Origin of the sequence: Nocardioides sp. NPDC092400, assembly GCF_040684155.1 — a bacterium.
Taxonomy (GTDB): Bacteria; Actinomycetota; Actinomycetes; order Propionibacteriales; family Nocardioidaceae; genus Nocardioides.
On the sequence record NZ_JBFBFJ010000001.1, the window covers coordinates 1,039,209 to 1,094,399 of the forward strand.

At 73.2% G+C, this 55,191-nt stretch carries 58 protein-coding genes and 1 riboswitch (2 of these 59 running past the window's edge); of the genes, 34 read left to right on the top strand and 24 right to left on the bottom strand.

Annotated features, from left to right (window positions below; translation table 11 throughout):
• From AB0N29_RS05080 to AB0N29_RS05100, 5 genes are all read left to right on the top strand, one after another.
• Positions 1-1,709, top strand: the 3' portion of a protein-coding gene (locus AB0N29_RS05080) for an aconitate hydratase (protein ID WP_302270945.1). The gene continues 1,153 nt to the left of window position 1, outside the view; only the last 1,709 of its 2,862 coding nucleotides appear in the window; the start codon falls outside the window, past its left edge; its stop codon occupies positions 1,707-1,709.
• Between the two features lie 91 nt (positions 1,710-1,800).
• A riboswitch (guanidine-III (ykkC-III) riboswitch) is annotated at positions 1,801-1,864 on the top strand.
• Between the two features lie 10 nt (positions 1,865-1,874).
• A complete protein-coding gene (locus tag AB0N29_RS05085) occupies positions 1,875-2,189 on the top strand; it encodes a multidrug efflux SMR transporter (protein WP_302270946.1) in 315 nt (104 codons plus the stop codon).
• Between the two features lie 73 nt (positions 2,190-2,262).
• A complete protein-coding gene (locus AB0N29_RS05090; protein WP_302270947.1) occupies positions 2,263-2,565 on the top strand; it encodes a thiamine-binding protein in 303 nt (100 codons plus the stop codon).
• Positions 2,562-3,242, top strand: a complete 681-nt coding sequence (locus AB0N29_RS05095; RefSeq protein WP_364864610.1) for a DUF3105 domain-containing protein — start codon at positions 2,562-2,564, stop codon at positions 3,240-3,242. Before AB0N29_RS05090 ends, AB0N29_RS05095 begins: the two co-directional genes overlap by 4 nt.
• Positions 3,243-3,303: 61 nt before the next feature.
• On the top strand, positions 3,304-3,708 hold the full coding sequence (locus tag AB0N29_RS05100) for a YjbQ family protein (protein ID WP_364864612.1): 405 nt from the start codon (positions 3,304-3,306) through the stop codon (positions 3,706-3,708).
• An 8-nt stretch (positions 3,709-3,716) separates the two neighbouring features.
• Here AB0N29_RS05100 and AB0N29_RS05105 read toward each other — a convergent pair whose 3' ends face one another.
• A complete protein-coding gene (locus tag AB0N29_RS05105) occupies positions 3,717-4,712 on the bottom strand; it encodes a glycosyl hydrolase family 18 protein (protein ID WP_364864614.1) in 996 nt (331 codons plus the stop codon).
• A gap of 54 nt (positions 4,713-4,766) precedes the next feature.
• Between AB0N29_RS05105 and AB0N29_RS05110 the strand changes: the two genes are divergently transcribed.
• From AB0N29_RS05110 to AB0N29_RS05125, 4 genes are read left to right on the top strand one after another with little or no spacing between them, the layout of a single operon-like run.
• On the top strand, positions 4,767-5,192 hold the full coding sequence (locus tag AB0N29_RS05110; protein WP_364864617.1) for an NUDIX hydrolase: 426 nt from the start codon (positions 4,767-4,769) through the stop codon (positions 5,190-5,192).
• Positions 5,189-6,130, top strand: a complete 942-nt coding sequence (locus AB0N29_RS05115) for an SMP-30/gluconolactonase/LRE family protein (RefSeq protein ID WP_302270952.1) — start codon at positions 5,189-5,191, stop codon at positions 6,128-6,130. The genes AB0N29_RS05110 and AB0N29_RS05115 overlap by 4 nt, the downstream gene beginning before the upstream one ends.
• 18 nt (positions 6,131-6,148) lie before the next feature.
• Positions 6,149-8,053 (top strand): 1-deoxy-D-xylulose-5-phosphate synthase, encoded by a 1,905-nt coding sequence (gene dxs / locus AB0N29_RS05120; RefSeq protein ID WP_302270953.1) that lies wholly within the window; start codon positions 6,149-6,151, stop codon positions 8,051-8,053.
• Positions 8,034-9,395 (top strand): hypothetical protein, encoded by a 1,362-nt coding sequence (locus tag AB0N29_RS05125; RefSeq protein WP_364864621.1) that lies wholly within the window; start codon positions 8,034-8,036, stop codon positions 9,393-9,395. The genes dxs and AB0N29_RS05125 overlap by 20 nt, the downstream gene beginning before the upstream one ends.
• Here the strand turns inward: AB0N29_RS05125 and AB0N29_RS05130 are convergent.
• Positions 9,381-9,785, bottom strand: a complete 405-nt coding sequence (locus tag AB0N29_RS05130; protein ID WP_364864623.1) for a PLD nuclease N-terminal domain-containing protein — start codon at positions 9,783-9,785, stop codon at positions 9,381-9,383. The two genes, AB0N29_RS05125 and AB0N29_RS05130, sit on opposite strands and share 15 nt — an antisense overlap.
• 254 nt (positions 9,786-10,039) lie before the next feature.
• Between AB0N29_RS05130 and AB0N29_RS05135 the strand changes: the two genes are divergently transcribed.
• From AB0N29_RS05135 to AB0N29_RS05160, 6 genes are read left to right on the top strand one after another with little or no spacing between them, the layout of a single operon-like run.
• Positions 10,040-10,768 carry a LamG-like jellyroll fold domain-containing protein gene (locus AB0N29_RS05135; protein WP_364864626.1) on the top strand — a complete coding sequence of 243 codons (729 nt, stop codon included), beginning with the start codon at positions 10,040-10,042 and terminating at the stop codon, positions 10,766-10,768.
• A gap of 9 nt (positions 10,769-10,777) precedes the next feature.
• A complete protein-coding gene (locus AB0N29_RS05140) occupies positions 10,778-11,296 on the top strand; it encodes a cupin domain-containing protein (protein ID WP_364864628.1) in 519 nt (172 codons plus the stop codon).
• 51 nt (positions 11,297-11,347) lie between these two features.
• The gene (locus AB0N29_RS05145) at positions 11,348-12,850 is read left to right on the top strand and encodes an amino acid permease (protein WP_364864630.1); all 1,503 of its coding nucleotides are present in this window, start codon (positions 11,348-11,350) and stop codon (positions 12,848-12,850) included.
• 9 nt (positions 12,851-12,859) lie between these two features.
• On the top strand, positions 12,860-13,825 hold the full coding sequence (locus AB0N29_RS05150; protein WP_302270959.1) for a PAC2 family protein: 966 nt from the start codon (positions 12,860-12,862) through the stop codon (positions 13,823-13,825).
• The gene (locus AB0N29_RS05155) at positions 13,826-14,683 is read left to right on the top strand and encodes an acyl-CoA thioesterase II (protein ID WP_364864634.1); all 858 of its coding nucleotides are present in this window, start codon (positions 13,826-13,828) and stop codon (positions 14,681-14,683) included.
• A gap of 29 nt (positions 14,684-14,712) precedes the next feature.
• Complete coding sequence (locus AB0N29_RS05160) at positions 14,713-15,561, top strand: acyl-CoA thioesterase II (RefSeq protein WP_364864636.1); 849 nt, start codon at positions 14,713-14,715, stop codon at positions 15,559-15,561.
• Positions 15,562-15,665: 104 nt separating this feature from the next.
• Here the strand turns inward: AB0N29_RS05160 and AB0N29_RS05165 are convergent, their stop codons facing one another.
• Both AB0N29_RS05165 and AB0N29_RS05170 read right to left on the bottom strand, forming a co-directional pair.
• A complete protein-coding gene (locus AB0N29_RS05165; protein ID WP_364864638.1) occupies positions 15,666-16,550 on the bottom strand; it encodes a MaoC/PaaZ C-terminal domain-containing protein in 885 nt (294 codons plus the stop codon).
• A complete protein-coding gene (locus AB0N29_RS05170; RefSeq protein WP_302270964.1) occupies positions 16,550-17,893 on the bottom strand; it encodes a 3-oxoacyl-ACP reductase in 1,344 nt (447 codons plus the stop codon). The genes AB0N29_RS05165 and AB0N29_RS05170 overlap by 1 nt, the downstream gene beginning before the upstream one ends.
• 98 nt (positions 17,894-17,991) lie before the next feature.
• Here AB0N29_RS05170 and AB0N29_RS05175 point away from each other — a divergent pair, with 98 nt between their 5' ends.
• Positions 17,992-19,272, top strand: a complete 1,281-nt coding sequence (locus AB0N29_RS05175) for an acetyl-CoA C-acetyltransferase (RefSeq protein WP_364864641.1) — start codon at positions 17,992-17,994, stop codon at positions 19,270-19,272.
• Between the two features lie 83 nt (positions 19,273-19,355).
• Here the strand turns inward: AB0N29_RS05175 and AB0N29_RS05180 are convergent, their stop codons facing one another.
• The 6 genes from AB0N29_RS05180 to AB0N29_RS05205 all read right to left on the bottom strand — a co-directional run bounded on the left by AB0N29_RS05180 (position 19,356) and on the right by AB0N29_RS05205 (position 23,940).
• Positions 19,356-19,817 (bottom strand): hypothetical protein, encoded by a 462-nt coding sequence (locus AB0N29_RS05180; RefSeq protein WP_364864643.1) that lies wholly within the window; start codon positions 19,815-19,817, stop codon positions 19,356-19,358.
• Between the two features lie 86 nt (positions 19,818-19,903).
• Complete coding sequence (locus AB0N29_RS05185) at positions 19,904-20,614, bottom strand: TetR/AcrR family transcriptional regulator (protein ID WP_364864645.1); 711 nt, start codon at positions 20,612-20,614, stop codon at positions 19,904-19,906.
• 170 nt (positions 20,615-20,784) lie between these two features.
• Positions 20,785-21,309, bottom strand: a complete 525-nt coding sequence (locus tag AB0N29_RS05190) for a hypothetical protein (RefSeq protein ID WP_364864647.1) — start codon at positions 21,307-21,309, stop codon at positions 20,785-20,787.
• Positions 21,302-21,487: a hypothetical protein gene (locus tag AB0N29_RS05195; protein WP_302270973.1), complete on the bottom strand. Its 186-nt coding sequence runs from the start codon at positions 21,485-21,487 to the stop codon at positions 21,302-21,304. Before AB0N29_RS05195 ends, AB0N29_RS05190 begins: the two co-directional genes overlap by 8 nt.
• Entirely contained in the window at positions 21,484-23,040 is a 1,557-nt protein-coding gene (locus AB0N29_RS05200) for an ATP-dependent DNA ligase (RefSeq protein ID WP_364864650.1), read from the bottom strand. Before AB0N29_RS05200 ends, AB0N29_RS05195 begins: the two co-directional genes overlap by 4 nt.
• A gap of 129 nt (positions 23,041-23,169) precedes the next feature.
• Positions 23,170-23,940, bottom strand: coding sequence for an enoyl-CoA hydratase-related protein (locus AB0N29_RS05205; protein WP_364864652.1), 771 nt, complete (start codon positions 23,938-23,940; stop codon positions 23,170-23,172).
• A gap of 77 nt (positions 23,941-24,017) precedes the next feature.
• Here AB0N29_RS05205 and AB0N29_RS05210 point away from each other — a divergent pair, with 77 nt between their 5' ends.
• Complete coding sequence (locus AB0N29_RS05210) at positions 24,018-24,947, top strand: DNA-3-methyladenine glycosylase 2 family protein (protein ID WP_364864654.1); 930 nt, start codon at positions 24,018-24,020, stop codon at positions 24,945-24,947.
• Here AB0N29_RS05210 and AB0N29_RS05215 read toward each other — a convergent pair.
• Positions 24,934-25,794, bottom strand: coding sequence for a serine hydrolase (locus AB0N29_RS05215; RefSeq protein ID WP_364864656.1), 861 nt, complete (start codon positions 25,792-25,794; stop codon positions 24,934-24,936). The genes AB0N29_RS05210 and AB0N29_RS05215 overlap by 14 nt on opposite strands.
• A gap of 36 nt (positions 25,795-25,830) precedes the next feature.
• Here AB0N29_RS05215 and AB0N29_RS05220 point away from each other — a divergent pair, with 36 nt between their 5' ends.
• A complete protein-coding gene (locus AB0N29_RS05220; RefSeq protein ID WP_364864659.1) occupies positions 25,831-27,366 on the top strand; it encodes a carboxyl transferase domain-containing protein in 1,536 nt (511 codons plus the stop codon).
• Positions 27,367-27,415: 49 nt separating this feature from the next.
• Here the strand turns inward: AB0N29_RS05220 and AB0N29_RS05225 are convergent, their stop codons facing one another.
• On the bottom strand, positions 27,416-27,952 hold the full coding sequence (locus AB0N29_RS05225; RefSeq protein WP_364864661.1) for a carboxymuconolactone decarboxylase family protein: 537 nt from the start codon (positions 27,950-27,952) through the stop codon (positions 27,416-27,418).
• Between the two features lie 58 nt (positions 27,953-28,010).
• The gene (locus AB0N29_RS05230; protein ID WP_364864663.1) at positions 28,011-29,273 is read right to left on the bottom strand and encodes a phospholipase D-like domain-containing protein; all 1,263 of its coding nucleotides are present in this window, start codon (positions 29,271-29,273) and stop codon (positions 28,011-28,013) included.
• 89 nt (positions 29,274-29,362) lie between these two features.
• Between AB0N29_RS05230 and uvrB the strand changes: the two genes are divergently transcribed.
• The 5 genes from uvrB (at position 29,363) to AB0N29_RS05255 (ending at position 34,553) form a co-directional block, all read left to right on the top strand.
• Positions 29,363-31,489 carry an excinuclease ABC subunit UvrB gene (gene uvrB, locus AB0N29_RS05235; RefSeq protein WP_302270982.1) on the top strand — a complete coding sequence of 709 codons (2,127 nt, stop codon included), beginning with the start codon at positions 29,363-29,365 and terminating at the stop codon, positions 31,487-31,489.
• A gap of 203 nt (positions 31,490-31,692) precedes the next feature.
• Positions 31,693-32,988, top strand: a complete 1,296-nt coding sequence (locus AB0N29_RS05240) for an MFS transporter (RefSeq protein ID WP_302270983.1) — start codon at positions 31,693-31,695, stop codon at positions 32,986-32,988.
• A gap of 76 nt (positions 32,989-33,064) precedes the next feature.
• Complete coding sequence (locus AB0N29_RS05245) at positions 33,065-33,658, top strand: TetR/AcrR family transcriptional regulator (RefSeq protein ID WP_302270985.1); 594 nt, start codon at positions 33,065-33,067, stop codon at positions 33,656-33,658.
• The gene (locus tag AB0N29_RS05250; RefSeq protein WP_302270987.1) at positions 33,655-34,158 is read left to right on the top strand and encodes an FBP domain-containing protein; all 504 of its coding nucleotides are present in this window, start codon (positions 33,655-33,657) and stop codon (positions 34,156-34,158) included. Before AB0N29_RS05245 ends, AB0N29_RS05250 begins: the two co-directional genes overlap by 4 nt.
• Positions 34,159-34,196: 38 nt before the next feature.
• Positions 34,197-34,553: an MmcQ/YjbR family DNA-binding protein gene (locus AB0N29_RS05255; protein ID WP_302270988.1), complete on the top strand. Its 357-nt coding sequence runs from the start codon at positions 34,197-34,199 to the stop codon at positions 34,551-34,553.
• Between the two features lie 30 nt (positions 34,554-34,583).
• Here AB0N29_RS05255 and AB0N29_RS05260 read toward each other — a convergent pair whose 3' ends face one another.
• Together AB0N29_RS05260 and AB0N29_RS05265 are read right to left on the bottom strand one after the other, a co-directional pair.
• Positions 34,584-35,288: a response regulator transcription factor gene (locus AB0N29_RS05260; protein WP_302270989.1), complete on the bottom strand. Its 705-nt coding sequence runs from the start codon at positions 35,286-35,288 to the stop codon at positions 34,584-34,586.
• A 325-nt stretch (positions 35,289-35,613) separates the two neighbouring features.
• On the bottom strand, positions 35,614-35,811 hold the full coding sequence (locus tag AB0N29_RS05265) for a hypothetical protein (RefSeq protein WP_364864669.1): 198 nt from the start codon (positions 35,809-35,811) through the stop codon (positions 35,614-35,616).
• A gap of 5 nt (positions 35,812-35,816) precedes the next feature.
• Between AB0N29_RS05265 and AB0N29_RS05270 the strand changes: the two genes are divergently transcribed.
• Positions 35,817-35,951, top strand: a complete 135-nt coding sequence (locus tag AB0N29_RS05270; protein ID WP_364864671.1) for a hypothetical protein — start codon at positions 35,817-35,819, stop codon at positions 35,949-35,951.
• A 68-nt stretch (positions 35,952-36,019) separates the two neighbouring features.
• Here AB0N29_RS05270 and AB0N29_RS05275 read toward each other — a convergent pair whose 3' ends face one another.
• From AB0N29_RS05275 to AB0N29_RS05305, 7 genes are all read right to left on the bottom strand, one after another.
• The gene (locus AB0N29_RS05275; RefSeq protein WP_364864673.1) at positions 36,020-36,709 is read right to left on the bottom strand and encodes a hypothetical protein; all 690 of its coding nucleotides are present in this window, start codon (positions 36,707-36,709) and stop codon (positions 36,020-36,022) included.
• Positions 36,710-36,752: 43 nt separating this feature from the next.
• Complete coding sequence (locus AB0N29_RS05280; RefSeq protein ID WP_364864675.1) at positions 36,753-37,334, bottom strand: hypothetical protein; 582 nt, start codon at positions 37,332-37,334, stop codon at positions 36,753-36,755.
• A 64-nt stretch (positions 37,335-37,398) separates the two neighbouring features.
• Entirely contained in the window at positions 37,399-39,993 is a 2,595-nt protein-coding gene (opgC, locus tag AB0N29_RS05285) for an OpgC domain-containing protein (protein ID WP_364864677.1), read from the bottom strand.
• Entirely contained in the window at positions 39,975-40,433 is a 459-nt protein-coding gene (locus tag AB0N29_RS05290) for an ATP-binding protein (RefSeq protein WP_364864679.1), read from the bottom strand. Before AB0N29_RS05290 ends, opgC begins: the two co-directional genes overlap by 19 nt.
• Positions 40,426-40,761, bottom strand: a complete 336-nt coding sequence (locus AB0N29_RS05295; protein ID WP_302270997.1) for an STAS domain-containing protein — start codon at positions 40,759-40,761, stop codon at positions 40,426-40,428. Before AB0N29_RS05295 ends, AB0N29_RS05290 begins: the two co-directional genes overlap by 8 nt.
• Positions 40,758-42,737 (bottom strand): glycosyltransferase, encoded by a 1,980-nt coding sequence (locus tag AB0N29_RS05300; RefSeq protein ID WP_364864682.1) that lies wholly within the window; start codon positions 42,735-42,737, stop codon positions 40,758-40,760. Before AB0N29_RS05300 ends, AB0N29_RS05295 begins: the two co-directional genes overlap by 4 nt.
• On the bottom strand, positions 42,734-43,909 hold the full coding sequence (locus AB0N29_RS05305) for a SpoIIE family protein phosphatase (RefSeq protein ID WP_364864684.1): 1,176 nt from the start codon (positions 43,907-43,909) through the stop codon (positions 42,734-42,736). Before AB0N29_RS05305 ends, AB0N29_RS05300 begins: the two co-directional genes overlap by 4 nt.
• Before the next feature lie 151 nt (positions 43,910-44,060).
• On the opposite strand from AB0N29_RS05305, the gene AB0N29_RS05310 reads away from it, so the two are divergent.
• A complete protein-coding gene (locus tag AB0N29_RS05310) occupies positions 44,061-44,804 on the top strand; it encodes a response regulator transcription factor (RefSeq protein WP_364864686.1) in 744 nt (247 codons plus the stop codon).
• A 24-nt stretch (positions 44,805-44,828) separates the two neighbouring features.
• Here AB0N29_RS05310 and AB0N29_RS05315 read toward each other — a convergent pair whose 3' ends face one another.
• Positions 44,829-45,551: a potassium channel family protein gene (locus AB0N29_RS05315; RefSeq protein ID WP_302271002.1), complete on the bottom strand. Its 723-nt coding sequence runs from the start codon at positions 45,549-45,551 to the stop codon at positions 44,829-44,831.
• Positions 45,548-46,120: a DUF1707 domain-containing protein gene (locus tag AB0N29_RS05320; protein WP_364864689.1), complete on the bottom strand. Its 573-nt coding sequence runs from the start codon at positions 46,118-46,120 to the stop codon at positions 45,548-45,550. Before AB0N29_RS05320 ends, AB0N29_RS05315 begins: the two co-directional genes overlap by 4 nt.
• A gap of 105 nt (positions 46,121-46,225) precedes the next feature.
• On the opposite strand from AB0N29_RS05320, the gene AB0N29_RS05325 reads away from it, so the two are divergent.
• The 9 genes in view from AB0N29_RS05325 to AB0N29_RS05365 are tightly spaced (at most 5 nt apart) and all read left to right on the top strand, a layout consistent with a single transcriptional unit that may run on beyond the window.
• Entirely contained in the window at positions 46,226-46,999 is a 774-nt protein-coding gene (locus AB0N29_RS05325; RefSeq protein WP_302271004.1) for an ABC transporter permease, read from the top strand.
• Position 47,000: 1 nt separating this feature from the next.
• Positions 47,001-47,840, top strand: coding sequence for an ABC transporter permease (locus tag AB0N29_RS05330; RefSeq protein WP_364864692.1), 840 nt, complete (start codon positions 47,001-47,003; stop codon positions 47,838-47,840).
• Between the two features lie 5 nt (positions 47,841-47,845).
• Complete coding sequence (locus AB0N29_RS05335) at positions 47,846-49,159, top strand: MCE family protein (protein ID WP_302271008.1); 1,314 nt, start codon at positions 47,846-47,848, stop codon at positions 49,157-49,159.
• A complete protein-coding gene (locus tag AB0N29_RS05340) occupies positions 49,156-50,220 on the top strand; it encodes an MCE family protein (RefSeq protein ID WP_364864695.1) in 1,065 nt (354 codons plus the stop codon). The genes AB0N29_RS05335 and AB0N29_RS05340 overlap by 4 nt, the downstream gene beginning before the upstream one ends.
• Positions 50,220-51,203: an MCE family protein gene (locus AB0N29_RS05345; RefSeq protein WP_364864697.1), complete on the top strand. Its 984-nt coding sequence runs from the start codon at positions 50,220-50,222 to the stop codon at positions 51,201-51,203. Before AB0N29_RS05340 ends, AB0N29_RS05345 begins: the two co-directional genes overlap by 1 nt.
• A gap of 2 nt (positions 51,204-51,205) precedes the next feature.
• Complete coding sequence (locus tag AB0N29_RS05350) at positions 51,206-52,372, top strand: MCE family protein (protein WP_364864699.1); 1,167 nt, start codon at positions 51,206-51,208, stop codon at positions 52,370-52,372.
• On the top strand, positions 52,369-53,568 hold the full coding sequence (locus AB0N29_RS05355) for an MCE family protein (RefSeq protein WP_364864701.1): 1,200 nt from the start codon (positions 52,369-52,371) through the stop codon (positions 53,566-53,568). Before AB0N29_RS05350 ends, AB0N29_RS05355 begins: the two co-directional genes overlap by 4 nt.
• The gene (locus AB0N29_RS05360; RefSeq protein WP_364864703.1) at positions 53,565-54,797 is read left to right on the top strand and encodes an MlaD family protein; all 1,233 of its coding nucleotides are present in this window, start codon (positions 53,565-53,567) and stop codon (positions 54,795-54,797) included. The genes AB0N29_RS05355 and AB0N29_RS05360 overlap by 4 nt, the downstream gene beginning before the upstream one ends.
• On the top strand, positions 54,794-55,191 hold the 5' portion of the coding sequence (locus tag AB0N29_RS05365; protein ID WP_364864705.1) for a hypothetical protein. The gene runs 166 nt beyond the window's last position; the window shows 398 of its 564 coding nt (coding positions 1-398); it begins with the start codon at positions 54,794-54,796; its stop codon lies beyond the right edge, outside the window. The genes AB0N29_RS05360 and AB0N29_RS05365 overlap by 4 nt, the downstream gene beginning before the upstream one ends.

The window sequence follows — 55,191 nt, forward strand, 5'->3', positions numbered from 1 at the left end:
CCCGCGAGGCGTTCCGCGTCGCGCTGGCCGACTACGTCACCGCCGACGAGACCGGTGGCGAGGACCGCAAGCCCGGCGTCCCGCAGAACGACCAGCCGTACGGCGTCACCACCGGTGCCGACGAGGCCTCGGCCGAGTCGTTCCCGTCCTCCGACCCGCCGGCCACCAACGGGAACGGCGACGGCCACGACGCCGCCGACGCCCCGGCCGACTGGCACTCCGCGGCGGCCAACGCCGACGGCCGCCCGAGCAACCCGGTCCGGGTGACCCTCGAGGACGGTCGCGAGTTCGAGCTCGACCACGGCGCCGTCACGATCGCCGCGATCACCTCGTGCACCAACACCTCGAACCCGTCGGTCATGATCGGCGCCGCCCTGCTGGCGAAGAAGGCCGTCGAGAAGGGCCTGTCCACCAAGCCCTGGGTCAAGACGACGCTGGCCCCCGGCTCGCAGGTGGTCTCCGACTACTACGAGCGCGCCGGCCTCACGCCGTACCTCGACAAGCTGGGCTTCAACCTCGTCGGCTACGGCTGCACCACCTGCATTGGCAACTCCGGCCCGCTCATCCCCGAGGTCTCCGCCGCGATCAACGAGAAGGACCTCGCGGTCGTCTCGGTGCTCTCGGGCAACCGGAACTTCGAGGGTCGGATCAACCCCGACGTGAAGATGAACTACCTCGCGTCCCCGCCGCTGGTCGTCGCCTACGCGCTCGCCGGCTCCATGGACGTCGACCTGTTCAACGACCCGCTGGGCCAGGACACCGACGGCAACGACGTGTTCATGAAGGACATCTGGCCCTCCCCGCAGGAGGTCGAGCGGGTGATCGGCGAGTCGATCACGTCCGACATGTTCGGCTCGTCGTACTCCGACGTGTTCGCCGGCGACGAGCGGTGGCAGTCGCTCCCCACGCCCGAGGGCGACACCTTCGAGTGGGACGCGGAGTCCACCTACGTCCGCAAGCCCCCGTACTTCGAGGGCATGCCCGACGAGCCCGTGGCCGTCACCGACATCGAGGGCGCCCGCGTGCTCCTCAAGCTCGGCGACTCGGTCACCACCGACCACATCAGCCCGGCCGGTGCGATCAAGAAGGACTCGCCCGCGGGCAAGTACCTCGCCGAGCACGGCGTCGGCCAGCGGGACTTCAACTCCTACGGCTCGCGCCGCGGCAACCACGAGGTGATGATCCGCGGCACGTTCGCGAACATCCGGCTGCGCAACCAGCTGGCGCCGGGCACCGAGGGCGGCTTCACCCGCGACTTCACCAACGGTGGCGACGTGACCACCGTCTTCGAGGCCTCGGAGAACTACATCGCCGCGGGCACCCCGCTGGTCGTCCTCGCGGGCAAGGAGTACGGCTCCGGCTCCTCGCGCGACTGGGCCGCCAAGGGCACCTCGCTGCTGGGCGTCAAGGCCGTCATCGCCGAGTCCTACGAGCGCATCCACCGCTCGAACCTGATCGGCATGGGCGTCATCCCGCTGCAGTTCCCCGAGGGTCAGACCGCCGAGAGCCTCGGCCTGACCGGTGAGGAGGAGTTCTCCATCACCGGCATCACCGAGCTCAACGAGGGCCGCACGCCGAAGACCGTCAAGGTCAAGGCCGGCGACGTCGAGTTCGACGCGGTCGTCCGCATCGACACCCCCGGTGAGGCGAACTACTACCGCAACGGCGGCATCATGCAGTTCGTCCTGCGGAACCTCCGCAAGGCCTGATCGGCACCTGCACCACCCGCACGGCCCGTCGCCCCTCGTGGGTGGCGGGCCGTGCGGCGTTCGCGGGCTCGGCCTCACCGGATAGGGTCGGGACAGGGCCGAGACGGCCCACCGGACGAGGGAGCCGTACCCGGAGAGCGACAAGACGGCCGTCTGGAGGTCGTCGTGGCGTGGTTGGTGCTGGTCCTCTCGGGTGTCCTGGAGGCCGTCTGGGCGACGGCGCTCGGCAGGTCCGAGGGCTTCTCCCGGCTGGGCCCCACGGTGGTCTTCGCCGCGGGGATCGCGCTGAGCATGGGCGGCCTGGCCTACGCGCTGCGCACCCTCCCGGTCGGCACGGCGTACGCCGTGTGGGTCGGCATCGGCGCGTGCCTGACCGTGGCGTACGGCATGGCGACCGGCACCGAGCCGGTCACGGCCGTCAAGGTGCTGCTGCTGGCCGGGCTGATCGGCTGCGTCATCGGGCTGAAGCTCGCCCACTGATCCGGCCGGGACGCCCGGCCCACGGTGGGTGCTGGTCGCGGCTCGCCGACGAGGTGCCGACTACCGTGGAGGCATGATCGTCGCGTTCAGCATCAGCCCCACGACCGGTGACGAGACCGGCGGAGTCTCCGAGGCCGTGGCGGCCGCCGTGCGGGTCGTCCGCGAGTCCGGCCTGCCGAACGAGACCAACGCGATGTTCACCAACATCGAGGGCGAGTGGGACGAGGTGATGGCGGTCGTCAAGCGGGCCGTCGACGTCGTCGCCGAGGTGTCCCCGCGGGTCGGCCTGGTGCTCAAGGCGGACATCCGTCCCGGCTTCACCGGCCAGCTGACCGCCAAGGTCGAGCGGGTCGAGCGCGCGCTCGAGCAGTCGTGAGCGAGGCGCCTCCCGAGCCGCCGTACCCGTCCGCGCCCCCGCCGGTGCCCCCGCCGGCGCCGGAGCCCGAGCCCGCGTCCGAGCCCGTGCGCCGGGACCGGGTGGCGGTTCTGGTCCTCGCCGCCGTCGCGGCGGTCGCCGTGCTGGTCGTCGCGATCGGCGTGCCGCTGGCGGTGAGCCAGCTGCGCGCGGACGACGCCGCGCAGGTCGAGCGGAACCTCGAGGAGGTGGCGGTCGTCGAGGGGCTGCGGACCGACCACACCAGCGGCGACGTCACCTACCCGCAGACCCCGCCGGCCGGCGGGCCGCACGACCCGCGCTGGCTCGAGTGCGGCGTCTACGACGAGCCGGTCCGCGAGGAGAACGCCGTGCACGACCTCGAGCACGGGACCGTGTGGATCACCTACGACCCGGACCTCGCCGCGGACGACGTCGACCGCCTGGTCGAGCTGCTGCCCGACAACGGCATCCTCTCGCCCTACCCCGGCCTGCCCGCGCCGGTGGTCGTGACGGTCTGGGGCCACCAGCTGCGCCTGGTCGGCGCCGACGACCCGCGCCTGCCGCTCTTCGTCGCGCGCCTCGGCGGCGGGCAGACCGCCCCGGAGCCGTTCGCGTCCTGCGCCGGCGGGCTGCGGGACCCGCAGGGCGGCACGGAGAGCCCCGGCACCCCCGTCTGAGCCCGCCACCCAGGGGCCGGCACGGGGTCTGAGACGGTCCCGGGACGGGCACGGTCCCGGCATGGACTCCGAGACCAGGGCCTTCCGCACCGGTGGCCAGGACACCGTCCTGGACCTGACCCGCGAGTGCGCGGACTTCGTCCGCGCGCGCGGCGACGGCCTGCTGCACCTCTTCGTCCCCCACGCGACCGCCGGCCTGGCGATCCTCGAGACGGGATCGGGCAGCGACGACGACCTGCTGGCCGCGCTGGGCGACCTGCTGCCCGCCGACGACCGCTGGCGCCACCGCCACGGCACGCCGGGCCACGGGCGCTCGCACGTGATGCCGGCCCTCGTGCCGCCGTACGCGACGGTGCCGGTGCTCGACGGCGAGCTGGCGCTCGGCACCTGGCAGAGCGTCTGCCTGGTCGACCTGAACGTCGACAACCACGAGCGGCAGGTGCGGTTCAGCTTCCTGTCCGGCTGAGGGGCCGGTCAGGCCAGGGGACCGGCCGAGCCGAGCCGCCACAGCGCGATGCCGTGCACGCCCAGCTCCTCGGCGAGCTCCTCGCGCAGCCGGAACGACCGGGTGTCGGACCACCACAGGACGGTGCCGTCGGACAACCGGGCCCGCCACTCCCCGGCAGTGGGCTTCCACACGGCCCGGGCGCCGTCCTCGCGCACCAGCCGCCGCGCGCGCTGGACCGTGAGGCTGCGGCCCTCGCCCCTGCGCGGCCAGGTGTAGCCGTACCCGGCCACCCCGAGGTCGACCTTCGCCGCGGGCACCTCCGTCAGCACCGCCTCGACCACGGACCGCTGCCAGCGCAGCGGCCCGATCGGCCCCGGACCCGTCCAGATCGGGCCGTGCCGGTCGTAGGCCATCACGACCACCACGTCCGCGGCGCGGCCGATCGCCCCGACGCGGAAACCCCGCTCGCGGTAGCCCTCGACCGTCGGCGACGGCTGGAGGTCGACGGAGACGGTGCGCTCGGCGGGCATCCGCGCCTGCAGCTCGCGCACCAGCCGCACGAGGCCGCGGCCGTCGGCCCGCGACAGCGACTCCAGGTCGACGGTGATCCCGTCCCAGCCCTGGCGGCGCACGACGTCGGCCAGCTGCCGGGCGACCCGCCGCACCCGGTCCTCGTGGCGCAGCAGGCGCCGGGCAGCCCGGCTGTCGAAGCCGCCGAGCCGGTCGCTGTAGTTGCTCACCAGCAGCTCGGCCCGGAGCCCGTGGCGGTGCGCCCGTCGCAGCTGCCGGGTGAGCTCGCCCGGCGCACGCACGTCGCGCCCGTCGGCGGAGATCGGCACCGAGGCGACGCCGAGCGCCGCGAGGGCCGGTGCGTCCCGCTCGACCACGTCCGCCGGCGTGCTCGCCAGCACGTAGCCGGTGACGGCGAGCGGCGGCTGCGCCGCGGCGGTGCCGGCGGCGGTGCCGGCGGCGGTCAGGATCGAGGCGGCGAGGGCGGCGGCCAGGCGGGGGCGTCGGGTCACCGGGACAGTGTCCCAGGGGACCGCCGGCGGGTCCTGCGCCGTAGGTTGGCCGGCATGACACGGTTCGCCTGCGTCCTGCTCGTCGACCGCCGCGGCTGGGTGCTGCTCCAGGAGCGCGACGAGCACGCCGTCATCGATCCCGAGACCTGGGGGCTGCCCGGCGGCCACGTCGAGGACGGCGAGGGCTTCGAGGAGGCGGCGTACCGGGAGCTGGCCGAGGAGACCGGTGTCGTGCTCGAGCACGGCGACCTGCAGTTCTGGCACGAGTTCGCCACCGAGCACGCGTCGTACGGCGTGGGGTCGATGCACGTGTACGTCGGCGCGGTGGACCTGACCGACGCCGACATCACCTGCGGCGAGGGCCGCCAGATGGTCTTCGTCGACCCGGCGCGGGTGCGCACCCTGGAGCTGACCGGGTCGGCGCAGGACGCCCTCCCGGCCTTCCTCGCCAGCGAGCTCTACAGCACGATGACCCCATGACCACCGCGAGCACCACGGACCTGACCGTCGTCCCCGTCCCCGCCGGCGGCGCCGAGGACGTCGTCGTCGCCACGTCCGGTCCGGACGAGGGCTGCGTCTTCACCGGCACCGAGGACGGCAGCATCTTCCGGGTCGGCCCCGACGGCTCGAAGGTCGACCGCGTCGCGCACACCGGCGGCCGCCCCCTCGGCATCGAGCTCGACGGCGACGGCCGGCTCCTGGTCTGCGACGCCAAGCGCGGCGTGCTGCGCGTGGACACCGCCACCGGCGGGGTCGAGACCGTGACCGACCGGGTCGGCGGCACGCCGATGGTCTTCTGCAACAACGCGGCCATCGCGAGCGACGGCACGGTGTGGTTCTCCGACTCCTCGACGCGCTACGGGATCGACCGGTGGAAGGACGACTTCATCCAGGTCACCCGCACGGGGCGGCTGATGCGGATGGCGACCGACGGGACCGTCGAGGTCGTCCTGGACGGTCTGGCCTTCGCCAACGGCGTCGCGCTGAGCAAGGGCGAGGACTTCGTCTGCGTCGCGGAGACCGGGGCCCGGACCGTCGTGCGCCGCTGGCTGACCGGTGACCGCGCCGGCATGCGCGACCTGCTGTGCCAGAACCTCCCCGGCTACCCCGACAACATCGCCCGGGGCAGCGACGGCCTGATCTGGGTGACCATCGCCAGCCCCCGCGACACCGTCGTGGAGCGGCTCCAGGCGGCGCCCGTCCGGGTCCGCAAGCTGGTCACGAGGATCCCGCAGCGACTGCAGCCGGCCCCGGCGCGGACCGTCCGCGTCCAGGCGTACGACGACGCCGGGCGCCTCGTGCACGACGTCGACCTGCCGGGGGACCGGTACCACATGGTGACCGGCGTCCGGGAGCACGACGGCCGGGTCTGGATGGGCAGCCTGCACGAGCCGGCGATCGCGGCGCACGACCTGTGACGTCCTAGACTCCGAGGCATGTCGCTCCTCGACTCGATCGCCGGTCCGCGGGACCTCCGCGCGCTCACGCCCGACGAGCTCGAGGCGCTCGCGGTCGAGATCCGCGACCTGCTCGTGCAGACGTGCTCGCGCATCGGCGGGCACCTCGGGCCGAACCTCGGCGTCGTCGAGCTCACCCTCGCCATCCACCGCGTCTTCGACAGCCCGCGCGACCGGATCGTCTTCGACACCGGCCACCAGTCCTACGTCCACAAGATCCTCACCGGCCGCGGCGGGCAGTTCGACGTGCTGCGCAAGGAGGGCGGGCTCTCGGGCTACCCGAGCCAGGCGGAGTCCGAGCACGACATCGTCGAGAACTCCCACGCCTCGACCGCGCTGTCCTACGCCGACGGCCTGGCCAAGGCCTACGCGATCCGCGGCGAGGACCGGCACACCGTCGCGGTCATCGGCGACGGTGCCCTCACCGGCGGCATGGCCTGGGAGGCGCTGAACAACATCGCCATCGCCAAGGACAGCCGCCTGGTCATCGTGGTCAACGACAACGGCCGCTCCTACACCCCGACCATCGGCGGGCTCGCGAACGCGCTCACCACGCTGCGCACCAACCCCCGCTACGAGCAGGTGCTCGACCTGGTCAAGAAGCGCCTCAACGCCGTCCCCGGCGTCGGCCCCGCGGCGTACGACGCCCTGCACGCGATGAAGAAGGGCCTCAAGGACGCGCTGGCGCCCCAGGGCCTCTTCGAGGACCTCGGCCTCAAGTACGTCGGCCCCGTCGACGGCCACGACACCGTCGCCATGGAGGCCGCGCTGGACCGCGCCAAGCGCTTCGGCGGCCCGGTGATCGTGCACGCGCTGACCCGCAAGGGCTTCGGGTACGACGCGGCCGAGCGGCACGAGGCCGACCAGTTCCACTCCCCGCAGCCCTTCGACATCGAGACCGGCGAGGAGAAGGCCCGCGGCCGGATCTGGACCGACGTCTTCGCCGACGAGATCGTCCACATCGGACAGCGCCGCAAGGACGTCGTCGCGATCACGGCGGCGATGATGCACCCGGTCGGGCTCGACCACTTCCAGGCGCGGTTCCCCGAGCGCACCTTCGACGTCGGGATCGCCGAGCAGCACGCCGCGACCTCCGCCGCCGGGCTCGCGCTGGGCGGCCTGCACCCCGTGGTCGCCGTCTACGCGACGTTCCTCAACCGCGCCTTCGACCAGGTGCTCATGGACTGCGCCCTGCACCGCACCGGTGTCACCTTCGTGCTGGACCGCGCGGGCGTCACCGGCGACGACGGCGCCTCCCACAACGGCATGTGGGACATGTCGATCCTCCAGGTCGTGCCCGGCCTGCGGATCGCCGCGCCGCGCGACGCCGCGCGCCTGCGCGAGCTGCTCAACGAGGCCGTCGAGGTCGAGGACGCCCCGACCGTCGTGCGCTTCCCGAAGGGCCCGCCGCCCGAGGACGTCGAGGCGGTCGGCAAGGCCGGCGGCGCGGACGTGCTGGTGCGCAACGGCCCCAAGGACGTCCTGGTGGTGGCTGTCGGCTCGATGAACGAGGTCGCCCTCGGCGTCGCCGACCGGCTCGTCGCCCAGGGCATCGGCGTGACCGTCGTCGACCCGCGCTGGGTCAAGCCGGTCGACCCCGCCGTCGTCGAGCTGGCCCGCGAGCACCGCCTCGTCGTCTCCGTCGAGGACAACGGCCTGGTAGGCGGTTGCGGCTCGGTGCTGCTGCAGACCCTGGTGGAGGCCGGCGTCACGACGCCGGTGCGGCTGCGGGGCATCCCGCAGGAGTTCCTGCAGCACGCCAAGCGGGCCGCGATCCTCGAGCGCATCGGCCTCACGCCGCAGGCGCTCGCCCTCGACATCGTCGAGTACATGACCTCTCTGGACGAGGGTCGTTTACCCGTCGATGCCGACCACCCGATCTGAGCGACGCCGCACCACCCGCTCCCCGTCGCGCGCCGCGGCACTGCTCGCGGCGTACGCCCTGCTGGGCTGGCTGCTGCCGGCCTGCTCGCTGCTCGAGGACGACGCCCCGGCGGAGGGCACCGCGGCCGCGACGGCGGCGATGGCGCCCGCCGACGTCGTCGCCGGCCTCCAGCGGGCGCTGCGACGGCGGGCCGAGGCGGTCCGCACGGGTGACCGGAACGCCTTCGCGTCCGGACTGGCCCGGCGCGCGCCCCGGGTCCGTGCGGAGCAGCTGACGTACTTCGACAACCTGGCCCAGCTGCCGATCGCGAAGCTCGGCTACTCCTTCGACCGCCGGAACATCGTGCGCCGCGGCGACGCCTACTGGGTCGTCGTCGAGCTGACCATGCAGCTGGCGGGGTACGACGCGGCGCCGGTGGTCAGCCACGACCGGTTCCTCTTCCGCCCCGCGCCCCGCGACGACCGGCGGATGCTGCTGCGGTCGACCACCGACCCCGCGTGGGAGGCCGAGCACGACGTCCGCCCGCAGCCGTGGGACCTCGGCCCGGTCGAGGTGCGGGGCGGCTACGGCGTGCTCGGCGTCTTCGACCGGGGCAGCCTGCCGGCGGCCGCGGGCGTCATCGCCTCGGTGGAGGACGGCATCGCCGACGTCTCCGCCGCGGTCCCGTGGCCCTGGCGGCGCACCGTGGTGGTCTACGCCCTGTCCTCCACCGCCTTCCTCGACAGCATCGAGGACCTCCCGGGCGGGGACCCCGAACGGCTCGACGGCGTGGCGTTCCCCGTCCCCGCCGGCCCGGACGGCGGCACCGCGGCGACCCGGTTCGCGCTGAACCCCCGCATGCTGGACCGGCCGGGACCCGAGCGCGACCGGCTGGTGCGCCACGAGCTGGTCCACGTGGCGCTGGGGGAGCGCGACGACCACGCGCCGGTGTGGCTGAGCGAGGGGGTGGCGGAGTACGTCTCCGTCCGCCCGGTCGCCCCCGCGGACCGCGTCGTCGCGCAGGCGGCACTGGAGCGGGCGGTGGACGGCGTCGACGGCCTGCCGACCCGCGGGTCGTTCACCGACCCGGGCGAGGAGCCGGTGGTCAGCTACGGCCTGTCGTGGTGGGTGTGCGAGTACGTCGCCGGCTCGTTCGGCGAGCCCGCGCTGTGGTCGCTCCTCGACGAGCTCGCGACCGAGGGCGCGGACGAGACCGACGTCCTGCGCCGCCTGCTCGGGCTCACCCCCGAGCAGCTGGCCGACCGCGCCGCGCGGCTGATGGTCGCGACGTTCGTGCCGGAGGTCGCCGCCTCCTCGGGTCCCTCGGGCGCCTCGGGCCCCTCGGGCTCAGGCGCCCGCTGAGGCGTCGGGGTCGCCCGGGCCCTCCTGCCCCTCGAGCTGGTCCTTGCGCCGCCGCTCGGCCTCGTAGCGCCGCCGCTGCTCCTCCGCCCGCTCGCGCACCTGGCGCAGGAACTCCTCGTCCTTGGCCGGGTCGGCCGCCGCCATCCGACCGGGGCGCTCGTACTCCGGGAAGCCGGGCGCCGCGCCCTGCTGCCGGGTGAGCCGGGGCGTGGGCGCCGGTCGGCCCGCCACCAGCCAGGCGAGGGAGCCCACGAGCGGGAACAGCAGCACCAGCACGATCCACGCCCACTTGGGGAGGTGCCGCACCCGCGACTGGTCGGTGCTGATCGCGTCCACGAGGCAGTAGGCCCACAGGATGAACACGATCACCCCGGGCAGCAGTCTGATCACGCGAGCAGTCTCGGCCAGCAGCGTCGCCCTCGTCGCCGTCGTGTCCGTCCTGTGACCTTCCCGTCGTCCCGTCGTCCCGTCGTCCCGTCGTCCCGGCGGGCGGGCGGAGCGCCCGGCGCGGCGGAATACCGCATTGCGGGGACGCGCCGACCGCCCCCGGCGTGGCACGGTGACGAGCGCCGGCGCACGTCGCGCCGCGGAGGGAGAGGCCCATGCCTCGAGCTGGACGACGCGCAGGTCGACGCTGGACGGCCGTGGCGGGTGCACTCGCGGCAGGAGCCCTCGTGCTGCCCGGTGCCACGGGCCCGGGTGCCGGGGCGGGTGCAGGGGCGGCGGTCGCCGCCACCACCTCGTCCACCACCGTGCTGCAGCTGGGGTTCGACGGGGCCGACACCTTCGCCTCGGGGACTTCGGTCCTCGACGACACCGGTGCCGCCCGCGGGCGGGTGGTGACCAACCGCGGCGCGCTGACCCCGACCAGCGGCTCCCCGGGACGGGCCGTGCAGTACCCGTGCCCGACGTGCGGTCGCGCACTGATCGAGGTGCCCGACGCCGCGGCGCTCGACCCGGGCACCGCCGCGTTCAGCGTCGGCGTCGACGTCCGGATGACCCGCGAGGAGTCGCGGCGCTCGATGAACGTCGCCCAGAAGGGCTACTACGGCGAGCCCGGCGGGCAGTACAAGCTCCAGGTCGACCAGGGCCGGCCGAGCTGCGTCGTCAGCGGGTCCCGCACCCGGCTGGTCGCGGTGGCGTCCGGCACGGAGGCCGACGTCGCCGACGGCGCGTGGCACCGGGTCGTCTGCAGCCGCACCGCCACCGAGGTGCTCGTGCTGGTCGACGGGGTCGTGCGCGCCCGCGCCACCGGCGTGGTCGGCTCGGTCGCCAACGCCTCGCCGCTGCGCATCGGCGCCAAGAACGTCAGCGCGACCGACAACGACCAGTTCCGCGCGGACCTCGACGACGTCGTCGTCCAGGTCGGGTGAGCCGCCGCGGTGACCCATCCCGAGCCGTGGACCGACCTCGCGACGTACCCGCCGGCGGCGCACGTCGGCGACCGGCCCGACGTCTCGGCGTGGCTGCGCCGCCACGACGCGCCGGCCGAGCTCGACACCCTGGGCGGGTTCGCCCACTACCTGGCCACGGGGTCCAGGACGGGCGGCCGCTACGGCCTCTACCGGTGGGACATGGGCCCGCAGCCCGGCGGTCCGGCGCCGCACTACCACCGCACCATGACCGAGGCGTTCTTCGTGCTGTCGGGCAGCGTGCGCCTCTACGACGGCGACACGTGGACCGACGCCGCGCCGGGGGACTTCTGCCACGTCCCCGAGGGCGGGGTGCACGCGTTCCGCAACGAGTCCGGGGCGGCGGCGGCCATGCTGATCCTCTTCGTCCCGGGTGCTCCTCGCGAGGCGTACTTCGAGGGGCTGGTGGAGATGTTCACCTCCGGCCGCGACGTCTCGCAGGAGGAGTACGCCGACTTCTGCGAGCGCCACGACAACCACTTCGTCTGATGGCGTGGCGAGCGGTGGGTGAGGAGCGGCGTCGTGGGTAACCTGCTGCCGGTGAGCGTGTTCAGGACGAAGTCCGTGGAGCAGTCGATCGCCGACACCGACGATCCCGACTCGAGGCTGCGCAAGGACCTGCGCGCCGTCGACCTGGTGGTCTTCGGCGTCGGGGTCATCATCGGCGCCGGCATCTTCGTGCTGACCGGCACGGTGGCGGCGACGAACTCCGGCCCGGCGCTCGCGCTGAGCTTCCTCATCGCCGCGCTGGCCTGCGGGCTCGCCGGCCTCTGCTACGCGGAGTTCGCCTCGACCGTGCCGGTCGCGGGCAGCGCCTACACCTTCAGCTACGCCACCATGGGCGAGCTGGTCGCCTGGATCATCGGCTGGGACCTGGTCCTGGAGTTCACGATCGGCTCCGCGGCGCTCTCGGTCAGCTTCTCCGGCTACCTCCAGGAGCTCCTCGCCGGTACGCCGCTGGAGGTGCCGGCCTCGCTCGCCAGCGCCGAGGGCGGCTGGGTCAACCTGCCCGCCGTCATCGTGGCCCTGCTGGTCATGGGGCTGCTCGTGCGGGGGACGAAGTTCTCCAGCCGGGTCAACCAGGTCGTCGTGGCGATCAAGCTGCTCGTCGTCGCCACCGTGATCGTCGTCGGCATCGCCTACGTCGACCCCTCCAACTGGGTCCCGTTCATCCCCGAGTCCGAGCCGGTGCCGGACTCCGGCGGCGGCTTCCTCGAGCTGCCGCTCATCACCAGCCTGCTGGGCATCGAGCCCGCCGTCTTCGGCGTCGCGGGCGTGATCAGCGGCGCGGCGATCGTGTTCTTCGCCTTCATCGGCTTCGACATCGTGGCGACCACCGCGGAGGAGGCCGAGAACCCGCAGCGCGACGTGCCGATCGGCATCCTCGGCTCGCTGGCGATCGTGACCGTCCTCTACGCCGCGGTCAGCCTCATCGTCACCGGCATCCAGCCCTTCGACGAGATCGACCCCGAGGACGCCGCCCCGCTGGCGACCGCGTTCAGCGCCGCCGGTGTCGGCTGGATGGGCGACCTGATCTCGGTCGGCGCCTGCATCGGCCTGATCGTGGTCGCGATGATCCTCATGCTCGGCCAGAGCCGGGTCGCCTTCGCGATGGCGCGCGACGGGCTCCTGCCGCGGTCCCTGGCCCGGGTGCACCCGACGTACGGCACGCCGCACCGGATCACCCTGATCACCGGCACCGTGATCGCGATCATCGCCGGCTTCGTCGACCTGGCCACGCTGGCCAACCTGGTCAACATCGGCACCCTCTTCGCCTTCGTCCTGGTCAGCATCGGCGTCGTCGTGCTCCGCCGGACCCGCCCGGACCTGCCCCGGTCCTTCCGCACGCCGCTCGCCCCCGTGGTGGCCGTCCTGGCGACGCTGCTGTGCGGCTACCTCATGCTCAACCTCACCGGTGAGACCTGGCTGCGCTTCCTGGCCTGGATGGCCATCGGCGTCGTCGTCTACTTCGTCTACGGCATGCGTCACAGCCGTCTCGCCCAGCGCTCGGCCGCGGAGTCGTCGGAGAGCACCACCCCATAGGCTGGGCGGGTGACCCAGGAACCCCGTCTCGTGCACATCGTCGACGAGGTACCGGAGCTGGACGACGCCGCCGACCTCACCATGGTGCTCGTGCTCGACGGGTTCCTCGACGCGGGGCGGGCCGCGGCGCGCGCCGCCCAGCACCTCGTCGACCTCTCCGACGCCCCGGTCCCCGGCGGCAAGGTGGTGGCGACCTTCGACGTGGACCAGTTCCACGACTACCGCGCCCGCCGCCCGGCGATCTCCTTCGTCCGCGACCACTACGAGCAGTACGACGCCCCGCGGCTGGTCGTGCGCCTGCTGCGCGACACCGGCGGCACGCCGTACCTGCTGCTCCACGGTCCCGAGCCCGACAACCGCTGGGAGGCCTTCGCGCGCGCCGTCCGCGAGGTCGTCGAGCGGCTCGGGGTGACCCGCGTGGTGGCGATGGGGTCGGTGCCGATGGCGGTCCCGCACACGCGTCCGATCGCGATCACCCACCACGCCAACGACCACGCCGAGCCGGTCGGGCAGAGCCCGTGGCGCGGTGAGCTGCGCGTGCCCTCCAGTGCCCAGGCGCTCCTCGAGGTGCGGCTGGGGGAGTGGGGCCACGCCGCGCTCGGCTTCGTCGCGCACATCCCGCACTACCTCGCCCAGCTCGACTACCCGAAGGCGTCCGCGGTGCTGCTCGAGCAGGTCGAGCTCGGCGGACGGCTGACGATCGACCTGTCCGGCCTGCTGGCCGAGGCCGAGGACCGGGAGGTCGAGATCGCCCGGTACCTCTCGGCCAACGAGGAGGTCGCCGACGTCGTCGCGGCCCTCGAGCGCCAGTACGACGCGTTCGAGCGGGCCGAGGACTCCGGCAGCAACCTGCTCGCAGAGGACCAGCCCCTGCCCAGCGGCGAGGAGCTCGGCCAGCAGTTCGAGCAGTTCCTCGCGGCCCTCGACGAGGACCCGAAGACCGACCCGGGCGCCGACGGCGAGAGGGACGACTGAGTGCCGCGCGACGCCGACGAGCTGGCGCGGCTCCTCGACCTCGAGGCCATCGACACCAACCTGTTCCGGGGCCGGCAGGCGGCGACCTCGCTGCCCCGGGTGTTCGGGGGCCAGGCCGCGGCGCAGGCGACCGTGGCGGCGGGGCGCACCGTCGACCCGGCGTACGAGCTGCACTCCCTGCACTCCTACTTCCTGCAGCCCGGTGACACCTCGGCCCCCACGATCTTCGACGTCGAGACCATCCGCGAGGGCCGATCGTTCGCGACCCGGCGGGTCCTCGCCCGGCAGCACGGCCGCCCGATCTACGCCCTGACCGCGGACTTCCAGCGGCCCGAGGAGGGTTGGGAGCACCAGCAGGTCGCTCCCTCGGTGCCGCCGCCGGAGGAGTGCCTCAACCCCAAGGAGCTCTTCGGGCAGGCCGAGGACGACCCGGAGTGGGGCGTGATGGAGCTGCGGTACGCCGGCAGCAGCCTCGACGGCGGGCTCGAGCCCGACGACGTCCGACCGGGCCGGCAGCGGGTCTGGCTGCGGGTCCGGGGCACCCTGCCCGACGACCCGTTCGTGCACGTCGCGGCGTTCACCTACTTCTCCGACATGACGATCATGGGCGCGGCGCTCGCGCCCCACGGCGTCCGCAGCGGCAGCCCGGAGGCCATGGTGGCCTCGCTGGACCACTCCATCTGGTTCCACCGGCCCTTCCGCGCCGACGAGTGGTGGCTCTACGACCAGGACTCGCCGTTCGGCGGCGGAGGTCGGGGCCTGGTCCACGGCCGGGTGCACACCGCCGACGGCACGCTCGTCGCGTCGGTCTCCCAGGAGGCGCTGCTGCGCAGGCCGCGCCCACCCCGGCAGGAGTGAGCCGTGGCCGACACAGGAGGAGAACCGTGGTGAGTCCCGTCCAGGAGCTGGTGGGCCTGCTCGACCTCGAGGACATCGACGCGGACCTGTTCCGCGGCGCCCAGCCTGAGTCGGCGCGCTCGCGCGTGTACGGCGGCCAGGTCGCCGCCCAGGCGCTCGTCGCCGCGATCCGGACCGCCGGCGAGGACTTCGCCGTGCACTCCCTGCACTCCTACTTCCTGCTGCCGGGCGACTACTCCGTGCCGATCGTCTACGACGTCGAGCGGATCCGCGACGGCCGCTCGTTCCTCACCCGACGGGTCGTCGCGCGCCAGCACGGGCGCGCGATCTACTACCAGACGGTGAGCTTCCAGCGGCCCGAGGAGGGCTGGGAGCACCATGACGCCGTGCCGCAGGTCGGTCGTCCCGAGGACGGCACCGACATGGTCGACCTGATGCGTCGCCGGGGGAGCGAGGAGGCCGAGGCGCTCGGCAAGGAGTGGGCCGCGATCGACGTGCGCTACCTCGGCAACACCCGTACCGGGCTCCCGCCGCACCCGGAGCACCGGGCACAGGCGCAGATGTGGATGCGGGTCAAGGAGCGGGTCTCCGACGACCCCGTCGTCCACCTCGGGCTGTTCACCTACGCCAGCGACATCAGCCTGCTCGGCGCGTCGCTCGCCGCCCACGACACGACGCCGTCGCGGACGATGATGGCCTCCCTCGACCACACCATCTGGTTCCACCGGCCCTTCCGGACCGACGAGTGGTGGCTCTACGACCAGTGGTCGCCCGCCGCCGCCGGCGGGCGGGGCCTCTCCTTCGGCCGGGTGTTCACCCAGGACGGTGCGCTCGTCGCCACCGTCGCGCAGGAGGGGTTGATCCGGCCGCTGCGGTAGGTGGCGCGGGCCTGTCTGTCGGATTCCCCGGTCCACCGGGGAATCCGGCGCTTCTCAGGGGAAACTTCCCCTGAGAAGCGCCGGACTTCCCTGAGAAGTCCGCCTCAGAGGTTGGTCGTGCGACCGGCCAGGTGCGGGGCACCGGACCGCGGGCTGCTCAGCGAGAAGGCGTAGCCGTCGTCGAGCGGCCGGGAGCCGAAGGCGACCTTGCCGGGCAGCAGCACCGGCTTCTTGAACGCCACGTCGACGCGGACGGCGTCGGCGAGCCGGTTCTCCAGCGCGGCGGTGCAGCGCGCCATCGTCCACATGCCGTGCGCGATCTGGCGCGGGAAGCCCAGCGCCTTGGCGGTCAGCGGGTGGAGGTGGATCGGGTTGTGGTCGCCGGACACCGCGGCGTAGGTCCGGCCGAGGTCGCCGGGCAGCGACCACACCGTGCCGCCGGCGCGGGCGTCGGGGAATATCGCGCCGGCCGGGGCGGACTCCTCGCCCTTCCCACGCCGCAGGTACGCCGAGGTCTCCTCCCAGACGGTCTCGCCCCCGGCGGTGACCGTGGTGACGAAGTCGAAGACCCGGCCCTTGGCGTGCGGGCGGGACGGACCGACGTCGACCGAGACCGCCAGGGACTCGCCGACCCGGACGGGGCGGTGCTGGGTGATGGAGTTCTCCAGGTGCACGGTGCCGATCGCGGGGGCGGGGAACGCCGGGTCGCTCATGACCGCCATGTGCAGGCCGAAGGCGAGCAGGTGCGGGTACGGCAGCGGCACGGTGTCCTTGACCGGGAAGCCGCAGACCGCGGCGTACCGCTCGACGTGCTCGCGCTCGACGGTGACCGGCGGCCGGCTGAAGGACAGGCCGGCGAAGTCCCCGCCGGACGCCTTCCTGATGCCGGGCAGCCGGCCGACCACGGGCAGGGACGGGAGCGCTGCCCGGAGCAGCGTCGTGAGCCCGCCGGCGTCGCCGGAGACCTCGCGTGTCTCGGGGGTGCCCATCAGGCGCCCAGCATCATCTGGCCGCAGACGCGGACGACGTTGCCGTTGACCGCGCTCGAGGCCGGGTTGGCGTACCAGGCGATGGTCTCGGCGACGTCGACCGGCAGGCCGCCCTGCGCCATCGCGTTGAGGCGCTGCCCGACCTCGCGGGTCGCGAACGGCACGGCCGCGGTCATCTGGGTGATGATGAAGCCGGGGGCGACCGCGTTGATCGTGATGCCGTTGTCCAGCTCGTCGGCCAGCGAGTCCACCAGCCCGATCACGCCGGCCTTGGAGGCGGCGTAGTTGGTCTGGCCGACGTTGCCGGCGATCCCGGCGATCGAGGCGACGCCGATGATCGAGCCGTGGGCGTTGACGACGCCCTGGTCGAGCAGCTCGCGGGTGATCCGCTCCGGGGCGGTGAGGTTGACCCCGATCACCGACTCCCAGCGGTCCTCGGCCATGTTGGCGAGCTTCTTGTCGCGGGTGATGCCGGCGTTGTGCACGACGACGTCGACGCCACCGTGCTTCTCCTTGAGGTGGTGCGCGATGCGCTGCGGCGCGTCCTTGCCGGTGATGTCGAGGGTGAGCCAGTCGCCGTCGAGCTCCTTCATCAGCTGCTGCAGCGGGTCGGCGGCCTGCGGGACGTCCACGCCGACGACGGTCGCGCCGTCGCGGTGGAGCACCCGGGCGATCGACTCCCCGATGCCGCGGCTGGCGCCGGTCACGAGCGCGACCTTGCCGGCGAGCGGCCGCTGCCAGTCGGCGACCTCGCCGGCGACGGTGGCGCCGTGGGCACCGATCCGGACCACCTGGCCGGAGACGTAGGCGGACTTGGGGGAGAGGAGGAACGCCAGCGTGCTGGTCACGGCCGACTCGGCCCCCTCGGCGACGTACACGAGCTGGACGGTGCCGCCGCGGCCGACCTCCTTGCCCAGGCTGCGCGTGAAGCCCTCGAGCGCGCGCTGCGCGACCCGCTCGGCGCCGGTGACCTGCTCCGGCGGGGTACCGAGGACCACGACGCGCGGGTTGGTCTCCAGGCTCCGCAGCAGCGGGGTGAAGAAGTCGCGCAGCGCGACCAGGTCACCGGAGTCCTGGAAGCCGGTGGCGTCGAAGACGAGGCCCTTGAACCGCTGGCCCTCCTCGGGGGCGCCGACCACCTCGGTCGAGGCGATGCCGACCAGGTCGAGGATGCCGGCGAGCGACTCGGCGAGCCGGCCGCGGCCACCCAGGCCGACGGTGCCCGTGACGAGCGGCGCCCCGGCCTCGTACCGCTCCAGCCGGGTGGGGTTCGGCAGTCCCAGGTTCTTGACGAGGATCTTGCCGATCGGGGACGAGGTGAAGTCGCGGTAACGGTCGCTCATGCTGCTCCATGTAACTAGAGGTGTAACTCGGAGTCCACATTTCGTGACGTGCCCCTCATGTCCTGTTGAACCGGGGCGGGCGGGGCAAGGATAGGAGCATGGAGAACACCACCCGCCGCGTCGCCGTCCTCGGCGGCAACCGCATCCCCTTCGCCCGGTCGAACGGCGCCTACTCGACCGCCTCGAACCAGGACATGCTCACGGCCGCGATCGACGGTCTCCTCGGCCGCTACGGCCTCGAGGGCGAGCGCGTCGGCGAGGTCGTCGCCGGCGCCGTGCTCAAGCACGCCCGCGACTTCAACCTCGCCCGCGAGTCGGTGCTGGGCTCGAAGCTCGACCCGACCACCCCGGCCACCGACATCCAGGAGGCCTGCGGCACCGGTCTCCAGGCAGCCGTGCAGGTGGCCAACAAGATCGCGCTGGGCCAGATCGACTCCGGCATCGCCGGCGGCACCGACACCACCTCCGACGCGCCGGTCGCGATCAGCGACAAGCTGCGCAAGAAGCTGATGAAGGTCAACGCCGCCAAGGACACCAAGGGCCGCCTCGCCGCCCTCGGCCAGATCCGCCCGGGCGACATCGGCCTGGAGATCCCCAAGAACGGCGAGCCGCGCACCGGCCTGTCCATGGGCGACCACGCCGCGCTGACCGCCCTGGAGTGGCAGATCACCCGCGAGGCCCAGGACGAGCTCGCCGCAGCCTCGCACCGAAACCTCGCCACGGCGTACGACAAGGGGTGGCAGGACGACCTGGTCACGCCGTTCCGCGGCCTCGACCGCGACAACAACCTGCGCCCCGACTCCACCGTCGAGAAGCTGGCCAAGCTCAAGCCGGTCTTCGGCAAGGGCGAGTCGGCCACGATGACCGCGGCCAACTCCACCCCGCTGACCGACGGTGCGTCCGCGGTGCTGCTCGGCTCCGAGGAGTGGGCGTCGGCGCACGGGCTCGACGTGCTGGCCTACTTCGTCGACTCCGAGACTGCGGCCGTCGACTACGTGCACGGCGGCGAGGGCCTGCTGATGGCGCCGGCGTACGCCGTGCCGCGGATGCTGGCCCGCAACGGGTTGACCCTGCAGGACTTCGACTACTACGAGATCCACGAGGCCTTCGCCTCGCAGGTGCTCTCGACCCTCAAGGCGTGGGAGGACCCGGTGTTCTGCAAGGAGCGCCTCGGCCTCGACGCCCCGCTGGGCTCGATCGACCGCTCGAAGCTGAACGTCAACGGGTCCTCGCTCGCCGCGGGCCACCCGTTCGCCGCGACCGGCGGCCGGATCATCGCCAACCTGGCCAAGCTGCTGGCGGAGAAGGGCTCGGGCCGCGGCCTCATCTCGATCTGCGCCGCCGGTGGCCAGGGCGTCGTGGCGATCCTGGAGCGCTGACCCGCACCGCCCCCGACGTACGACGAGGGGCCGGCCGCCACATCGGCGGCCGGCCCCTCTCGCCGTCCTGGGGCCCGGTCCGGTCAGTCGTCGTCGCGGACCCGCCACCCGTCGGGGAGGTCGGTGCCCTCGCGGACGCAGTCCTCCTCGACGTCCGGCTCGCCCCGCACGACGACGTCGCGCTCGACGGGGACCCAGCCGTCCTTGTCGCAGTTGTACGGCATCGGCCGGTTGCCGAACGGCTCCCAGCGCGCACCCTCCGGCAGGTCCTTCGTCCCCTCCGGGAGGCACTCGCCGCCGCCCGCGGGGTACTCGATCGGCGCCTCGCCCTCCGAGCACACCCACTCGTCGCCCATCGGGTCGAAGGCCCACAGCGCACCGAGCCCGAGGCCCACGAGGGCGGCCAGGCCGAGGGCGAAGGACACCACTCCGATCACCGCCCCGCGGACGATCCGCGCGCGGCGAGAGCGTGGCGGCTGCTCGTCGGGCCGGTGCTGCGGGGCCGGGTAGGCCGGGACGTCGAGGGGACGCGGCTCGTCGGTCATGCCACCAGCCTCGTCCGGTCCCGGCCGGTGCGCATGAGTGCGAGTGCTCAGCCGGGTCGGTCAGGTGGGTCTGTCGGGCGGGTCGGTCAGGCAGGCGGGTGGGTGGCGAGCGCGAGGGCCGAGGTCACCAGGTAGTGCCGGACCTGGTCGGGGGAGATCGCGCCGACCGTGGGCACGCCGGGGGCGGCCTCCTCGACGAGGATCCCGAGCCGGGCCAGCTGCAGGGCGCCCAGCCCGCTGGCGTACAGCGTGTTGGCCAGCAGTGCCGGCTCGTCGACGTGGAAGTCACCGGTCGCGACGCCGTGCTCGAGCGCGCGGCCGAGCTGGGAGAGGCACGAGGAGATGCCCCGGCCGAGCCGGAAGAGCGCGCTCTCGCTGATCTCGTCGAGCAGCTCGGCGCCGGTGCGGCGCATCAGCGCCTGCGCGCAGTCGACGAACGCCGGGTGGGCCAAGCCGTAGTCGACGAACGCCGTCACGATCGCCGCCAGCCGCTCGGGCGCTGGCTCGACACCCTCGGCCGCCTGCTCCAGCTCGCCGCGCAGCTCCTCGAGGTAGGAGACCAGCGTGAGCGCGAAGATCTCCTCCTTGCCCGAGAAGTGCCGGTAGACGATCGCGCGGTTGATGCCGACCGCCGAGGCGATGTCGTCGATCTGCGCGTCCCGCACGCCCCGCTCGTCGAAGAGCCGGCGCGTCGCCGCGATGATCTCCTGCTCCCGCGCCCGCCGACGGGCGGCCGCCGCGGAGCGCCGGCCATCGGTGCGCGGTGCCGCTCCGTGCTCGGTCCGCTGGCTGGTCATGCCCTCGATCGTAGCGATGCTGCAACTCGCAGTTGCACGCGTGTGACGCGTTCGACGAGCAGCGTCCCCAGCCGCCGCAATCGTTCAATTGCTGGGTTCCGGTGGGGTGGGAGCGGTTCCACCGCGTCGCAACCGTTCAATTGAACGATTGCGGTGCGGCCCGAGGGCGGTCAGCCGACGAGCAGCGCGACCAGCACGACGACGGCGGTCGAGGAGGCGACGAGCGCGAGCACACCCAGGCCGCGCCGGTGCCGCCAGCTCCACCCGGCGCCGACCACGGCTGCGGCCCCCGTCGGCCGCGGCCGGTCGCGCATGGTGCCGGCAAGCGCGGCGAGCACGAGCGCCACTCCGGCGTACCAGACGAGGTGCCCGACGGCCTCGTCCCACAGGTGCGCGGTCGGTCCGGGTGCGGTGTTGCCGACGGAGTTGGCGGCGAGGTGGATGCCGTGGCCGGAGGCGTACGCGACGGCGCCGCAGGCGAGCACCGCCCACTGGCGGGGCGTGGCCGACGTGCTGGCGAGGGTCGCCGCGGCCGGCGCGAGCACCAGCCAAGGCACCGCCAGGTCGAGCCAGTCGGCCCAGCGGGTGCCCTCGGGGGCGCTGCCGAGCCCGTCGGGCAGCACGCCGAGGTGGTGGAGCACGGCGTACGACAGCGCCGCCGTGGCCAGCCGGCGCCCGTAGCCGGCCTCAGGCATCGACGAGCGAGGGGTCGACCTCCTGCCAGCGGCCCATCGCCTCGTCCCAGAAGACCAGGACGGTGGCGCCGTCCCCGGTGTTGGTGCCGCGGTGCAGCAGGCCCGGCGGCAGCGGCTCGTCCTCGATGTCGGCGTTGGCCTCGTAGCCGGAGACCTGCCAGAACTGCACGTTCCTCATGCGTCCTCCTCGGTGGGTGCGGTGGTGCCGGTCAGCAGCGCGCGCACGCTGTCGACGGTGTCGACGTCCTCGGGCAGCTTGTCGTCGCGGTAGCGCAGGACGCGGGCGAAGCGCAGCGCGACGCCGCCGGGGTAGCGCGTCGAGCGCTGGACGCCGTCGATCGCGACCTCGACGACCTGCTCGGGCCGGACGCGGACGGCGTAGGGGTCGCGGGCGGTGGCGAGCCCGAGGAAGCGCTCGGTCTGCCAGGCCAGCATCTCGTCGGTCATCCCCTTGAACGTCTTGCCGAGCATCACGAAGTCGCCGGTCGCGGGGTCCCGGGCGCCGAGGTGGATGTTGGACAGCCACCCCTGGCGGCGGCCCGAGCCCCACTCGACGGCGAGGACGACGAGGTCCAGGGTCAGCACCGGCTTGACCTTGACCCAGGCCGAGCCGCGGCGGCCGGCGTCGTACGGCGCGGCGAGGTCCTTGACGACCACGCCCTCGTGGCCGGCGGCGAGGACCCGGGCTACGAAGGCGTCGGCGGTGGGGACGTCGGAGGTGACGAGCCGGGCGACGCGGTGCGGCTCGGGGACGAGGCGCTCGAGCGCGGCGAGCCGCTCGCTGCCCGGTTCGTCGAGGAGGTCGCGGCCGTCGAGGTGGAGCAGGTCGAAGAAGTACGGCGTGACCGCCACGCGACCGTCCGAGGCCTGCGCGGTGCGCGACGCGGTCTCCTGGAACGGCCGCGGCCGGCCCTCGGCGTCGAGGGCGATCGCCTCGCCGTCGAGCACGAAGGAGGTGGCGGGCAGCGACCGGGCCACCTCGACCACCTCCGGCAGCCGGGCGGTGATGTCGTCGAGCGAGCGGGTCGCGACGAGGACCTCGTCGCCGTCGCGGTGCACCTGGATCCGGATGCCGTCGAGCTTGGTGTCGATGGCGACCTCACCGCCCGCGCCGCCGGCCTTGGCCATGGCCGCCTCGGTGGAGGTGGCCGAGGAGGCCAGCATCGGGAGGACGGGGCGGCCGACCTGGAGCCCGAAGCCCGCCAGCGCCTCCTCGCCCCCGGCCAGCGCGGCGACCGCCACGGCGACGGTCGACCCGGCCAGCATGGCCGCCCGGCGGACGGCGGCGGTGGGCACGTCCCCGGCGACGGCGACGGCCTCCTGGACCAGCGCGTCGAGCGCGCCCTGCCGGACCTCCCCGGTGGCCAGGCCGCGCAGCCACGCCTGCTCGTCGGCGGTCGCGCGCCCGAAGAGCTCGGCCACGGCGGCCGCCCGTGCGGACTGCGACCCGGGCCCGGCGAGGTCGGCGATCGCCCCGAACGCCTCGTGCACGCCGGTCACCGTCAGCGACGGCTCGTCGGCGGGCTCGGGCAGGGTGGTCAGCGACCGCCAGCCGAGACCGGTGCGCCGCTGGCGCAGCGAGCCGGCGACGTACGACACGACGGTCGCGACCTCCTCCGGCTCGGCCGGGTCGACGCGTCCGAGCAGCTCGGCGACGGCCGCGACCTTGGCCTTGCGCGAGCGCGTGGCGGCGACGGCCCGGGAGGTGGCGACGACGTCGGCGAGGAGCACGGGCCCAATCTTGCCGAGCGGTGCAACAGGGTTCCCACCCGGTGCCTGGTCACCGAGGCGGACCAGCTCGCGCCGGAGAGCCGCTCGACGCGACGGTGCGCGAGCCGGGCCGAGGGCCCCGGCCGGTCGCTACATCCCGGTGAAGTCGGCCTCGCGGCCCTCGGCGAACGCGCTGAGGGCCTCGAGGTTGGCCGGGCCGCCCATCAGGGCGGCGAAGGCGGCGTTCTCCCGCTCGCGGGCCGCGTCGATGCCGGCGCGCAGGGGAGCGGTCATCGCCTCCTTGACCGCGACGAGCGAGGCGATGGGTCGTGAGGCGAGGACCTCGGCGTGCCGGCGGGCCTCGGGGAGGAGCCGTTCCGGCTCGCACACCCGCCAGACCAGGCCCATCTTGTGCGCCTCCTCCGCCGAGACCCACTCCGCGGAGAGCAGCAGCCAGGCGGCGTCCTGGCGGCCGACCAGCCGGGGGAGCAGGTAGGAGGAGGCGGCCTCCGGCGCGACGCCGAGCGACGTGAAGGGGCACTTGAGGCGCGCGGTCGTCGACATGAACGCCAGGTCGGCGAAGCCGAGGATGGTCGCGCCGATGCCCAGCCCGACGCCGTTGACCGCCACGACGAGCGGCTTGGGGAAGGCGACCAGCGCGTCGACCAGGCCGGGGAAGCCGTGCCGGCCGCGCTCGAAGGTCGGGTCGGTGGCGATCCGGTGCATCTCCAGGAGGTCGGTGCCGGCGCTGAAGCCACGTCCGTTCCCGGTCAGCAGCACCACGGCGACGTCCGGAGCGTCGGCCGCCTCGAGGAGGGCGTCGGCGAGCGCGTCGTACAACGCCTCGTTGAAGGCGTTGAGCGCCTCGGGCCGGTCGAGGGTCAGGGTGCGCACGCGGCGCTCGTCGGAGACCTGGAGCATGGGCCGCACCCTAGCGATGCGTGCTAGAACGTGTTCTCGTTCGAGCGGTGTCGGTCCGTCGGGCTAGCGTCGTGCCCATGACCTCGTCGACCCGTGTGTGGCGCCCCGAGTGGCCCTGCAGCCTCGGGCCGATGTGGCCGCACAAGCGCGGTGGTGGCGACCCGACGTACCGCGTCGACGGGCACGGCCGGCACTGGCGCGGCATCCGCACCCCCGAGGGGCCGGCCACCCTGGCGCTGCACCTCCAGCCCCGGGACGGCGAGGTGCGGGCCGAGGCGTGGGGCCCGGGTGCCGGGTGGGCGCTCGCCTCGGTGCCGGACCTGCTCGGGGCGTCCGACGACTGGTCGGGGTTCGACCCGCGGCACCCGGTGCTGGTCGAGGCGCGCCGTCGCCACCCCCACGCCCGGCTGGGCCGCACCGGCCTGGTCATGGAGGCGCTCGTGCCGGCGATCCTGGAGCAGAAGGTGACCGGCCAGGAGGCCTTCGCCGGCTACCGGATGCTCGTGCGGCGCTACGGCGAGCCGGCGCCCGGCCCCGGCCCCGAGCGCGACCTGTGGGTGCAGCCGACGCCGGAGGCGATCCGGCAGGTGCCCTCGTGGGAGTGGCTGCGGATGCACGTCGACCACGCCCGCTCCCGGGCGATCGTCACCGTCGCCCGCGTCGCCGACGCGATGGAGCGGCTGGCGGGCCTCCCCGGCGACGAGGTCGAGCGGCGGCTCGGCACGATCCCGGGCATCGGCCGCTGGACCGCGGCGGAGGTGCGGCAGCGCGCGCTGGGCGACCCCGACGCGGTCTCGTTCGGCGACTACCACGTGGCCAAGGACGTCGGGTGGGCGCTGACCGGCACGCCGTTCGACGACGCCGCCATGGAGGCCTACCTCGAGCCGTGGCGACCGCACCGCCAGCGGGTGGTCACCCTGCTCTACCTGGCCGGGCACCGCCGCCCGCGCCACGGCGCCCGGATGGCGCCGCGCACCCACCTGCCCGCGCGCGTCACGCGTCGCTGAGCCGCCCGACCGCGCGGATCGCCACTGCGGCCGCGTCGGCGACCGCGGCCTCCGGCACCTCGCCGTCGGCCCGCCGGGAGCGCACCAGCACCGCGAGCACCCACGGGTCACGGCCCGGCGGCCACAGCACCGCCACGTCGTTGACCGAGCCGTGCCCGCCCGTCCCGGTCTTGTCGCCGACCCGCCACCCGTCCGGGACGGCGGCCCGGATCCGGGCCTCGCCCGTGGTGCTCGCGACCAGCAGGTCGGTCAGCAGCCGCCGGCCCGTCGGCAACGCGTCGCCGAGCAGGAGCGCGGAGTACGTGGTGGCCAGCGCGGCCGGGGTCGAGGTGTCCCGCGGGTCGCCCGGCGCGTGCTCGTTGAGCGCCGGCTCGGTGCGGTCGAGGCGGGTGACCCCGTCCCCGGTCCCGCGCAGGTACGCCGTCAGCGCGGCCGGCCCGCCGAGGTACGCCAGCAGCGCGTTGGCCGCGTCGTTGTCGCTGTCGCGGACGGCGTCGGCCATCAGCCGGCGGGTGCGGGCGTCGGGAGGGCCGTCCCGGTCGAGCAGCGCCGCGGCGAGCAGGGGCTTGAACGTCGAGCACAGGGCGAACCGGGATCCGGCGCGGTGGCCGAGCAGCAGGCCGCCGGTGCCCGCCGCGGCGACGCCGACCACGGCGTCGTACCTCTCCTCGATCCGGCCGAGCGCGGCGACCGCCGGTCGCGGAGCAGGGGTGGCGGTCGGGACCGGGGAGGGGGAGCGGGTCGGGGGTCGACCGACCCGGGCCGGGCCGTCGGAGCCGCAGGCGGCCAGCGGTGCCGCGGCGAGCCCGAGCAGGAGCGCGCGCCGGTCGGGACGAGGTGCAGCCACCGGGCCATCCTGCGCGACGCTCCCTAGACTCCGCGCGTGCCGATCCGCCAGGAGCTCCTCGACCTGCTCGCGCGGCGTGCCCTCACCGAGGACGCCGCCCGCCCCGACGCCGTCGCGCGGCTCCACGCCCGCGGCGGCCGCACCGCCCGCGAGCACGTCGCGGACCTGGTCGACCCCGGCAGCTTCGTGGAGTACGGCCGCTACGTGACCGCCGCGCAGGAGGGCAGGCGCGAGCTCGACGACCTGCTGGACCGCACCGTCGCCGACGGCATCGTCGGCGGGCTGGCGACGATCGGGGGACGGCAGTGCGCGGTGCTGTCCTACGACTACCTGGTCATGGCCGGCACCCAGGGCATGCGCGGCCACCGCAAGACCGACCGGCTGCTCGACGTGGTCGACCGGCTCGCGCTGCCGACCGTCTTCTACGCGGCCGGTGGGGGCGGTCGCCCGGGCGACACCGACATCCCGCTCGTCTCGGCCCTGGACGTCACCACCTTCGCTGCCTGGGCGCGGATGTCGGGACGGGTGCCGAGGATCGCGGTCGTCGACGACAACTGCTTCGCCGGGAACGCCGTGGTCGCGGGCTGCGCCGACCTCGTCGTCGCCACCGGACGGGCCTCGCTCGGGATGGGCGGTCCGGCGATGATCGCCGGCGGCGGGCTGGGCGACGTGGCCGCCGCCGACGTCGGGCCGCTCGAGGTGATGACCGCCAACGGGGTGGTCGACGTCGTGGCGGAGGACGACGAGGTGGCCGAGGTCGCCGGCCGGCTGCTCGGCTACTTCCTCGGCCCGGTCGCGGACTGGACGGCGCCCGACCCGACGCCGCTGCGGGACGCGGTCCCCGAGGGCGAGCGGACGGCGTACGACGTGGAGCCGGTCGTCGAGGGGATCTGCGACGTCGGCAGCGTGACGGTGCTGCGCCCGGCGTTCGCCCCCGAGCTGCTGACCGCCCTGGGCCGGGTCGAGGGACGGACCGTCGGGGTGCTCGCCAACGACACCCGGCACATGGCCGGCGCGATCACCGCCGACGCCGGGGACAAGGCCGCGCGGTTCCTGCAGCTGTGCGACGCGCACGGCTTCCCGGTCGTCTCGCTGGTCGACACCCCGGGGATGATGGTCGGGCCCGACGCGGAGCGGACCGGCCTGGTGCGCCACACCTCGCGGCTGCTGGTCGCGGGCGCGCAGCTGGCCGTCCCGCTGGTCGGCGTCGTGCTGCGCCGCGCCTACGGGCTGGGCGCCCAGGCGATGCTCGGCGGCGGCACCCACGAGCCGCTGCTGACCGTCGCCTGGCCCGGGGCGCACCTCGGCGCGATGGGCCTGGAGGGCGCGGTGCGGCTGGCGATGCGGCGCGAGCTCGAGGCGATCGAGGACGACGAGGAGCGCGAGCGCACCGTCCGTGAGCTGACCGCCTTCGCCCGGGAGCGCTCCTCGGCGCTGAACGTGGCCCGGCACTTCGAGATCGACGACGTCATCGACCCGGCCGAGACCAGGCACGTCGTCGCCAGGGTCGTCGACGCCGCGGCCCGGGACGGGCGGCTGCGGGGCAGCGGACGGTCGGTCGACACCTGGTGAGCCCCGCCCGTGGTCGCCCGTGACCGCCCGTGACCGCGGGACGCCGCGGTCAGCGCGGGGCGTCGGGCTGCACGCGGAGCACGTGCAGGGCGGTCGCGAGCATCTCGTAGTGCCCGGCGAGCAGCACCAGCTCGATCCGGGTCTCCTCGTCGAGCTCGGCGCACAGCTCGGCCCAGGTCCCGTCGGAGAGGTCGCCGGCGTGCAGCTCGTCGGTGGCCCGCAGCAGCAGCTGCTCGCGGGCGGACCAGCCGGCGGCGTACGGGCCCTCCTCGACGCGGGCGATCGCGGCGTCGGAGAGGCCGGCCCGCCGGGCCAGCCCCCGGTGCTGCGTGGCCTCGTACTCGCTGCCGGTCAGGTGCGCCACCCGCAGGATCACCAGCTCGGTCTCGGCGCGGGGGAGCCGCCCGCCGGGCATCAGGCGCCCGGCGAAGTGGAGCCACCCGCGGAACAGCTTCCGGTGCCGGCCGAGGGTGAGGAACACCGCCGGCGGCCGGGTCCCGCTGCGGCGGCCGAAGACCCGTGCCAACGCCCAGGTGAAGGGGCCGACGTCACGCAGGGAACCGGGGGAGACGCGAGGGGCGGGCATGCCTCCCGCTACCCCGCCCGGCGTCCCGGCACTCGGTCCGGCGCGGGAAGTGGACGGGTCAGAGCAGGGGGCGCAGCGGCCGGAGCAGCGACTCGGTGAACCGGCGGTGCAGGTCGCGCGCCTCCCACTCGCCGCTGGTCAGCTCGATGGAGTTGGTCTCGTCGGTGCGGTAGATGCCCTCCAGCGTGCGGGCGAGCGCCTCGTCGATGACCTCGACGTTGATCTCGTAGTTGCCCGTCAGGCTGAGCCGGTCGATGTTGGCGGTGCCGACGGTCGACCAGGTGCCGTCGACGGTGGCGGTCTTGGCGTGGACCATCGCGTCGCGGAACCGGAAGATCCGCACGCCCGCGTCGAGCAGCTGGGAGAAGTATCCGCGCGAGATCCAGTCGGCGACGATGTGGTTGGACTTCAGCGGCACCAGCAGGCGCACGTCGACGCCGCGCCCGGCGGCCGCGCGCAGCGCGTCGACGAACGGCTGGTCGGGCAGGAAGTAGGCCTGGGTGATCCAGATGTTGCGGCTGGCCCGGTTGATCGCCTCGAGGTACATGCCGCGGATCGGGAACATCCACAGCCGCGGCACGTTGCGCTGGAACCGGATCATCGGCTCCCAGCTCGAGGCGGCCTCCAGCAGCAGCGGCCGCTCGCTGTGGCCCAGGCGGCGGCGTCGGTGCAGGTTCCAGAAGTCGGCGAAGGCGCGCTTGAGGTCCCACACGCCCGGGCCCGTGACCCGCACGTGGGTGTCGCGCCACTCGGTCTCGTACGCCGCGCCGACGTTGTAGCCCCCCACGAAGCCGACCGCGTCGTCGACGACGAGCACCTTGCGGTGGTCGCGCCCGTAGCGACGCACGTCGAAGAAGCGCCACCCGGCGCCGTACACGGGGTAGCGCAGCACCTTCAGCGACGGCGGGAACCGCTTGAACCGCGGCGAGACCACGAGGTTCGCGAAACCGTCGTAGATGCAGTAGACGTCGACCCCGCGGGCCGCCGCGTCGACGAGCGCCTGCTTGAACCGCTCTCCGACGGCGTCGCCCTTCCAGATGTAGGTCTCGAAGAGGACCTGTCGCTCGGCGCCCTCGATCGCGGCCAGCATGGCCTCGTAGAGGTCCTTGCCGTAGGTGTAGACGGTGACCTCGCCCTCACCGACCGGCACCGGCGACGGAGGGGTGACCGGGAACGGCTTGGGCCGCTTGCCGCGGCGTCGGTAGGAGTCGACGAGCGACATCCCGACCGCGAGCGCCAGCTGGACGCCGACGACGGTCATCAGGGTCACGCGCAGGTACCGGAGCAGCCGCTCGACGAGGAGCTGGCGGCGGACGGTCACGGGGCCAATCTAGGGCACGGCGCCCGGCCCCCGTCGACGGGAGGAGCGCTCACCGGGCACTGTCGGCGGTCCCGCGTACGCTCGAAGCCATGCGTCCAGTGACCGATCTCGAGCGCCGCGTCGCCCCGTTCAAGGTGGTCTCCGACTACCAGCCCTCGGGCGACCAGCCGGCTGCGATCAAGGAGATCACGAAGCGGGTCAAGGCCGGCCAGGAGGACGTCGTGCTCCTCGGTGCCACCGGAACCGGCAAGACCGCGACCGTCGCCTGGGTGGCCGAGCAGGTGCAGCGGCCGATGCTGGTCATGCAGCCCAACAAGACCCTCGCCGCGCAGTTCGCCAACGAGCTGCGGATGCTCTTCCCCGACAACGCGGTCGAGTACTTCGTGTCGTACTACGACTACTACCAGCCCGAGGCGTACGTCCCGCAGACCGACACCTACATCGAGAAGGACTCCTCGATCAACGAGGAGGTCGAGCGGCTGCGGCACTCGGCGACCAACAGCCTGCTCACCCGGCGCGACGTGATCGTGGTCAGCACGGTGTCCTGCATCTACGGCCTGGGCACGCCGCAGGAGTACGTCGACCGGATGCTGCGGCTGCGGGTCGGGGAGGAGCACGACCGCGACTCGATCCTGCGGCGGCTGGTGGAGATCCAGTACACCCGCAACGACATGTCCTTCACCCGCGGCACCTTCCGGGTCCGCGGCGACACCCTCGAGATCTTCCCGGTCTACGAGGAGCACGCCGTGCGCATCGAGTTCTTCGGCGACGAGATCGAGCGGCTGATGACGCTGCACGCGGTGACCGGCGAGGTGATCACCGAGGACGAGGAGCTCTACGTCTTCCCCGCCACCCACTACGTCGCCGGCCCGGAGCGGATGGAGCGGGCGATCAAGGGCATCGAGCTGGAGCTGGAGGACCAGCTGGCGAAGTTCGAGCGGGAGGGCAAGCTCCTCGAGGCCCAGCGCCTGCGGATGCGCACGACGTACGACATCGAGATGATGCGGCAGGTCGGCTCCTGCTCGGGCATCGAGAACTACTCGATGCACATCGACGGCCGGCAGCGCGGCTCGGCGCCGAACTGCCTGATCGACTACTTCCCCGAGGACTTCCTGCTCGTCGTGGACGAGTCGCACGTCGCGGTCCCGCAGATCGGCGGCATGTACGAGGGCGACATGTCGCGCAAGCGGAACCTGGTCGACCACGGCTTCCGGCTGCCCAGCGCGATGGACAACCGGCCGCTGCGGTGGGAGGAGTTCCTCGACCGCATCGGGCAGAGCATCTACCTGTCGGCGACGCCGGGCGACTACGAGCTGGACAAGGTCGGCGGCGACGTCGTCGAGCAGATCATCCGCCCGACCGGGCTGGTGGACCCGGAGGTCGTGGTCAAGCCGACCAAGGGCCAGATCGACGACCTCATCCACGAGATCCGGCTGCGGGTGGACAAGAACGAGCGCGTGCTGGTCACCACGCTCACCAAGAAGATGTCCGAGGACCTCACCGACTACCTCCTCGACGCCGGCATCCGCACCCGGTACCTCCACTCCGAGGTCGACACGCTCAAGCGGATCGAGCTGCTGCGCGACCTCCGGCTGGGGGAGTACGACGTGCTCGTCGGCATCAACCTGCTGCGCGAGGGTCTCGACCTGCCCGAGGTCTCGCTGGTCTCGATCCTCGACGCCGACAAGGAGGGCTTCCTCCGGTCGGACAAGTCGCTGATCCAGACGATCGGCCGTGCGGCTCGCAACGTGTCCGGCCAGGTGCACATGTACGCCGACAAGATCACCCCGTCGATGGAGAGCGCCATCGACGAGACCAACCGGCGCCGCGCGAAGCAGATCGCCTACAACGAGGCGCACGGGATCAACCCGACCCCGCTGCGCAAGAAGATCGCCGACATCACCGAGATGCTCGCCCGCGAGGACGAGAGCACCCAGGCGCTGCTGGAGACCTGGGCCGGCACCGAGGCCAAGGGCCGCGCGGGTGGGGCGAAGACCAAGCAGCCGGTGCCGGCGCTCGGCAAGGAGTCGGCGGGCAAGCACGCCAAGGACCTCGCCGGCATGCCGAGCTCCGACCTCGCCCAGCTGATCCAGGACCTGACCGACCAGATGCGCACCGCCGCGGCGGAGCTGCAGTTCGAGGTCGCCGCCCGTCTGCGCGACGAGATCTCCGAGCTCAAGAAGGAGCTGCGCCAGATGATGGAAGCGACCAAGTGAGGGGCAGCGTCGAGCGAGGAACGAGCTCGAGCGGACCCGACGAGCGAGGAGCCCCGCGAGCGCAGCGAGCGGCGGCGACGAACTGAGGGGCAGCGGCGAGCGAGCGCCGGCGACGAAGTGAGGAGGGTCGCCGACCGAGGGGCCGCCGACCGAGGGGCCGCCGACGAGCGGAGATCGCAGCAGGCGGCGTAGCGTGTGACCACGTGGCGGTGACGGGGGAGCAGCAGGCGCCCGCCTTCCGGACCGGCCTGCTGATGTGGGGCATCGGGCTGCTCGTCTACCTCCTCGCGGTCTTCCACCGGACCTCGCTCGCCGTGGCCGGGTTGGCCGCCTCGGAGCGGTTCGACATCTCGGCGTCGCAGCTGGCGACGTTCACGATGCTGCAGCTGCTCGTGTACGCCGCGATGCAGGTGCCGGTCGGCCTCCTGGTCGACCGGTGGGGCTCACGGAGCGTGCTGCTCACCGGGCTGGTGGTGATGACGGCGGCCCAGGTCGGCTTCGCCCTCGCGACGACGTACCCGCTGGCCCTGGTGGCCAGGGCCTTCGTCGGCGTGGGCGACGCACTGACGTTCATCTGCGTCCTGCGCCTGGTCACCAGCTGGTTCCCCCGGCGGCGGATCCCCTTGCTGAGCCAGCTGACCGGCACCCTCGGGCAGCTGGGCGCGGTCATCTCGGCGGTGCCCATGACGTGGGCGTTGCGGGACCTCGGGTGGACCACGGCCTACCTCGGCGCCGCCGCGATCGGACCGGTGCTGCTGGTCGCGCTGCTGCTGGTCCTCCGCGACACCCCGACGGAGCGGAACCTGCGCGGGGAGTCGATGTCGGTCGGCGCCGTCCGACGCAGCCTCGCCGCGTCCTGGGCGGAGCCGGGCACCCGGCTGGGCTTCTGGATCCACTTCACGACGCCGTTCAGCAGCAACGTCCTCGGACTGTTGTGGGGCTACCCGTTCCTCGTGCGCGGCGAGGGGCTCAGCCCGGCCGTGGCGGGCACGCTGCTGACGGTGATCATCGTCGCCGTGATGGCGTCGGGACCGGTGCTGGGCTGGCTGGTCGGCGTCCATCCCTGGCACCGGTCGACGGTGGTCCTCGCGATCGTCGGGGCGATCGCGACGGCCTGGACGGTCGTGCTGGCCTGGCCCGGCGAGGCGCCGCTGCCGTTGCTCGTGGTCCTGGCGCTGGTCGTCGGGGTCGGAGGACCGGCGTCGATGGTCGGCTTCGACGTGGGCCGCACGTCCAACCCGCCCTCGCGCCTGGCCAGCTCGAGCGGCCTGATCAACCAGGGCGGCTTCATCGCCAGCCTGGTGCTCGTGGTGTCGATCGGCTTCGTGCTGGACTGGCGCACGCCGGCCGGGTCGGGGTACACGGCCGACGCGTTCCGGTGGGCGATGAGCACGCAGTACGTCCTGTGGGTGCTCGGCGCCTCCCAGATCTGGCGCTTCCGTCGCCGAGCGCGCAGCGGCACGACACGGGATGAGCTCACCGCGTCGCTCGTCACCTGATCGACTGCCTCGCCGCGATTCCTGCATCCCATCGCCGTCTGCCTACGATGTGTAGGAAGCGAGGAAGGGAGGCGTCGTGCCCCGTGCTGGACTCACCGTCGACCGGGTCGTGGTCGCGGGTGCCGAGCTGGCCGACGAGGTCGGCCTGGAGCAGGTGACGCTGTCGTCCCTGGCCCGGCGGTTCGGCGTCAAGCCCGCCAGCCTGTACTCCCACGTGCGCGGCTCGGAGGACCTCCGGACGCGCGTCGCGCTCCTGGCGCTGGAGGAGCTCGCCGGGCGGGCGGCCGACGCGCTCGCCGGCCGGTCCGGCCCGGACGCACTGCGGGCGCTCGGCGGGGTGTTCCGGGCGTACGCCGCACAGCACCCGGGCCGGTACGACGCCGCCCGGTTGCGCCTGGACGCGGAGACCGCCGCGGGCAGCGCCGGCCCACGGCTCGCGTCGATGACGCGGGCGGTCCTCCGGGGCTACCGCCTCGACGAGCCCGACGAAACCCACGCCGTCCGCCTGCTCGGCAGCGTGTTCCACGGCTTCGTCAGCCTGGAGCGGGCCGGCGGGTTCGAGCACAGCGCCCCCGACAGCCAGGCCACGTGGGACCGGATCCTCGACAGCCTCGACACCACGCTGGCGGCGTGGTCCGACCCGACCTCCCCGACAGGAGCAGACCGATGAGACCCCTCGACGAGCGCGAGGTCCGCGCCTCCTTCGTCAACGCCAGCCGCGGCGAGGCGACGCGCCTGCGGGTGCCCACCGACCTGGCCGAGCGCAGTTGGGCGGACCTGGACTTCCTGGGCTGGGTCGACGACCGCGCCCCGCTGCAGTGCTACGTGGTCGCGGTCGGCGACGACGACCGCGCGGTCGGCGTCCAGCTGCGTCGCAACGTCGGCGGCGCCGGCCCTCGCCGCGCCCGGATGTGCTCGCTGTGCCTGACCACCCACCCCGGCCAGGGCGCCACCTTGATGGTGGCCCCGCGGGCTGGACGCTCCGGTCGCGACGGGAACTCCGTGGGCGTCGACGTCTGCGCCGACCTCGGCTGCTCGGCGTACGTCCGCGGCCTGCGACCGCTCCCGTCGCTGATGCGGGTGCCGGAGACGCTCTCGGTGGAGGAGCGGGCGGCGCGCCTGCGGCGCAACCTCGGCGCGTTCCTGGCCCGGGTGCAGGCGACGACCTGAGCGAGCCGAGCAGCCCGTCCTCGCCGTACGCTCGGCAGGTGGACGTCGAGCGGATGCGGGCGCACTGCCTGGCCAAGGCGGGCGCGTGGCCCGACGACCCCTGGGGCCACGAGCACCCGGTGATCAAGGTGGGTGCGCCGGACCGGGCGAAGATCTTCGCGTTCCTGCGGTCCGACGGCGTGGGGGTCAAGGCGGGCAGCCGGGAGGTCGCCGACGAGTGGCTCGACCGGCACCCGGGTCGTGCGACGGTGATGGCCTACATCGGCCGGTCGGGGTGGAACGACCTGTCCTTCGAGATCCCCGACGACGAGCTGCTCGAGGCCGTCGACGAGTCCTACCGGCTGGTCGTCGAGGGCCTGCCCCGCAAGCACCGCCCAGAGGGCTGGGAGGCCTGAGCGCCGACGGGGCCCACGCGGCCTCCCCGCTCAGGCGGTCGGCTTCAGCACGGTCGGTGGCGAGACCACGGGCGGCTGCCAGCCGAGGTGGTAGGCCATGCCGACGGCCGCCAGCTGGGAGCTGACCTCGAGCTTGGCCAGGACGCTCTTGACCTGGGTGCGCACGGTCGCCTCGGACACCACGCAGGAGTGCGCGATCTCGCAGACCGTGCGGCCACGCATGAGCTCGCCGAGCACCTCGCGCTCGCGCGGGGTCAGCGTCGAGAGGCGGCGGCGCGCCTCGGTCTGCTCACCCTCGAGTGCCGTCCAGGCCCGCAGGAGGTGGGTCCGCGTGTCGGCGTCCTGCACGGCGAGCCCGGCGCTGAGGCGCCGGAACGTCCCCGTCAGCTCGGTGAGGCCCACGTGCTTGCCGAGCACCGTCCGCGCGCCGGCGTGCAGGTACCGGCCGTACCGGCTGTGCTCCCGCGAACCGGTCACCACGACCACCTTGGTGCCGGCGCGGGACAGGGCAGCGATCACCGGCAGCGTCTCCGACTCGTCGTCGGCGTCGACGTCGACGAGGGCGGCGTCGAACCGGGCCGCCCGGGGGGAGGGGAGTGCCCGCCCCGCCCCCCGGGACAGCGTGCCCGCGCGGACGTCGTGGCCCTGGCGGGTGAGCGCCATCTCCATGCCCTCGCTGAACATGACGTGGTCGCTCAGGACGAGGACGCGGAACCGCGTGGAGAGGGTGCTCATCTCGGTGTGCCCGAGCGGTGTGCACGCGTGACGTCCATGATCGATCCCCCATTCCGCAACCCCCTGCTGCGTGTCACCGACGCTAGGACCGCGGACGACGGCCGAGGCCACTCGAGGCCCCGCGCTCACCAATTTGGGGTAGCACAATCTTCTCGGCACCGGCCGTCGGGGCGGGCCTTCGCCCGAGCTGGGGCATGAGCACCGCCTCTCGCCGCCCCCAGGGTGGTCGCGCGGCCGCTCGGGCCGCGGTCCGGAGGGGAGATCGTGCGAGCACCGACGAGGCGGCACACCGCGCCCTCACCAAGGTTGCCCTGCAGCTCGTCGCCTACAGCGGTACATCGCCGACCGCCCCGGTCGAGGTGCTGGCGAGCCGGGCGGAGACCACCGCGGGCCTCGCCCACACGACGCAGGCGGTGGCCGTGGCGGGCGCCGGGCGCTGGGTGGTGTCGTACTGGGCGGACACGTCCTCCACGACGACGGGCTGGCGGCCGCCCGCGTCGGGGGCGTCCCGGGACGAGACCATCGGCAGTGGGGCGGCCGGATCGGGCCCTGCTCGCCGACAGCGCCGGCGCCGTCCCGTCCGGCTCCGCCGGCGGCCTGGTCGCGACGACCGACGCGCCGAGCAGGGCTGCGCTCGTCACCCTGGTGCTGCAGCCGCGCTGACCCGAGGGCGGCCGGCGGACCGGTGGCCTCCGCGGGGACGCGACGACGCGCCCACGGATACGGGCGGGCTAGGTGGGGTCCGGGAGGAAGAACTCCTCCGTCAGGAACCACCAGCACGCGTCCGCGGCCATGACCAGCCCCACCGCGGCGAGCGCCGCGGTGCCGAGCCGCGCCAGGAACGGCCGGGCCCGCGGCACTATCTCCCGCAGCCGTGCGACTGCTCCGTAGTGGCGGCGCAGGACGACGGCGACGGCCAGGGCGACGAGCGGCAGCTGGCTGACGACGATCCACGTCAGGTTGGCCAGCCCTGCAGCGAGCACCGACTCCTCACGTCCGGCGAGGACGACGAGGCCGACGAAGGTAGGGTCCAGCGGCGCGGACGCGGCGAAGAGGACACCGCCCCCGAGGAGCGCCGACCCGGTCCGACCGCGACCGGCCGGTCGGGGCGGTCGCGCCTCCGGCCGGCGGAGCCGTACCGCCGCCCAGGCGAGCAACGCGCCCGCCAGCAACGCCTCGATGGTCGCCCCCAGCCAGTCCGGCGGGAGGAGCGACGCCCAGTCGACGTCCTGCAGGTGCTGGCCGACGGCCACGGTGAGCACGGTCCCGAGGAGGGCGGTGCCCAGGACGACGACGGCCGCGAAGGCGAGGACCGTGCGCTCGCGAGCACCGGCGGCGAGCGCTCCTAGGGCCAGGAGCAGGCCGGCAGGGTCGATCCCCGCCAAGCCGAGCGTGAGGGCCGTGACGAGGAGCTCCACCATGCCCGGAGCCTACGGAGCCGGTCGACGGCGGCCACCGGGTGCGTCAGCCCGACGCCGTGCGCCGCCGACGGACCAGCCACACCGCGAGGGCGCCGAGGGCGAGGGCCCCTCCCGCGGACCCGGCGAGCGCGGCCGGGCCGCCGAACGGACCGCTGAAGGGGCCGCCCTCGGACGCCGAGCCGCTCCGCTCCCAGCCCGCGCCCGGCGGGCCGCCGTCCCTCGGTCCGCCGGCGGCGGCCGTCCAGGCGTTGCACGGGTTCACCCACCACTCGCCGTCCTGCTCGTACGGCGCGAACACCCACGTCCGGGACGACCTCCAGCCGTCGGCGAGCTCGTCGTCCTCGCGCGGCCAGGTGCCGTACATCGCCGCCTCGACCGACAGGCGGACGGGCTCGCCCTCGGCGCCGGGCAGCTCGCCACGACGCACCTCGTCCACCTCGACCTCGAGCGCGCCGTCGGTGGTGTCGACGACCCGACCGGTGAGCAGCAACGTCGCGTCGGCCAGCACGCGCTCGCGGCCCACGCAGGACAGCGCCTCCGCAGACGACCCGACCGCCCCCACGGCCAGCGGCGTGCCGGCGAGCACGAGCGAGGCGGCGAGGACGGGCAGGCGCGGTGCGGGCATGCCGCTGGGACGTCCCCCGACCGGCTCGCGTTCCCCGCGAGCCGGACGGGGGATCACCGGGCGGTCACCGGGGGATCACCGAGAACAGGAACTTCTTCTTGACCATCAGCCAGATCGCGAGCATGACGACGGTGTGCACGACCGTGCCCTGCCAGACGTTGCCGCGGTCCAGGCCGGGGATGTTCCCGACGGCGAGGGCGAAGAAGACGTGCACGATGAAGACGTAGAGGCTGGCGGCACCAAGCGGGATCCACAGCCAGCCGACGGCCTTGTCGATCGGCCTCCAGCAGGTCGTGAGCACCGCGTGCGCGACGACGATCATCAGCGCCAGGTCGAGCAGCCGGCCGGGCTGCAGGAAGATCCGGGTGTAGGCGTGGTCGTAGAGCCACCCGTAGGAGCCGTCGGGGAACGGCGTCGCGGGGAGGCCGAAGCGGTGCCCCGCCCACAGCCAGACCAGCGCGGCGGCGTACCCGACGACCAGCACGCCGCAGGCGACCTTGCCCGGGCGGGTGGTCAGCGCGCGGGTGACCTGGCGCCGGTAGTGACCGAGCACGAGGCCGTGGGTGAACGGCAGCTGCCAGGTCAGCAGCGGGAAGACGTCCTCGAACTGCGAGGGGAACCAGTGCGGCTCGGCGACCGCGCCGTACACGAACGCCGCCCAGGAGACGGCCAGCAGCACCCACCACAGGCCGCGCCGGACCAGCCACATCATCGCCGGCAGCAGCAGGCTCAGGACGACGAAGAGCCCCATGATGTTGAAGACCCACGGGCCCATCTCGAGCAGCAGCAGCTGCTTCACGGCGTACCACGGCGGCGGGTAGTCGAAGAGCCGCGCGGCGTTGGCGTAGAGGTCGTAGACCTGGCCCTGCACGGCCGCGCCGTCCTCGCCGGTGCCGCGGTCGGTGAACGTCGTGATGTCGGTGGCGTCCACGAACGGCACCAGGCCGACGAGGTAGACGATGAGCACGACGGCCAGCGCGACGAGGTACTGCTTCCGGGCGCGCTTGAGCATCGTGACCGCGGTGGCCCACTCGCCGAACCGGCGGACCGTCGGCGCGTAGATCATCCCCAGCACGATGCCGGAGAGCAGCACGAACATCTCCGCGCCGGTGATCGCGCCGATCGCGTTGAGGCTGACGTAGGAGTAGGGGCTCGCCACCTCGATGTGGGTGAAGACGACGGTGAGGATGATCCAGCCGCGGAACAGGTCGAGCCGTCGGTCGCGCGGGTCGTGCTCGTCGGGGTAGCGCCACGACGGCACGTAGCGGCCGACGAGCCCCGCGACGAGGAAGGCGACGGCGAGGAGCGCGGCGCAGAAGACGATCCAGCCCATCTCCGCGCCGACGTCGTCGGCGTCGACCTGGCGGCCCTGCGCGGTCGCGGCGTTCCCGGCTTCCTGGTCGAGCACGCGGGTGACCGGGCCCGTGTCGACGCCGGCGTCGTCGAGGTCGCGCCGCAGCGCGTCCGAGAGCCGGTCGGTGCGGGTCGCGCGCCAGTCGACGACGCGCTGGTCGACCTCCGCCTCGGGGCGGCGCTGCTCCAGCCAGGAGATGCCGGCGATGAGCGGGTGGTCCTCGACGGCGCCGAAGACCTGCCGCCACCAGGACTGCTTGATCTCCAGCTCGGGGTCGCCGTCGCCGTCGGGCTCCCACAGCGCCGCGGTCTCGACGAGGAACGGCTTGTCGTGGCGCTCGGCGAACCGGTCGTAGAAGGGGCGGCCGCCGGTGCCGGCGGCGTACCCGAAGCGCTCCTCGAGCCGCTCGGTGAAGGCGCCCGGTGCCGGTGCGACGTCGACCTCGAAGCCCTCGCTGGACTCCAGGTCGCCGGTCTCCCCGCCCTCGGCCGGGTCCAGGTCGTTGTCCACGCGGCCGCGGTCGACGCCGAAGTGGTAGAGCGTGAGCCCGACCCAGTCCACGGCGTCCGCGCCGGGCCAGTACGGCGCGTAGGGGTCGTCGCGGCCGTCGAGCCGCTGGTCGCCGTCGGTGTCGAGGGAGCGGACGTCGGCCACCCGGTCCGGGTCGACGTCGCCGTACGCCGCGCCGAAGGGGTAGCCCGCGCCGTAGACCGGCGACCACACCATCGCCGCGTGGTCGGTGGCGTCGTGGACGGCGTCCGCGACGGTGCGGAACGCGTCGACGTAGGCCTCCGGCTGCTGGCCCCACTGGTACCAGGTGCCGTTCATCTCCGGCGCGAACCGGACGAGGAAGAAGGTGTCGAGCTCGCGGTGCAGCGTCGCGAGCTCCTCGGCGAGGTCGGCGGCGTCCGCGTCGGTGAGGTCCCCGAGGGCCGGCAGCGGCTCGAGCGTCACCGCGGCGACGGCGCCCTGGGCGGCGGCCTGCTCGACGAACTGGCGCAGGAAGGTGCGGTCGTCCTCCGACAGCGGGTAGTTGACCCGCTGGGAGTACAGCGAGGGCGTCGTGCCGAGCCGGTCGGCGTAGTCGACGGCGAGGTCCTCGGTCCAGTCCAGGCCGGGGCCGAACCAGGGGCTGCCGACGCGCGGCTGCGGCACGGGGTCGGGGGAGGGGTCGCCCTCCGCGGCGGCGGCCACGGGGGCCGCGAGCACCGGTGCGAGGACCGTGAGGAGGAGCAGGAGGAGGCGGAGCAGCCTGGTCGGGGTGGCCGTGGGACGGCCGGCCGGGATCAGTCCTGCCGCAGGCACACCAGTCTCCACAGGTTGCGCCCGTCCTCTCGTCGGTACTCCAGCTCGTCGACGGTCGCCAGCGTCAGCGCCAGGCCCCGTCCGGACTCGGCGTCCTCGCCGGGCATGCTCACCCGGCTGAGGTCCAGCTCCGCGCGGATGCCGTCGTCGTGCAGCACGGCCACGAGCCGGTCGGCCTCGACGGCCAGGTCGAGGTCGACCCCGCGCGCCCCGTGCGCCCCGTCGGCCGGGTCCTCGCGGTCCTCGCCGTACGCGTGCTCCACGACGTTCGCCAGCACCTCGATCACGGCGAGCTCGAACCGCATCCGGTCCAGGTCGCCGACGAGCGGCGCCTCTGCCCACAGCAGCTCCAGCTCCTGGTGGGCGCGGTCGACGGTGTCCGGGACCGCGGGTGCCGTCAGGTGGCGGTGCGCGGTGCCGGGAGGACGGTCGTCAGTCATCGAACGCGGTCTCCACGTCGTCGCGGGGGCGCAGCACCTTGTCCATGTTGGTGAGCTGGAAGACGGTGAGCACCGTGGCCGTCGGGCGGGCGATCCGGAGGTCGCCGCCGGCCTGCCGCGCCGACTTCAGGCCCGCGATGATCGCGCCGAGGCCGGAGGAGTCCAGGAAGGTCGTCTCGGCCAGGTCGACCACGACCCGGGTGGACCCGGAGGAGACCAGCTCGGCGAGCAGCTCCTTGAGCTGCCGGGCGGACACCATGTTGAGCCGGCCCTTGGGCACGACCACGCCGATCCCGCCCTCACGGCGGTCGACCTCGATTTCGATCATGACGATGCTCCTCCTCGAGCGACTTCGGGGACGTCGGCCGCATCTCCGAACCCGCGGTAGCGGACGGCCTGGATGATCACGGAGAAGATGACCAGGTCGAAGACGACCCAGACGATGTTGAACACGGTGCCGAGCCAGGTCGCCTGGCCGACCGCGAGGCGCACGACGCCGATGACCGCACCGGCGGCGAGCAGCCCCATCGCCCACAGCTGCGGCTTGACCAGGTCCCAGCGCAGGCTCTCGTCCGCGCGCTTGGTCTTCGGGGTGACCGCGAAGTCGAGGCTGCGGCCGAGGAAGACGTTGCCGAAGGCGGACGTGAAGGACTTGATCCACACCGGGAACAGCGCGAGCGAGTACTGCTGGCCGCGCCAGGTCGGACGGCCCGCCGCCACCACGAAGAAGAGCAGCTGGTTGACGACGAGGAACGGGACCAGGCGGATGAAGAACTCGGTGCTGATCGCCTGGACCGGCAGCACGCCGATGGTCAGGTAGACGACCGGCGCGGCGATGTAGACGATCGCGGCGAAGCCGGAGAGGTAGCTCCACATCGTCGCGAAGTACATGAGCCGCTGGGGCCACGACAGCCGCTTCTGGGTGAGCGGGTTCTCCCGGAAGAGCACCTGCACCGTGCCCTGCGCCCACCGCAGCCGCTGGGTCAGCATCGTCTGCAGGTCCTCGGGCGCGAGGCCGACCGCCAGCACCTCGTCGTGGTACGCCGTGCGCCAGCCCAGCCCGTGCAGCCGCATGCAGGTGGCCATGTCCTCGGTGACCGAGATGGTCGCCAGCGGCATGATCGGCTGGGCCTCGCCGCCGCGGTCGACGTCGACCGCGTTGACCAGCGCCTGGACGGTCTCGACCGCGCCGAGCGGCGACCAGTCCCGGTGCGCCATCTGGTCCAGCGCCTCGTCGCTGATGGTCGCGAGCGAGTCGCCGCCCTCGCTCCCGAGGACGCCGAGCTCGGCGACCACGGCGAGGTCGGCCTGGACGGCCTCGAGGTCCGCGCGCACCAGCTCGCGCCGGATGCCCGCGAGCCGCTGCTGGAAGCGGTAGGTGACGTCGAAGAGCGCCTCGCCCTCCGCGAGCTCCTTCCGGGCACGGCCGATGTCGACGAGGATCGCGTCGAGCGCGCTCGCCACCAGGGTCTCGTCGGGGGAGAGCTGCCTGCGGGCCTCGCGGACGACCTTCTTGGCGGTCCGCAGCGCCTTGTGCACGCCGACCTCGACCTCGGAGGCGTAGCGCGAGACGCCCAGCTGCATGAGCGCCTCGCGGCGGATGACGGCGTTGGACCCGCAGAAGAACGCGGCGTTCCATCCGTCCTTGCCCTGCTGGATCGGGCCGTAGAAGAGCGGCGCCTGGCTGCCCAGCGGGTCGCTCTCGGGGACGTTGACGAACCACTGGGGCGTCTGCACCAGCGCCATCTGCTCGTCGGTGAAGTAGCCCAGCGTGCGGTCGAGGATCTCGGGCTTCGGGATCTGGTCGGCGTCGAGGATGAGCAGGAACTCGCCCTCGGTCGCCAGCAGCGCGTTGTTGAGGTTGCCGGCCTTGGCGTGGCGGGGCATGCCGACCCAGTCCGCGGAGCGGGTGATGATCCCGATGCCCTCCGCCTCGGCGGCCGCGCGCATCTCGGGCCGGTTGCCGTCGTCGAGGATCCACGTCTGGTGGGGGTAGCGGATCGCCTTCGCGGCCCGCGCGGTGGTCATCACCAGCTCGATCGGCTCGTTGTACGTCGTGATGAACACGTCGACGGTCCGGCCGTCGGGGGCCTCGGGCGGGTCACCCCGCTCCTTGAGCCGCCACATGCCCAGGCCGAAGAGCAGCGAGTCGATGAGGCTGTAGGTCTCGGCGACCACCAGCGGCACCGCGATCCACCACGCCGGCCAGTTCACCGAGAACAGCCAGCGCCAGACGATGTAGTTGAGCCCCAGGATCGTCGTGAGCACGACGATCGTGCGGATCACCAGCAGGCGGCGCGTCATGCCGGCTCCCTGAACACCGCCACGACGGTGACGTCGTCGATCGCGGTGCGGTGGAGGGCCAGGCGGCGGATCGAGCGCAGCAGCGCGACACCGTCCGGCGCCGCGGACACGAGGTCCGCGACGGGCGGCACCCAGTCGACGGGGTCGTCGAGCAGGTCCAGCAGGCCGTCGCTGAAGAACACCAGCCGGTCGCCGGGCTGGAGCCGCTCGGTGTGCTCGGTCCAGTGGTCGTCGGCGAGCACGCCGAAGGGCCGGTCATCGCTGCCGAGTGCCACCGGCGTCCCGTCCGCGCGCACGAGGAGCGCGAGGCCGGCGCCGGCGTCGACGTACCGCAGGAAGCCGTCGTCGAGGTCCACCGCCGCCTCGAGGAGCGTCACGAACGTCTCGGAGCGCTCGAGGTCGGGGAGCAGGCTGCGCGCCACCTGGGTGGCGGTGATCCCGAGGTCGACGCCGGCGGTGACGGCGGCGTGGGTGCCCCGGATCGCGGCGCGCACGCCGGCCCCGACGAGCGCGGCCCCGGTGCCCTTGCCCATCACGTCGCCCAGGCCGAGGTGCAGGACCTCCTGGGCGACGCCGTAGTCGTAGAAGTCGCCGCCGACCGCGAGCGCGGGGACGCACAGCCCGTCGACGGTCCAGCCGTCCACGCGGATCGGCCGGGAGGGGAGCAGGGAGGCCTGGACGCGCCCGGCCTGGGTCATCTCGGTGGACGCGACCAGCTCGAGCTCGGCCCAGGCGGCGAGGTCCTCGAAGGTCGTCTGCTCGTCGGCGTCGAAGGTGCGGGCCTCGGTGTCGTAGACGCAGAACGTGCCGATGACGTTCCCGGTGTGGTCGCGCAGCGGGTGCCCGGCGTAGAACCGGATGCCGCCGTCGACCACGACGGGCAGGTGGCGGAAGCGCTCGTCGGCGCGCGCGTCGGGGACCACGAGGGTGTCGCCGTCGCTGTGCGTCCGGTCGCAGAAGGTCTGGTCACGCGGCAGCTCGGTGAGCTCGATGCCGGCCACGCTCGGGAACCAGGCCCGGTCGCCGTCGATGACGGTCACCGTCGAGATCGGCACGCCGAGCGCGGTCCGCGCCAGGCGCGTGATCCGGTCGAGGCGGTCGTGGGAGCCGGTCTCGTCGAGGGCCAGGCTCTCGACGGCACGCTGACGCCGCTCCTCCGTGGAGGTCCCCATGTTGTGCTTCGCCCTTCGTGCTCGTCGGACAAGGCCCCCCAGCGTCCTGTGGCGACGCCCGTACCCCGGGCGGGCCGCCGCGCAAACCCTAAGGCCTGTCCGGGCCACCCGAGGGCCATGGCCGCCGGACCGGGAAGGCTAGGGTCGCGGTGTGGAACGCAGTCATCGGGGTCAGCGGGCCGTGGTCGTGGACGACGACGAGGACATCCGGCTGCTCGTGCAGCACGTCCTCGAGCAGATCGGGCTGGAGGTGGTCACCGCCGCGACCGGCGAGGAGGGCATCGAGGCGGTCCGCCGCACCGACCCCGACCTGGTCACGCTCGACCTGTCGCTGCCCGACGTGGACGGGGTCGAGGTCTGCCGCAGGTTGCGCGAGTTCAGCAACGCCTACGTCGTGATGGTGACCGGCCGGGTGGAGGAGTCCGACCGCCTCGTCGGCCTCGAGGTCGGCGCCGACGACTACCTCTCCAAGCCGTTCTCGCCGCGCGAGCTGCACGCCCGCGCGGCCGCCCTGCTCCGCCGGCCGCGCGCGCCGATGCCGGGCGCGGAGGCGCCCGCCGCTCCACCGGCCGAGGCCGCCGCCCCGCCCGTCGACGCCGGTGGCGGGCTGGTGCTCGTGCCGGTCGACCACGTCGCGCTCCTCGACGGCCTGCCGCTCCCGCTGACGCCCGCCGAGGTGTCCCTCCTGACCGCCTTCGCCGCCCACCCCGGTCGCACCTGGGAGCGCGGCGACCTGGTGCGCGAGGTGTGGGAGGGGGAGTTCATCGAGTCCGACTTCCTGGTGGACGTCCACGTCGCCTCGCTGCGCCGCAAGCTGCGCAAGGCGGGCGGTTCGGACCACGAGTGGATCCGCACCGTGGGCGGCGTCGGCTACACCTTCCAGACGCCCGCCTGACGGCGACCGCGGGCGACCTCCGGGTCAGTCCTCGTCGGCGGCCGCGGCGTCGCCGGACCGGATGCCGGCCGTCGCCTGCCGGGTGACGATGAGCCCGACGAGGCGGGCGACGACCAGCGCGACGTAGAGCACGCCCGCGACCATCTCGACCATGACCAGCGACCGCGCGTGCGGCTCGACGGGGACCACGTCGGACAGCCCGACGCTGGTGAGGACCGAGAACGACAGGTAGAGCAGCTCGAACCAGCTGCGCGTGTCGGCGGAGTCGGTCCCGATGAACGCCCCGTCGAAGATCACCTGCACCGCGGCGTAGAGGTAGGCGAAGCCCCAGGCGACGACGGTGAACGCCGCGCCGGTGGCGTACAGCTCGTCGGTCGTGACCCGGTCGTCGTGGAAGAGGTAGCGGATCAGCGCGTAGGAGACGTAGAAGTAGAAGGGCGCGTGCAGCAGGGCCGAGGTCAGCACGATCCAGTCGGTGTCGGGGGAGAACGCCTCGAGGATGGTGAACACCATCGCCGGGATCCCCAGGAACGCCGCCGACCAGCTGAGCGCCGGGGTGCGCCGCACCGCCCAGACCGCGATCGTCACGACCGCGATCTGCACGATGCCGATGACGGCGCGGCCGACCGTGGACCCCTGCAGGAACGGGTAGGCCAGCACCGCGAGGAGCTGGACCCCGAGCAGCACGGCGGAGGGGTGCCGCCCCAGCACGCCGTGCACGCGCTGCTGGTCGGCCGACCGGGTCACCGGCGCCGTCCCCGGTTGCGCAGCGCCTTGGCCTGCCGGCGCTCGAGGCGCTGGACCTCCTCGCGGACCAGCTCCTCGCGGGCGACCAGGGTCCGGACCAGGTGGAAGCCGGTCGCGGCCATCACGATCAGCGGCCAGGGGAAGTACGGCTCGAAGCCGCCGTCCCCGAAGCAGGTCGCCAGCCAGACCGCCCAGGTGATCAGGGTCGGGCCGATGAAGGCCAGGATCGCCGAGCGGCGGTCGGACTCCCACTCGCGCACGGCCAGCCGGCGCAGCTCGTCGGGCCCGGCGGTGACCAGCGCGCCGTGGCGGTCGGCCGGGGCCGGCGTGGTCGGCACCAGGTCCTCGAGCAGGGGCCGCAGCTCGCCGAAGGTGCGGGCGGCCGGGAGCCGGGACGCCCGCTCGTCGTGCTCCTCGCGGGTCAGCCGCCCGTCGGCGTACGCGTCGCCGAGCACGCGGAGGACCACCTCGCGGTCCGCGTCGCCGGCGCGGAGGCCGCTGTTGGCCTTCGCCCGGGGGTCGTGGGTGAACGCCGCCCAGGTCGAGGCGGGGTCGGGCGGGGTCGTCACGTCAGCATCCTAGGCGCGACGCGCCCGGCCCGTGGACGTCCATTGTGGCAAACGAGAACACGTTCTACTGTGTGGGCGCCGTCACTGATCTGGGGAGGTGGGGGGATGGCGTTCTCTGCTGTGTCCGTCATCCGGGGACCCGGTGAGCTGACCGCGATGGTCGTCGACGTCACCAAGCGGGTCTTCACCACACCGTTCCAGCTGCGCGAGTTCATCGAGCAGGCGTGGTTCATCACCAGCGTCACGCTGATGCCGACCATCCTGGTCTCCGTGCCGTTCGGCGCGGTCATCTCGCTGCAGGTGGGCAACCTGACCGGCCAGCTCGGCGCGCAGTCCTTCGCCGGCGCCTCCGCCGTCCTCGCGGTCGTCCGCGAGGCCGCGCCGATCGCCGCGGCGCTGATCATCGCCGGCGCCGCCGGCTCGGCGATCTGCTCGGACATGGGCGCCCGCAAGATCCGCGAGGAGATCGACGCGATGGAGGTGCTGGGCGTCGACCCGCTCGCCCGGCTCGTGGTGCCCCGCGTGATGGCCACCGTGTTCGTCGCGCTGATGATCAACGGGCTGGTGATCTCCGCCGGCATCGGCGGCGGCTACTTCTTCACCGTCATCATCCAGGACGGCTCCGCCGGAGCGTTCCTCTCCTCCTTCACCGCGCTGGCGAGCCTGCCCGACCTCTACATCTCGATGGTCAAGGCCGCGATCTTCGGCTACCTCGCCGCGATCGTCGGCGCCTACAAGGGACTGAACGCCGGTGGCGGCCCCAGCGGCGTCGGCCGCGCCGTCAACGAGTCGGTGATCGTCGCCTTCATGCTGCTGTTCTTCCTCAACGCCATCATCACGGCGATCTACTTCCAGGTCGTCCCGCAGCAGGGGCTCTGAGGTGGCCGCGATCACCGAGGTCGGGGCGACCCTGCTCAAGGAGCGCCGCGCGCGCCTGGAGGAGTACGGCGACCAGCTGCTGTTCTACGTCAAGGCGCTCGCCTGGACGCCACGCGCGATCCGCCGCTACCCGCGCGAGATCGCCAACACCCTGGCCGAGGTCTCCTTCGGCGTCGGTGGCCTCTCGGTCATCGCCGGCACCGTGGGCGTCATCGCGTTCCTGGCGTTCTTCGCCGGCACCGAGGTCGGCATCCAGGGCTACGCCTCGCTGAGCCAGCTGGGCGTCTCGAAGTTCACCGCCTTCATCTCGGCCTACTTCAACACCCGCGAGGTCGCCCCGCTGATCTCGGCGATCGCGCTCGCCGCGACGGTGGGCTGCGGCTACACCGCACGGCTGGGGGCGATGCGGATCAGCGAGGAGATCGACGCCCTCGAGGTGATGGGGATCCCGTCGCTGCCGTTCCTGGTCACCACCCGGATGATCGCGGCGTTCATCGCCGTCATCCCGCTCTACGTGGTGGCGCTGAGCGCGTCGTACCTCTCGCCGCGGCTGATCACCACGATGATCTACGGCCAGTCGGCCGGCACCTACGACCACTACTTCCTGCAGTTCCTGCCGCCGATCGACATGCTCTGGTCCTTCTTCAAGCTGATCTTCCTGGCGGTCGCGATCATCCTGATCCACTGCTACTACGGCTACACCGCCTCCGGCGGCCCGGCCGGGGTCGGCATGGCGGTCGGCAAGGCGATCCGCACCAGCATCGTGACGACCGTCGTCGCTGACTTCTTCCTCAGCTTCGCGATCTGGGGATCGACCACGACCGTGCGGATCACGGGGTAGCGCGCGTGCTCGTCAACGTCCACCACGACAGCCCGGGGGAGCACCGACGGCTCCTGGTCGCCGGCGTCGTCTTCCTCACCGTCATCGCGCTGCTGCTGTGGCTCTCCATCGCGATCTACGACAAGCGGTTCGAGCGCTCGACGCGGATGACGCTCGAGGCGGACCGCGCCGGCCTGCAGCTCGCCGTCAACGGTGACGTGCGCTACCACGGCGTGCTGGTCGGCCGGATCGACTCGATCGGCCAGGACGGCGAGCAGGCGGTCATCGAGCTCGCGCTGCAGCCCGAGGCGGCGACCGACATCCCGCGCAACGTGCGCGCCGAGATCCTGCCGACCACGCTGTTCGGGCAGAAGTTCGTCTCGCTCATCGAGCCCGAGGACCCCGACGCCGAGGCGGTCCGCGACGGCGACGTCCTGCCCGCCGACCGGGTCGAGACCAACGTCGAGCTCAGCCGGGTCCTCGCGAACCTCTTCCCGCTGCTCCGCTCGGTCAAGCCCGCCGAGCTCAACAACACGCTCTACGCACTGGCCTCGGCCCTCTCGGGACGCGGCGAGGACGTCGGCGCCCTGCTGGAGCGGCTCGACGGCTACACCGGCCGGCTGGCGGACCGCCTGCCGGACCTCCAGCGCGACCTCGAGCTGGTCGCCGACGTCTCCGAGACCTACGAGCGCGCGACCCCCGACGTGCTGCGGCTGCTGCGCAACGCCACGGTCTCGGCGCGCACCCTGGTCGACCAGGAGGCCCAGCTGTCCTCCTTCATCGGCGACGTCACCGGGATGGCCGAGACGACCACCCGGGTGCTCGCCGAGAACGAGGACGGGATCATCCGCCTCGGTGAGCTCTCCCGCCCGCTGCTGCGGTTGCTCGACACCTACGCCCCGCAGTACCCCTGCCTGCTCCGGGGCCTGGACCGGTACACCGGCAAGCTGGCCGAGATCTTCAAGAACGACCGCGTCAACCAGGTCCTCGAGCTCGGCTCGGTGCAGAAGCCGGCGTACGACGTCGACGACCGGCCGGAGTACGCCGAGGTCGGCCACGGGCCGTGGTGCGCCGGGCTGCCGAACCCGCCCGGCCCGGTCAGCACCCCGCTGGCCGACGGCAGCGACCAGGACGAGATCGTCGGCTCCACGCTGCCCTTCCGGACCGTCGACCCCGCGTCGTACCGCAACCCGACCAAGGGGTACGCCGGCACGGTCCCCGAGCAGCGGCTGGTCAACGTCCTGCTCGCCTCCGAGGCGGGGCTGTCCTACCGCGACCTCGGCTCGCTCTCCGCGCTGCTCTACGGCCCCCAGCTGCGCGGGACGGTGGTCGGGCGATGAGCGCGCGGAACACCACGACGATCGCCGCTGCCCTGAAGCTGGGCGTCTTCACCGTCGTCTCCATCCTGGTGACCGGCCTGCTGGCGGTGATCATGGGCAACATCGGCTTCGGCGACAAGCGCACCGTGCGGGCCGAGTTCACCAGCGCGAGCATGCTGCAGGAGGGCGACGACGTCCGGATCGCCGGCATCCCCGTCGGCGAGGTGAAGTCCATCGAGCTGCACGAGCGCACCCGGGCGATGGTGACCTTCGACGTCGCCGCGGACGTGCCGCTCACGACCAACAGCCGCGCCGAGATCCGCTACCTCAACGTCGTCGGCGACCGGTACCTGGCCCTCGAGGAGGGGCCCGACGGTGGCGAGCGGCTCGGCGACGACGCGACGATGCCGGTCACCCGGACCGCGCCGGCGCTGGACCTGACCGCCCTCTACAACGGCTTCCAGCCGCTGTTCTCCGCGCTGGACCCGACATCGGTCAACGAGCTGTCCCAGAACATCATCGAGGTGCTGCAGGGGGAGTCCGGCACCGTCCAGGGCCTCCTCGCGCGGACCGCCTCCCTCAGCAACACCCTCGCCGACCGGGACGAGCTGATCGGGGAGGTCATCACCAACCTCGACCGGCTGCTCGGCACGGTCGACCGGCGCCGGACCCAGCTCTCCGAGCTCGTCGTCGGCCTCAAGGACTGGATGGGCAACCTCGCCGAGGACCGCCGGGTGATCGGCGACTCGGTGACGAACCTGGCCGACCTCACCGACACCGTCGCCGACCTGCTCACCCGCGCGCGGCCGTTGCTCGCCGAGGACGTCCGCGGGCTGCGGACCCTGATGAGGACGCTGTCGAAGAAGGAGAACCTGGAGATCCTCAGCGGGCTGCTCGAGCGCCTCCCCGAGGCGATGACCGACCAGACCCGGATCGGCACCTACGGGTCCTGGTACAACTACTACCTCTGCGACTTCGAGGGCAGCATCAAGCTGCCGAAGATCCTCGGCATCGACCTCGGCTGGCTCGAGGACGCGCTCAACGACCTCTCCTTCCACAGCACCGCCCCGAGGTGCCAGTAGTGGGCGCCCGGGGCCGGAGCGACGCCCAGGTCCTGCGCTTCGGCGTGGTGGCCCTGGTGGTGCTGCTCGTGGTGATGGCGGCGGCGTTCAACCTGCAGAAGTTCCCCGGCTTCCGGGGCACGGGCTACCACGCCGAGCTCAGCGACGCGAGCGGCCTGCGACCCGGCCACATGGTCCAGGTCGCCGGCAAGCGGGTCGGCCGCGTCAACGGCATGACGGTCGAGGGCGGCGTGGTGGTCGTGGACTTCGAGCTCGACGCCGGCACCGAGCTCGGCCCGGACAGCCGGGCGTCGGTCGAGGTGCTGAACCTGCTGGGGGAGAAGTACCTCGAGATCGAGCCGGACGAGAAGGGCGAGCTGGAGGAGGGCGGCACGATCCCGGTCGCCAACACCCGCTCGGCGTACGACATCGTCAACGTGCTCGGCGACCTGACCACGACCACGGAGTCCATCGACGACCAGCAGCTGAGCAAGGCCTTCGACGTCATCTCCGAGACCCTCGACGGTGCCGCTCCGGAGGTCCAGGAGAGCTTCACCGGTCTCTCCCGGCTCTCGCGGACCATCGCCACCCGCGACGAGGACCTCGCCGGGCTGCTGGACCGCGCGGAGTCGGTCACCGGCCTCCTCGCCGACCGCCGCGGCGACCTGCTGGAGCTGATGGGCAGCAGCAGCCAGGTCTTCGACGAGCTGGACCGTCGCGAGGTGGCCATCCACCGCCTGCTGGTCAACGCCCGCGCGCTGGCGGTACAGCTCGAGGGGCTCGCGGAGGACAACGAGGACGACATCGGACCGGCGCTGGCCGACCTGCGCACCGTGACCCGGATGCTGCAGGACCGGCGCGAGGACCTGCGCAAGACCGCGGCCGCGGTCGGGCCCTACGCCGACATCCTCGGCCACATCGTCGGCACCGGGCCGTGGTTCGACGCCTACCTGGTCAACCTGCTCGGCCTCGCCGGCGAGTTCGTCCCCGGACAGAGGAACTGACCGTGCCGAAGCTCTCCTCCCGTCTCGCCGCGGCTGTCGTGGCGCTCGCGCTGATGCTCGCGGCCGTGCTCGTCCTCGTCGACGGCGGCAGCGGGGAGAAGAAGGTGACGGCCCACTTCTCCCGCGCGGTCAGCATCTTCGTCGGCACCGAGGTCCGCATCCTCGGCGTGCCCGTCGGCGAGGTGACCGCCGTCGTGCCGCAGGGCGAGTCGGTGCGCGTCGACATGGTGTACGACGACTCCTACGACGTGCCGGCCGACGCGCGCGCCGTGATCGTGACGCCGACGCTGGTCGCCGACCGCTTCATCCAGCTCAGCCCCGTGCACACCGAGGGGCCGGTGATGGCCGACGGCGCGGACATCCCGCTCGCGGAGACCGCCTCGCCGGTCGAGCTGGACCGGATCTACGAGAGCCTCTCGACCCTCGCCAACGCCCTCGGGCCCAACGGCGCCAACCGCAACGGGTCGCTCGACACGCTGCTCGCCTCCGGTGCCGACGCGCTCGACGGGCAGGGCCGCACGGCCAACCAGCTGATCCGCGACCTCTCGGCGGCGGCCACGACGTTCGGCGACAACAGCGGGGACCTCTTCGGCACCGTCCGGCAGCTCGACGCCTTCACCCAGACCCTGGCGCGCAACGACGGGCTGGTCGACGAGTTCATGAGCGACCTGGCCCGCGCCACCGACCAGCTCTCCGGCGAGCGGCAGGAGCTGGGCCAGGCCCTGGCGGCGCTCGCCGGCGCGGTGGGCACGGTCAAGGCGTTCGTCCGCGACAACCGCGAGGCGCTGGTCGGCGAGGTCGAGGACCTCACCGACGTGCTCGACGTGCTCGTCTCGGAGAAGGACTCCCTGGCCCAGGCGATCGAGAAGGGGCCGCTCGGGGCCGGCAACCTCGCGCTCGGGTTCGACACCAAGACCGGCTCCCAGAACGCCCGGATCCAGGTCGGGCCGAACGTCGAGGACCTCGACGGCTTCCTGTGCGCCGTCGTCACGAACGCCGGCGTCCCCGCCGCCGGGACGGTCTGCAAGCTGCTGAAGTCGCTGCTCGAGCCGCTCGGGCTCGCGCTGCCGACCGGCCCCGCCCGCGGCCAGGCACCCGACACCCGGGTCCCCGGTGAGGCCGTCCCCGCCACGGACCTGCGCCAGCTGCTCGGAGGTGGCCCCCGATGACGTGGACCCGCAAGGGCCTGACCGGCCTCGTCTCCCTCGCCGTGGCGGTGCCGCTGCTGGGCGCCTGCGACTTCGACGGCGCCTACGACCTCCCGCTGCCGGGCAGCCCGGTCAGCGGGGAGGAGACCTACACCGTGACCGCGGAGTTCGACGACGTGCTCAACGTCGTGCCCCGCTCGCCGGTGATGGTCAGCGACGTCGTGGTCGGCGAGGTCGACGAGGTCGAGCGCGACGGCTGGAACGCCGTCGTACGGCTCAAGATCCGCAGCGACATCGAGCTGCCCGACAACGCCGTGGCCGAGATCCGCCAGACCAGCCTGCTGGGGGAGAAGTACGTCGACCTCGGCGACCCGCCCGGGCGGGCGCGGGGCCGGCTCGAGGACGGCGACCGCCTCGACCTGTCCGACACCGGCCGCAACCCGGAGGTCGAGGAGGTCCTCGGCGCCCTGTCGTTCCTGCTCAGCGGGGGAGGCGTGGGCCAGATCAAGCAGATCAGCGACGAGGTCAACGACATGCTCTCGGGCCGCACCGACGACGTGCGGTCGCTCTTCGGGCAGCTCGAGGAGCTCGTCGGCGGCCTCGACGACCAGAAGGACGACATCGTCTCGGCGATGGAGTCGCTCAACCGGCTCGCGAGCACCCTGAACAAGGAGTCCCGCACGATCACCGACGCGATCGAGGCGACCGGGCCGGCGCTCGACGTCCTCAACGAGCAGCACGACCAGCTCGTCGCGATGCTGGCTCAGCTCGACCGGCTCGGCGAGGTCGGGACCCGCGTCATCAACGGGACCAAGGAGGACCTCCTCGCCGACCTCGACCACCTGCGCCCGATCCTGCGCAAGCTCAACGAGACCGGGGAGTCGCTGCCCCGGGGCCTCTCGCTGCTGATCAGCTTCCCGTTCCCCGAGCAGGCCAGCGAGATCGTCAAGGGCGACTACGCCAACGCGAAGTTCGCCCTCGACGTCTCCCTCGAGGGGCTCACCCAGCTGATCGAGCAGCCCGGCGGCGGCGGTGGTGGCGGCGGCACGATCCCGCTGCCCGACATCCCCGGGCTCCCCGACCTCCCCGACATCCCGCTGCCCGACATCCCCGGCCTGCCGACGCTCCCGGGACTCGGGCGCGCCGGCACCGCGGGCTACACCCAGGACGCCGAGGTCGGCACCGGTGGCGGCCTCCTCGCTGGAGGCATGGGATGACCCGCGGCGTGAAGGTCCGCCTGGCGCTGTTCGTGGCGCTCGCGGCCGTCGGCATCGTGTACGTGACCGGCACCTACCTCGGCCTGGTCGACCGCCTGCTCGGCCGCGGGCTCACGATCTCCGCGACGCTGCCGGACTCCGGCGGCCTCTTCGAGGGCAGCGAGGTGACCTACCGCGGCGTCAAGGTCGGCAAGGTCAGCGACATGGAGGTCACCCGCACCGGGCTCAAGGTCGAGCTCGCGCTCGAGGACGGCACGAAGATCCCGGGCGACGCGCGGGTGGAGGTCCACAACCTCTCGGCGGTGGGCGAGCAGTACCTCGACATCGTCCCCGAGGACGGCCGGGGCCCGTACGCCGAGGACGGCGACGTCCTCGCCGGCGACGCCGACAGCCTCCCCGTCGGCGAGGACGAGCTGCTCGTCGACCTCGACCAGCTCGTGTCCTCCGTGGACCAGGGCAACCTGGCGACCGTCGTCGAGGAGCTCGGCCTGACCTTCGCCGACACCTCCGGGCCGCTGGAGCGAATGGTGGAGAGCGGCTCGCGCTTCGTCGAGGCCGCGCTCGACAACGAGGAGTCGACGTTCCGGCTCCTCGACAACGGCAGCACGGTGCTGAGGACCCAGCAGCGGCACCGCGGCGACATCCGCACCTTCGCCCGTTCGCTGGCCGACCTGACCCAGGAGCTCCGCGGCCGGGACCCCGAGCTGCGCACCGTCCTCGAGGGCGGCGCGAGCGCCGTGCGAGAGGTGGACAGGCTGATGGCCGGCCTCGAGCCGACCATGCCGGTCTTCATCGGCAACCTGGTGACGCTCAACCAGGTCGTGACCACCCGGCTCCCGGCCCTCGAGCAGCTGCTCGTGACGTTCCCGAAGATCGTGGCCAACGGCTTCACCGGCACCCCCGGCGACGGGTACGGCCACATCAACCTGCAGCTGGCGCAGAACCCCGGTCCGTGCCGCGAGGGGTTCGTGCCCAGCGACCAGTGGCGGCCGTCCTCGGACCTGACCGACACACCGATCTTCCCCGCGACGTGCCGCTCCGGCGCGCCGTTCAACCAGCGGGGACCCAAGTACGCGCCGCGCTTCGGCGGCAGCACCAACCGGGCGGCGCCGGGCGCCGCCCTCACCGACGAGCCGGCCGTGACGGTCGGCAGCCAGGGCGGGCTGAGGGACGTGTTCGGCGAGGACTCGTGGCGCTGGATGCTCATCGGCCCGCAGGAGGGGATGTGAGTCGACTGCGACCGAAGGTCCGACCGTCATGGGGACTGCTGACCGCCGTGCTCGCCGTGCTGGCCGTGGGGATCGCGGCCGCCATCGCGATCACCGCGCTCCGCTCCGACGAGGGCCGGGCGGCCCTCGACCGGGCGGTGCCGGGCGGCAGCGGAGGCAGCAGCGCCGACCAGGAGCTGACCGAGACCCACCGCGAGGTCTCCGAGGCGGCGCGCGAGCTGACGCTGGCCTTCCTGGAGGTGGACTACCGCGACATGGAGCCGCTGACCGAGGAGGTGCTGGCGCACGCCACGGGGGAGTTCGAGGAGCAGTACTCCGCCAACGTCGAGCAGCTCGTCGAGGCGGCGAAGCGCAACAAGTCCGTCAGCACCGGGAAGGTCGTCGCGCTCGGCGT

Coding starts and splice junctions, on each gene's coding strand:
- AB0N29_RS05190 (WP_364864647.1), bottom strand. CDS start 21,309: ATGCCTGAGGCCGGCTACGGGCGCCGGCTGGCCACGGCGGCGCTGTCG.
- AB0N29_RS05175 (WP_364864641.1), top strand. CDS start 17,992: ATGGAGAACACCACCCGCCGCGTCGCCGTCCTCGGCGGCAACCGCATC.
- AB0N29_RS05090 (WP_302270947.1), top strand. CDS start 2,263: ATGATCGTCGCGTTCAGCATCAGCCCCACGACCGGTGACGAGACCGGC.
- AB0N29_RS05265 (WP_364864669.1), bottom strand. CDS start 35,811: ATGGTCTCGTCCCGGGACGCCCCCGACGCGGGCGGCCGCCAGCCCGTC.
- AB0N29_RS05115 (WP_302270952.1), top strand. CDS start 5,189: ATGACCACCGCGAGCACCACGGACCTGACCGTCGTCCCCGTCCCCGCC.
- AB0N29_RS05275 (WP_364864673.1), bottom strand. CDS start 36,709: ATGGTGGAGCTCCTCGTCACGGCCCTCACGCTCGGCTTGGCGGGGATC.
- AB0N29_RS05280 (WP_364864675.1), bottom strand. CDS start 37,334: ATGCCCGCACCGCGCCTGCCCGTCCTCGCCGCCTCGCTCGTGCTCGCC.
- AB0N29_RS05260 (WP_302270989.1), bottom strand. CDS start 35,288: ATGAGCACCCTCTCCACGCGGTTCCGCGTCCTCGTCCTGAGCGACCAC.
- AB0N29_RS05125 (WP_364864621.1), top strand. CDS start 8,034: ATGCCGACCACCCGATCTGAGCGACGCCGCACCACCCGCTCCCCGTCG.
- AB0N29_RS05340 (WP_364864695.1), top strand. CDS start 49,156: ATGAGCGCGCGGAACACCACGACGATCGCCGCTGCCCTGAAGCTGGGC.
- AB0N29_RS05360 (WP_364864703.1), top strand. CDS start 53,565: ATGACCCGCGGCGTGAAGGTCCGCCTGGCGCTGTTCGTGGCGCTCGCG.
- AB0N29_RS05325 (WP_302271004.1), top strand. CDS start 46,226: ATGGCGTTCTCTGCTGTGTCCGTCATCCGGGGACCCGGTGAGCTGACC.
- AB0N29_RS05205 (WP_364864652.1), bottom strand. CDS start 23,940: ATGCTCCAGGTCTCCGACGAGCGCCGCGTGCGCACCCTGACCCTCGAC.
- AB0N29_RS05165 (WP_364864638.1), bottom strand. CDS start 16,550: ATGGGCACCCCCGAGACACGCGAGGTCTCCGGCGACGCCGGCGGGCTC.
- AB0N29_RS05355 (WP_364864701.1), top strand. CDS start 52,369: ATGACGTGGACCCGCAAGGGCCTGACCGGCCTCGTCTCCCTCGCCGTG.
- dxs (WP_302270953.1), top strand. CDS start 6,149: ATGTCGCTCCTCGACTCGATCGCCGGTCCGCGGGACCTCCGCGCGCTC.
- AB0N29_RS05210 (WP_364864654.1), top strand. CDS start 24,018: ATGACCTCGTCGACCCGTGTGTGGCGCCCCGAGTGGCCCTGCAGCCTC.
- AB0N29_RS05100 (WP_364864612.1), top strand. CDS start 3,304: ATGGACTCCGAGACCAGGGCCTTCCGCACCGGTGGCCAGGACACCGTC.
- AB0N29_RS05185 (WP_364864645.1), bottom strand. CDS start 20,614: ATGACCAGCCAGCGGACCGAGCACGGAGCGGCACCGCGCACCGATGGC.
- AB0N29_RS05305 (WP_364864684.1), bottom strand. CDS start 43,909: ATGGGGACCTCCACGGAGGAGCGGCGTCAGCGTGCCGTCGAGAGCCTG.
- AB0N29_RS05170 (WP_302270964.1), bottom strand. CDS start 17,893: ATGAGCGACCGTTACCGCGACTTCACCTCGTCCCCGATCGGCAAGATC.
- AB0N29_RS05295 (WP_302270997.1), bottom strand. CDS start 40,761: ATGATCGAAATCGAGGTCGACCGCCGTGAGGGCGGGATCGGCGTGGTC.
- uvrB (WP_302270982.1), top strand. CDS start 29,363: ATGCGTCCAGTGACCGATCTCGAGCGCCGCGTCGCCCCGTTCAAGGTG.
- AB0N29_RS05250 (WP_302270987.1), top strand. CDS start 33,655: ATGAGACCCCTCGACGAGCGCGAGGTCCGCGCCTCCTTCGTCAACGCC.
- AB0N29_RS05195 (WP_302270973.1), bottom strand. CDS start 21,487: ATGAGGAACGTGCAGTTCTGGCAGGTCTCCGGCTACGAGGCCAACGCC.
- AB0N29_RS05225 (WP_364864661.1), bottom strand. CDS start 27,952: ATGCCCGCCCCTCGCGTCTCCCCCGGTTCCCTGCGTGACGTCGGCCCC.
- AB0N29_RS05300 (WP_364864682.1), bottom strand. CDS start 42,737: ATGACGCGCCGCCTGCTGGTGATCCGCACGATCGTCGTGCTCACGACG.
- AB0N29_RS05290 (WP_364864679.1), bottom strand. CDS start 40,433: ATGACTGACGACCGTCCTCCCGGCACCGCGCACCGCCACCTGACGGCA.
- AB0N29_RS05180 (WP_364864643.1), bottom strand. CDS start 19,817: ATGACCGACGAGCCGCGTCCCCTCGACGTCCCGGCCTACCCGGCCCCG.
- AB0N29_RS05110 (WP_364864617.1), top strand. CDS start 4,767: ATGACACGGTTCGCCTGCGTCCTGCTCGTCGACCGCCGCGGCTGGGTG.